Here is a 55,973-nt window from a genome sequence, read left to right as displayed (position 1 = left end):
GATCGCGTTCTTCCTTGCCGAGATCGGCGACAAGACCCAGGTCGCCACGGTGATGCTGGCGGCGCAGTACCCACACCTGATCATGGTGATCATCGGCACCACCCTGGGCATGCTGATCGCCAACGTGCCGGTGGTACTGGCGGGTAACTTTGCTGCGGAGAAACTGCCGTTGACCCTGATCCGCCGACTGGCGGCGAGCGCCTTTGCGGTGCTGGCGCTGATTGCCGTGTATTCGGCCATGAAGGCCAGTGGCTGGGTGGGCTAAAGGCCGGGAGAAGACTGCATGAAACCCTGTGGGAGCTGGCTTGCCAGCGATAGGGCCGGACCTGACTACAGGGTAGCCTGTAATGGCCTCATCGCTGGCAAGCCAGCTCCCACAGGATCAGCACAAGCCAGAGGGTTTACTTTTTGGCTTGCTCGTACAGCGGCATCACTTTCGGAATCGCCGCCTGCAACGAAGCGATACGGCTGTCCGAGGCCGGGTGGGTGCTCATGAACTCCGGCTGCGAGCTGCCTCCCGAGGCCTCGGCCATCTTGTTCCACAGGGTGATCGCGGCATTCGGGTTGTAGCCGGCGCGGGCCGAGAGCTCCAGGCCGATCAGGTCGGCTTCGTTCTCGTTGCTGCGGCTGTTGGGCAGGGTCAGGCTGTACTGCACGACGGTGTCGGCCAGTTGCAGGCTGTCTTCGCCAAGGCCGAGCAAGGCACCAGCGCCGGAACGGGCCATCTGCACGCCATAGGCCTTGGACATCGCTTCGCGGCCGTGCTCGCGCAGGGCGTGGGCGATTTCATGGCCCATCACTGCGGCGATCTCGTCGTCGGTCAGCTTCAGTTTGTCGATCAGGCCGGTGTAGAAAATGATCTTGCCGCCAGGACCACAGTTGGCGTTGAGCTCGTCGCTCTTGATCAGATTGACCTCCCACTGCCATTGCGCCGCATCCGGGCGGAACTGCGGGGCCTGGGCGATCAGCCGGTCGGCGATGGCCTGGACACGCTTGGCGGTAGCACTGGTCTTGTCCAGCACGCCCTTGCCGGACGCCTCGCCCAGAGTCTGCTGGTAGGACTGGGCATACATCTGGTTGACCTGGTCGGTCGACAGCATGCTGAACATATATTGCTTGCGCTCGACACCGACCGCCCCACCGCTGGTGGTATTCACCGCCTGGCAACCGGCCAGCAGGATCGAAGCGCCCAAGGCACCGACAACAACCAATTTACGCATGAAAAAACTCCCTTCTGACGTGGGACGTATCCTAGGACGACGCAGATGATCTTGCTACGACCGTAAACAAAGATTTCTATCTGACCGGCTCATGATTCATCGGTTTCACGCCGATAACACCGGGGCAAGGCGACTTTTCTCTGCGTCCGGAGCCCCCAATGAAGTTCAAGTCGATCCAGTTGTCCGTTGCCGCCCTAGCGGGGGCTATCGTGTTGAGTATCGTCGCAGCCCTGGTGCTGTATGCGGTGTATTCCGGTGCGAAGACCCAGGAACTGGTCGAAACCCGAACCCGGGAGCAGTTCGACGCCATCATCGAACAACGCCTGACCGCCCTGGCCCAGACCCAGGCCAGCCAGATCCTGCGCCGCCTCGAAGCGCCGCTGCTGGTCGCCCGCGGCCTGGCCACCACCAATGCCCAGCTGGGCATGAAGGACGACGCCGGCAATCCGCGCCTGCAGATCCAGCGCGAACAACTGATCGCCCTGCTGAAACAGACCATCGTCGATAACCCGCTGCTGCTGGGCAGCTACATCGCCTGGGAGCCGAACGCCCTCGACCATGCCGACGCCAATTTCACCGGCACCGCGATCAAGGGCATCGACCCGGCCACCGGCCGCTTCCAGCCCTGGTGGTACCGCAACACCGACGGCACGCTCGGCGTCGAGGCGCTGATCGACCTGAGCAACAACACCCTGCTCTCCACCGGCGTACGCGCCAGCGAGTACTACCTGTGCTCCAAGGAGACCAAGCGCGCCTGCGCCATCGACCCGGCACCTTATAAGGTGGGCGACAAGATGGTAATGCTCGCCTCCTTCATCGAGCCGATCCTGGTCGACGGCCAGTTCATGGGCATCGTCGGCGCCGACCTGTCGGTGAACTTCATCCAGGACCTGCTCAAGGCGGCCGACGCCAAGCTCTACGACGGCGCCGGCGAGCTGGCGCTGATCGGCAACAACGGTCGCCTGGTCGCCTACACCAAGGATGAAAGCAAGTTCGGCGAAAAGGCCAGCGACGTGCTGCCGGCCGCCGAGGCCGCCGGTCTGGCCAAGGCCACTGGCGATACGCTGCGCTATGAGGTCGACCGCGAGAACGGCCAGATCCGCCTGTTCCTGCCGTTCCAGATCGGCGAGACCGCACAGCGCTGGACCCTGCTGATCGACCTGCCGCTGAGCGCGGTGATGGCCGACGCGGAAAAACTGCAGAACGACCTCAGCGAACAACGCCGCACCGACATCACCGGCATGACCCTGGTCGGCCTGGCCATCGCCGCCCTCGGCCTGCTGGTGATCTGGCTGCTGGCCCACGGCATCGCCCGGCCGCTGCGGCAGATGGTGGCGATGCTCGACGACATCGCCCAGGGCGAAGGCGACCTGACCCGCCGCCTGCACAGCGACCGTCACGACGAACTGGGCTCGATCGCCAAGGGCTTCAACACCTTCCTCGGCAAGCTGCAAACCATGATCAGCCAGGTGGTGAGCTCGGTGCAGAAGGTCAGCGACTCGTCGGAGCACACCGCCGATATCGCCATCCGCACCAACCAGGGCGTGCATAAACAGATGGCGGAAATCGACCTGGTGGCCACTGCGGTGCATGAAATGACCGCTACCGCCCAGGACGTGGCACGCAACGCCACCCATGCCGCGCAAGCCGCGAGCAACGCCGACCAGGCGGCCAACCAGGGCCTGTCCATCGTCCGCGATACCTCGCAGTCCATCACCGCCCTGGCCGACGAGATCGGCCGCGCGGTCGGCGTGGTGCAGACCCTGGCCCGCGACAGCGAGAACATCAATGCCATCCTGGTGGCGATCCGCGCCATCGCCGAGCAGACCAACCTGCTGGCTCTCAACGCGGCGATCGAGGCGGCGCGGGCCGGCGAGCAGGGTCGTGGTTTCGCCGTAGTCGCCGACGAAGTGCGCAACCTGGCGCAAAAGACCCAGCAGGCCACCGAAGAAATCCAGCAGATGATCCAGCAACTGCAGCAGGGCACCCGCGATGTGGTGCGGGTCATGGAGGACAGCCAGGGCAAGACCGATATCAGCGTTCAGCAGGCGGCCAAGGCGGCCGATGCGCTGGAAAGCATTACCCGTGCGGTGTCGGTGATCAACGACATGAACACCCAGATCGCCAGCGCCGCCGAGGAACAGAGCGCGGTGGCCGAGGACATCAACCGCAACGTGATCAATATCGGCCAGGTGGCCAATGAAGTGGCCGGTGGCGCCGATGAGTCGAGCAGCGCCAGTGCCGAACTGACCAAGCTGGCAGAGCAGCAGCGTCGGTTGATCAACCAGTTCCGGGTTTGAGTTGATTGGGGCCGCTTTGCGGCCCTTCGCGAGCGAGCTCGCTCCCACGGAATGGCGGCTGTGGGAGCGAGCTCGCTCGCGAAGGGCTGCAACGCAGCCCCAGTGAAAGATCAAGCCGGGGTCAGGCACTCCGGGGCATCGAGCTTCGGATCATTGACGAAGTTGGCCAGCACCCGCTCGCGCAAGGCGGCGGGAGGGCTGGCCAGCAGGGTGTGCAGGTCGGCCAGCGGGGTCTCGGGATCCAGCCAGGCGGCCTGCCCTGCCGCATCGAGAATCAACGGGCGGCGCTGGTTCATCGCCGGCTGGGTCACCACCGCCACACTGAGCCAGACCTGTTCCTGCACCGGATACGCCTCCCAGATCGCCGCGAAGAACAACGACGAACCCTCCCCCGGCGTCAGCCAGTACGGCCGCTTGCGCACATTGCCGCGCCATTCGTAGAAACCGTTGGCCGGCAGCAGGCACCGGCGCTTGGCAAAGGCTTCGCGGAACATCGGCTGCTCGGCCAGGGTTTCGGCGCGGGCATGGGCCGGGGTACGGGTCAGGTCGGTCAGCCAAGGCGGGGTCAGGCCCCAGCGGGCGCGGGCCAGGGTCAGCTGGTCGGCTTCACGGCGCTGGATCAGCACCTGCGCGCCAGGGGAAATGTTCCACTGCGCCTTCTGGCCAGCGGGAAAGCCGGGCAACGCGGCGAAGGCCGGCGACCAGCGGAACAGGGCGTAACGTCCACACATCAGGGCAAACCTTGGGTTTGTAGGAAAAGTCGCCGAGCGGCGATCAGGCAAGGCGAAAACAGGCGAGGAAGCGGAGTTTACTGGTTGTAAATGAGCATTCCGAGCCTGTTTTCAACGCAGCATGATCGCCGCGCAGGCACTTTTCCTACAAAACCTAGCAAATCAGGACTCCGGGGAAACTATCCGGCTCATCGCCAGGAAGCGGCAGGGCGGCATTGTACGCGGCGATCAGCTCCCGTGCGTACTCGGCCTGGTCATCCGCCACGGCAAGGCCGAGCAGCCCCTGCATTGGCAGCTCGCCGATACCGCCCATCAGGTCGCGACCGACCAGGTGGGCATCGATCCCTTCGTTGCCGAGCATGCCCAGCAGGACTTCGGCCTCCAGGAGGTTTTCCGGCTCGTAGATTCGCTGCATCAATCATCCTCGCGTTTCACATCGAGCATCCATTCGTCACCATGCACCTGCAGAATGAAGACGATCGGACGACAACAGACGGCGCAGTCCTCGATATAGGTCTGGTCGCCACCGGAAAGGTCGAGTGTGGTCTCCACTTCCTCGCCGCAATAAGGACAATCGTAGAACGCAGTTTCCAGCATCGCGGTCTCCACGGTTACTTGTGCGTATAATTGCCGGTCCTGCGCCCGCGAGCCTGGTCTTGCGGCGCAGCCCTACCCTTTACCCTAGTCGTTTCACAACAAGAGAGCATGATGGGCGAATTCGATGCCATCCGACCCTATGACGACGCTGAGGTCCCTGCCGTTCTGGCACGCCTGCTCAGCGATCCGGCATTCCTCGATATCCTGACCCGGTTCCGCTTCCCGCGGATGGCCAACGGCTTCGGCTGGCTGCTCAAGCCGCTGATCGCACGGCGCCTGCGCAAGGAGTTCGCCGGGGTGAAGTGCGTCGCGACCCTGCAGGACAAGGTCGAGTTCTACGTCGACCACACCATCGATCGTGCCACCGACGGAGTGACCTACACCGGCGTCGAGCAGTTCAAGTCGGGCACCGCCTATCTGTTCCTGGCCAACCACCGTGACATCGTCATGGACCCGGCCTTCGTCAACTACGCCGTCTATCACGCCGGCCTGCCGACCCCGCGCATCGCCATCGGCGACAACCTGCTGCAGAAGCCGTTCGTCAGCGACATGATGCGCCTGAACAAGAGCTTCATCGTGCACCGCTCCATCAGCGGCCGACGCGAGAAGCTGGCGGCCTACCAGCTGCTTTCGGCTTACATCAATCACTCGATCCGCAACGACCGCGCCTCGATCTGGATCGCCCAGGCCGAAGGCCGGGCCAAGGACGGCGACGACCGTACCGACTCGGCGATCCTCAAGATGTTCCACATGAGCCGCAAGGACGAGCCGTTCGGCGAGGTGATCCAGTCACTGAACCTGAGCCCGGTGTCGATCAGCTACGAATACGACCCGTGCGACCAGGCCAAGGCCCGCGAGCTGTATATCCGCGCCACCACTGGCAGCTACAGCAAGGCCCCGGGCGAGGACGACCTGAGCATCGGCCTGGGCATCACCGGCTACAAGGGCCGGGTGCATATCAACTTCACCGCGCCGGTGACCGCGCAGTTCGAGGACACCAAGCAACTGGCCGCGCATATCGACAAGCAGATTCTCGGCGGCTACCGGCTGTTCCCGGTGCACTACCTGGCGTATGCGCAGTGGGCGGATGCCGACCCGCAGTTGCAGGTGCCGAAGGCCAGCGAGGTATTCGGTGCGGAAGAGCTGGCCAAGGCCCAGGCCGAGTGGCAGCGGCGCCTGGAGGCCTGCCCGGAGGAACACCGGCCGTACCTGGTGTTGCAGTACGCGACGCCGGTGAGGAATCAGTATCGGGTCAAGGCCGGGTTGCCGCTGTAAGGCTTGAGGGCCTCATCGCTGGCAAGCCAGCTCCCACAGGGACCGCGCCGGGCACAGATACTGTGGCTGGCCCAGAACCTTGTGGGAGCTGGCTTGCCAGCGATGAAAGCCTCACAGCTATCAGATCCAGGTACTGACCCAGGACAGCAGCAAGGCCATGGCCAGGAAGGCAAAGCCCAGGCTGTAGTAGAAGCGATTGACCCGCTGGGTCAGCAGGTCGATCGCCGCCTCGCCCGCTGGCAGGCTGTCGATGGCGCGCGCGGCGCGACGGCGGGCACTGTGCAGCAGCATGCCGCCCGGGCAGGTGAGTACCAGGGCCAGCAGATTGATGAGTTTGGCCGGGTGGGCAGCGAACAGCCCCCAGAGCATTTGCAGCGACATCGCCTTACCTCGAAATAGCCAGGATTGCGTCAAAACGCGCGCATTCTACCCAAGCCGCCCGCGTTCGCCCGTCCTTTACGACCAAATGACCAACGGGCCGCCACATTCATACGATCGTCATCAATTCAAGCCACCCTGTCGCCCTCGCAACGCACCGGAGCTTGTCATGCTGCACGCCGAAAACCAGGATCGCCTCTATCTGATAGCCCAGAGCGAGGAGCAGGAAGCGCTGATCGACGGTTTGGCCTTCAACGTCCAGGACCGCCAGTGGCTGGTCTATTGCGCCCTGGGCGGCCATCACCACGATCATTTGCCGGAGGTTGATAGCCAGACCGGTATCAGCGTGCTCGATTTCTATGTGGAAGCCGCCTGACAACGTGGACTCTGTGGGAGCTGGCTTGCCAGCGATAGCGATGGTGTATCCACCGACGCCATCGCTGGCAAGCCAGCTCCCACAGGATCAGCGTAGGACACACAAAAAAGCCCGCGTCCTGAGCACAGGACGCGGGCTTTTTGCATTTCTGCGGTGAAGCTTATTCGCCCAGCACCTGACCGATGGTCGGGTCCTTGAACAGGCGGGTCAGGGCGTCGCTCAACACATCGCCGACCAGCTTGGTGTTGGTTTCCTGGTTCGGCGCCATGCCGAAGCGCTGGTCCAGGGACGCACCGTAACGGCCGCTGTAGCGACGGTTGGCGTTGCTCACATCAGCCTTGAAGGTGGCGCCGATGGTCGCTTCGGTCACGTACATGCCTTCCTTCGGCGATTGGTACTTCAGCTCGGCCAGGGTCACAGTCAGCTGTGGCGCGTTGTAGGCGTTCGGCGTCGGGGTGAAGCCCAGCAGGCGTACCGCCGCTTCGGCCTGGGCCTGCAGCTTCGGCAGGACATCGTTGCCGGTCACGGTGATGGCGCTGGTTTCCGGGTACAGACCACCACGGGTGCCGAGGGTCTGGGTGCCGCGGCCATCGACCACCCGCACCACCACCGGCTGGCCATGGCCAACGGGTGCGAGCTGGGCAGTGAGTTTCGGCTGCGGGCTGAGTTGTTGCGGACTATGGGCGCACCCGACCAGAGTCAGGCTGGTCACAGCGATCAAACCGAACAACAAACGTTGCAACATGCTCATCTCTCCTGGAATGGCGGCAAAGGGCGCCAGTATACCCAGCGCGTGCTGCGCCAGTCATCGGATCCCTGGAGGGTTGGACCCTTCTTTCATGCATGGATTCCCCTGTCATACGGACTTCATCATCCGCGGCCTATCCTTGCGCCAGTCCCCATCAGGTACTTCGCCATGAACAGCTTCTGGTCCCTGCTCTTCAAGCGCCAGCCACAACGTCATTTCGCCCGCCTCGATGCCCAGGGCCTGTGCCTGGCATTCAAGTGCTGCGAGCAGCCGCCCGTCGGGGCCGGCTGGGTCGAGGTCAACGAGCCGGAGCTGCGCTGGCTGAACCGTCCGCTGCCCGCCAGCGCCCGGGTCGTGGCGCGTCGTCGTGGCAATCTGCTGCAACGCGCCCTCGCCGCCTGACGGGCGCGCAAGAAAAGTCGTTAATAAAGGCCATTTCTGCCCGCGACATCGTTATAATCTGCCCCCGATTATAAGGACGTCTCCTGATCGGGCCCCGCAACACCGCCAATGCCATGCATCGGCACCTTCCAAAATCGCCCACAGAGAGCCGTTCACACAGGTCTTGCGCAGCCGGTGTGCCCGCTTTTCTCGGCCCCACGCTTTGCACTGAACCTGACGAGCCTGCCCTGCACGGCTCCTTTTTGAGGTTCACGACTCCAAAAGAGCGTGAAAAAACGGGTTTTCACAACTTCACGAGAGTGTGGCGAGCATGAACAGTCTGGTATGTGCAAAAGCATCATCAGTGTCCCGAACAGCCCCGAGCAGCTGGTATCAGTCCTCATCCGAGGTGAACGACTGAGGCCGGTCCACAGCGCACGACGGGCGCCTCGACCATAAGTCGAATTGCCGCACCGGCCGCTGGATGCGTTCATATGCAACGTAGAGAGCCCGGCTGGCAGTGTCCGTGAACGTTGGAAAAACTGTGAAGTAGCGGATATGGCGATCCCGCGTGACCGGGATCCTATGCTGTCAATTAGGTGCTGATGATTTTGGAGATGCGTTAATGGCGCAGAACGAAGCAGTCGATGTAGTACTGGTAGGCGCGGGCATCATGAGTGCCACCCTGGCCGTGCTGCTCAAGGAACTCGACCCGGCGATCAAGCTGGAAGTCGTCGAGTTGATGGATTCGGGTGCCGCGGAAAGTTCCAATCCGTGGAACAACGCGGGTACCGGCCATGCCGGGCTGTGTGAACTGAACTACACGCCTCAGGCTGCCGACGGCAGCATCGACATCAAGAAAGCGGTGCACATCAACACCCAGTTCGAGGTATCCCGGCAGTTCTGGGCCTACCTGAGCAAGAAAGGCGCGTTCAGTTCGCCACGGGCGTTCATCAACCCCGTGCCGCACCTGAGCTACGTCGAGGGTGACAAAGGTATCGCCTTCCTCAAGAAGCGCTATGAGCTGCTCAAGCAGCACCACGCCTTCGCCGAGATGGAATACACCGAAGACCAATCGGTGATGAAGGACTGGATGCCGCTGATGATGCCGGGCCGCCCGGCTGACCAGAAGATCGCCGCGACCCGCGTGATGAAAGGCACCGACGTCAACTTCGGGGCCCTGACCAACAAGCTGCTCAAGCACCTGGGCAACGCCGCGGACGCACAGGTCAAGTACTCCAAGAAGGTCACCGGCCTGCGCCGTAACGGCAGCGGCTGGACCGTCAGCGTCAAGGACGTCAACAGCGGCAGCAGCCGTGACGTCGACGCCCGCTTCGTGTTCCTCGGCGCCGGTGGCGCGGCCCTGCCGCTGCTGCAACAGTCGGGCATCCCGGAAAGCAAGGGCTTCGGTGGCTTCCCGGTAAGCGGCCAGTGGCTGCGCTGCGACAACCCGGAAATCGTCAAGCAGCACCAGGCCAAGGTCTACAGCCAGGCTGCGGTGGGCGCACCGCCGATGTCGGTACCGCACCTCGACACCCGCGTGGTCGACGGCAAGAAGTCCCTGCTGTTCGGGCCTTATGCCGGCTTCACCACCAAGTTCCTCAAGCACGGTTCGTTCCTCGACCTGCCGCTGTCGGTACGCATGGGCAACATCGGCCCGATGCTGGCCGTGGCCCGCGACAACATGGACCTGACCAAGTACCTGGTCAGCGAAGTGATGCAGTCGATGGAGCAGCGCCTGGACTCCCTGCGCCGCTTCTACCCCGAGGCGAAAGCCGAGGACTGGCGCCTGGAAGTGGCTGGCCAGCGCGTGCAGATCATCAAGAAGGACCCGAAGAAAGGCGGCATCCTGCAGTTCGGTACCGAACTGGTGGCCGCGCAGGACGGCTCGCTGGCCGCACTGCTGGGTGCTTCGCCGGGCGCTTCGGTGACCGTGTCGATCATGCTGGAACTGATCGAACGCTGCTTCGCCGACAAAGCCAAGGGCGAGTGGGCTGAAAAGCTCAAGGAAATCTTCCCTGCACGGGAAAAGGTCCTGGCCGCCGACGCCGATCTGTACCACAAGATCGCAGCGTACAACGACGAGGCCCTGGGCCTGGTCGAAAGCAGCCCGGCGCCCAGCTACGTCTGATCTGCTCCGATAAAAAAACGCCCTTCTGGGCGTTTTTTTATGTCTGGCGATTTGTGATGCTTACATCACTGGAAAGCTCGACAAGGCCCCTGTGGGAGCGGGTTCACCGGAACGCCGGACCGCCGCGATTGCGGTGGTGAATCCACTGACGCATCGCGGGTGAACCCGCTCCCACAGAGAGTTGTTCAGTTCAGCCCCGGGCCTTGTCGATGATCTCGATGTATTCCGGCGCGTTGCGCTGATCGGCGATCACTTCGACGAAGGTCTTGCCGTGCTCGTCCTTGCCGTCCAGGTCATAGCCCGCTTCGACGAAGAAGCCGACATAGCGCTCGAAGTCGTCGATGCGCAGGCCGCGGTAGCCCTTGATCAGCTTGTGGTGCGAAGGCGAGGTCAGGCCGTCGGCCGGCTCGTAGATAAGGAACGACTTGACGTAGTCGTCGCTGATTTCGTCGCCAATCACCTGCTTCTTGTCTTTACGCATTACCGACTCCAACTGAACCATCAGGGACATTTTCCAATGGGCCGGGAGTGTACCCCGCCACTCAGCGCGTGCGAAGGGTTCCGGTATGCAGATCGGCCCAGATATGGCCGTTGCCGTAGCTGAGGAATTGCACGTAGACAGTGTCGTTGCGCAACAGGTCGAGAATCACCTGGTACTGCGCGGGGGCATAGTTGAGCGTCAGGGTGCGGGTCGCGCTGTCGTAGACCGGCTTGCGCAGGCTCTTGCCCTCGCCGTCGAAACTGATCACCACCTGGTTGATGCTGGCGCCCTGGCTCAGGGGCTTGCCCTTGAGGCGCATGGTCAGCGACGAGGTGATCGGCAGCGGCTGCTGGTTGGACTGGCGCTGGTTGCCCACCACCACCGAATAGTGGGTGACTTGCAGCAGCTCCTGGGTTTCCGGGGCGTCCTGGCGCACGGCCAGCTCATCTGGCGGCAGGAACTGGCTGTGCATCGGTGCAGCAGCGGCCGCGGGGAGACTGATGAACAGGAGAAGCGGGAGGATCGCACGCATGACAGGCTCCTTGTAGGCGGCCTGGCACTCTAGCATGACGACCCTCGCGGGAATCAATCGAACTGCGCGCGCATCCAGTCCTGGTAGGCAGCCACCTCGGCCTCGCCTTCCTTCGGCGCCCAGGGCGCCATATCACCCTCGCCCACCGGGCGGTACGGACCGGCCTTGCACTCGAACAGCAGGCTGTCGCGCTCCAGCACCACCAGGCCGTGGAAGATGCCGACCGGCAAATCGACTCCGACACACTCGCCACCGGCCTGGAGGACACGCTTGTCCACCACCGCACCGGCCTCATCGAAGATCAGGAGGCCCAGCTTGCCCTTGAGCACCACCAGAGTTTCCGCCTTGTCCAGGGACTGGTGGCGATGGGGCGGGATGTAGGTTTCCGGCTGCAAACCGACGGCCATGCGGTGGCACGGCTCGTCCATTTCGTGGAAGTTGTGGTGCTGACGGCCGCGCGGACTTTGCGCGGCCTTTTGCGCCATGGCGGCGAACAACGACTGATCGAGGAAACCGGGCTGGCGCATGAGCTTAGAGTCCCTTGACCGCGTAGATGCCATTGGCGTTGCGCCAGTAGCCCTTGTAGTCCATGCCGTAGCCGAAGACATAGCGGTCGATGCAGCTCAGGCCGGTGAAGTCGGCCTTGAGGTCAGGGCTGGCCTTGCGGTCATGGTCCTTGTCGATCAGCACGGCGGTATAGACGTTGCGCGCACCGGCATGACGGCAGAAGTCGAGGATGGCGCTGAGGGTGTGACCTTCGTCGAGGATGTCGTCGATGATCAGCACGTCGCGGTCGATGAACGAGACTTCCGGCTTGGCCTTCCAGAACAGATCGCCGCCGCTGGTCTGGTTGCGGTAGCGGGTGGCGTGCAGGTAGGACGACTCCAGCGGGAACTGCAGGTGGGTCAGCAGCTTGCCGGCGAAGATCAGGCCGCCGTTCATCACGCAGAACACCACCGGGTTGCTGTCGGCGAGCTTGTCGCTGATCTGTGCGCCAACGCGGGCGATCGCCGCTTCGACTTCGGCCTCGTTGTACAGGCAGTCGGCTTCTCGCATGACTTGACGGATGTGCTCGAGATCAGCGGACATGATGCTCTCCAAGTGGTCAGGATTTGGAAAAGCGGGCAAAGGTACGCATCCACACGCACCAGATCAAGCATTTCTGGACTAACGTCCAGTATGCCTATAGGACACATGCAACCGAATAGATTAATCTAGCGCGGTTTTTTTGCCCGCATTCCGGAGCCCTCCCCCTATGCCCATCCGTGAGATCCGCCATCCGCTGATCCGCCACAAGCTCGGCCTGATGCGCCGTGCCGATATCAGCACCAAGAACTTTCGCGAACTCGCCCAGGAAGTCGGCGCGCTCCTGACCTACGAGGCCACCCAGGACCTGCCCCTGGAAAACTACGAAATCGATGGCTGGTGCGGCAAGGTCCAGGTCGAGAAGATCGCCGGCAAGAAGATCACCGTGGTGCCGATCCTGCGCGCCGGCATCGGCATGCTCGACGGCGTCCTCAGCCTGATCCCGGGCGCCAAGGTCAGCGCCGTGGGCGTGGCGCGCAACGAGGAAACCCTCGAAGCGCACACCTACCTGGAAAAGCTCGCCCCGGAAATCGACCAGCGCCTGGCGCTGATCATCGACCCGATGCTGGCCACCGGCGGCTCCATGGTCGCCACCATCGACCTGCTCAAGCGTGCCGGCTGCAAGGACATCCGCGCCATGGTCCTGGTCGCCGCACCGGAAGGCATCGCCGTGGTCGAGAAGGCCCACCCGGACGTCAAGCTGTACACCGCCTCGATCGACGAGCGCCTGAACGAACACGGCTACATCATCCCTGGCCTGGGCGATGCCGGTGACAAGATCTTCGGCACCAAGCAGAAGGACACCTGAGCATGCAGGACGAGTTCAACGACCCGCTCTGGCGGCAGATCGTCTCTGGTGCACAAATGCTCTTCGTGGCCTTCGGCGCCCTGGTGCTGATGCCGCTGATCACCGGCCTGGATCCCAACGTCGCGCTGTTCACCGCCGGCCTCGGTACCCTGCTGTTCCAGGTGGTCACCGGCCGCCAGGTGCCAGTGTTCCTGGCGTCGAGCTTCGCCTTCATCACCCCGATCATCCTCGCCAAGGGCCAGTTCGGCCTGGCCGAGACCATGGGCGGGGTGATGGCTGCCGGCTTCGTCTACACCTTCCTCGGCCTGGCGGTGAAGATCAAGGGCACCGGCTTTATCGATCGCCTGCTGCCACCGGTGGTGATCGGCCCGGTGATCATCTCCATCGGCCTGGCCATGGCGCCGATCGCCGCCAACATGGCCATGGGCAAGGCCGGTGACGGCACGGTGCTGCTGCCGTACAGCACGGCGATGATGATCTCCATGCCGGCGCTGCTGACCACCCTGATCGTCGCGGTATTCGGCAAGGGCATCTTCCGCCTGGTGCCGATCATTGCCGGCGTGCTGGTGGGCTTTGCCCTGTCCTTCGCCTTCGGCGTGGTCGACGTGGCCAAGATCGCCGCAGCGCCGTGGCTGGAACTGCCGAAGTTCACCGCTCCGGCGTTCAACTGGCAGGCCATCCTGTTCATCGTTCCGGTGGCCCTGGCACCGGCGATCGAGCATATCGGCGGGGTCATCGCGGTCGGCAGCGTGACTGGTCGCGATTACCTGAAGAAGCCTGGCCTGCACCGCACCCTGCTGGGTGACGGCATTGCCACCACCACCGCCGGCCTGTTCGGCGGCCCGCCCAACACCACCTACGCCGAAGTCACCGGCGCGGTGATGCTGACCAAGAACTACAACCCGAAGATCATGACCTGGGCGGCGGTCTTCGCCATTGCCCTGGCCTTCATCGGCAAGTTCGGCGCGCTGCTGCAAAGCATTCCGGTACCGGTGATGGGCGGCATTCTCTGCCTGCTGTTCGGCTCGATCGCGGCGGTGGGCATGAACACCATGATCCGCCACAAGATCGACCTCAGCGAAGCGCGCAACCTGGTGATCGTCTCGGTGACCCTGGTGTTCGGTATCGGCGGTGTGCTGGTCGGTAGCGGCGACGGCCCGGACGACTGGGGCCTGAAAGGCATCGCCCTGTGCGCGGTGGTGGCCATTGCCCTGAACCTGCTGCTGCCGGGCAACGATGGCTGGAAAAACAAGGTGATGGACGATCACCTGCCTTGAGCCAGGCGATCATCCATTGAAAACAGAAGGGGCTGCATGTGCAGCCCCTTCTGTTTTTCAGGCCCGCTCGCAGAGCGTGGTCAGCGCCTCGACCCATTGCGGGTGGTCGTTCAGGCACGGCACCAGGGTCAGCTCCTCGCCCCCTGCCTCGATGAACTGCTCGCGGCCGCGATCACCGATCTCCTCCAGGGTCTCGATGCAGTCGGCAACAAAGGCCGGGCACATCACCAACAGCTTCTTCGCCCCGGCCTTGGCCAGTTCGTCGAGACGCGCCTCGGTGTAGGGCTCGATCCACTTGGCCTTGCCCAGGCGCGACTGGAACGACACCGACCACTTGCCGTCCGGCAGGCCCATCTTCTTCGCGAAGGTCTGGGCGGTACGCAGGCACTGGCCGCGATAGCAGACGGCGAGCATCTCGGCCGAGGCGTCACGGCAGCAATCGGCGTCCTGAAAGTTGTGCTTGCCGGTGGGGTCGAGCTTCTTCAGGTGCCGCTCCGGCAGGCCGTGGAAGCTCAGCAGCAGGTGATCGAAATCCTGCTCCAGCCACGGCCTGGCGCTGGCGACCAGGGCGTCGATGTACTCGGGCTGGTCGTAGAACGGCTGCAGCACGGCCATCTCCAGCGGCAGCTTGTGTTCGGCGATGGTCGCCCTGGCCAGTTCCACCACCGTGGTCACCGTGCTGTCGGCGAACTGCGGATACAGCGGCGCCAGGGTCACCTTGCGCACGCCCTGGGCGGCCAGGCGCTGCAGCACCGAGGGCAATGCCGGCTCGCCATAGCGCATGGCGATCTCCACCGGACCATGACGCCAATGGGCGCGCATGGCCTCCTGCAGGCGCCGGGTCAGCACCACCAGCGGCGAGCCCTCCGGCCACCAGATGGAGGCATAGGCATGGGCCGACTGCTCCGGGCGCTTGATCAGGATCAGCGACACCAGCAGGCGCCGCACCGGCCAGGGCAGGTCGATGACGTAAGGGTCCATCAGGAACTGATTGAGATAACGGCGCACATCGGCGACGGAAGTGGACGCCGGCGAACCCAGGTTGACCAGCAGCAGAGCATGATCGGTCATGCAACATCCTTTTCAGAGGCGCCGGGACAAGTCGTCCAGCGCCGATTGCACATCGTTGAAACGGAAGGTGAAACCCGCCGCCAGGGCTCGTACCGGGCGGGCGCGCTGACCACCGAGCAGCAGCGTCGACAACTCGCCAAGGCCAGCCTTGAGTACCAGCGCGGGCAGCGGCATAAACGCCGGACGATGCAGGGTGCGACCCAGGCGGCGGGCGAATTCGCGGTTGCGCACCGGCTCCGGAGCGCAGGCATTATAAGGACCGCTGGCGTCATCGCGCTGCAAGAGAAAATCGATCAGGGCGATTTCATCCTCTATATGGATCCACGGCATCCATTGCCGACCATCGCCGATAGGCCCGCCCAGCCCGAGTTTGAACGGCAGGCGCAGGCGCGACAAAAAGCCGCCCTCGGCGGACAGCACCAGACCGGTGCGCAGCAGCACCACGCGAATGCCCAGGGCCTCGGCACGCTGAGCGGTTTCCTCCCAGGCGATGCACAGCTGGCTGGCGAAGTCTTCCTTCACCGGCCGCGAGGCTTCGGTCAGCTCGCGCTCGCCGCCATCGCCGTACCAGCCCACGGCCGAGCCGGAAACCAGCACCGCCGGGCGTTGCTCACGGCGTTCCAGCCAGGCCAGCAGGTGTTCGGTCAGGGTGATCCGGCTGCCCCATAGCTGGGCCCGGCGCGACGCGGTCCAGGGTCGATCGGCGATCGGCGCACCGGCCAGGTTGACCACCGCATCCAGCGGACCGTCGCCATACTCCTGCAATTGGCCGATAGCGCGAACTCCGCTGCCACACAGCTTTCCAACCTGTTCGGGACGACGACTCCAGACGGTCAGCTGGTGCCCCTGGTCGAGCCAGTGGCGACACAGCTGCTGTCCGATAAGGCCGGTACCGCCGGTCAGCAATATATTCATGGCCGTGTCCTCTGTATGGCGTGGGCTGGTCTATTTTTAAGAGCAAGGCACTTTTTTGACCGTTCACTCTGGGATAAACATAGGCCAACCCGTCGTAGCGAGCCGGACAATCTTATACAGAACTTCAGAGTTGTACAGGTTTGTCGACAGCACGGCTGTCTGTACTGATAAAGGTTCAAAGAGGCCATCATGACTGTACCTATCGCCATCATCGGTGCCGGCATCGCCGGACTCTCCGCAGCCCAGGCATTGCAAAAGCAAGGCTTGACCGTGCACCTGTTCGACAAGGGCCACGGCAGCGGCGGACGCATGGCCAGCAAGCGCAGCGACGCGGGCGCCCTGGACCTTGGCGCACAATACTTCACGGCCCGCGACCGCCGCTTCGTCGAGCAGGTCCAGCACTGGCAGAACAAGGGCTGGGTCGCCGAATGGAAGCCGCAGCTGTACAACTACCGCGACGGCCAACTCACCCCCTCCCCCGACGAACAGACCCGCTGGGTCGGTGTACCGCGCATGAGCGCAATCACCCGCGGCCTGCTCAAGGACGTCACGGTGAACTTCAGTTGCCGCATCAGCGAGGTCTTCCGCGGCAAGCATTACTGGCATCTGCAGGACACCGAAGGCTGCAGCCATGGCCCGTTCAGCCGGGTCATCGTCGCCGTCCCCGCGCCCCAGGCCACGCCGCTGCTGGCCGCCACGCCGAAGCTCGCCGCCGCTGCCGCCGGCGTGCAGATGGAACCGACCTGGGCCATCGCCCTCGGCTTCGACACCCCGCTCGATACCCCGATGCAAGGCTGCTTCGTCCAGGACTGCGCGCTCGACTGGCTGGCACGCAACCGCAGCAAACCGGGCCGCGACGAACACCTCGATACCTGGGTACTGCACGCCACCTCGACCTGGAGCAAGCAGCACATCGACCTGCCGAAGGAAGCGGTGATCGAGCAACTGCTGGGCGATTTCGCCGAGCTGGTGGGCTGCGCCGTACCCGCGCCAAGCTTCACCCTGGCCCACCGCTGGCTCTACGCCCGCCCCGCCGGCAGCCATGAGTGGGGCGTGCTGGCCGACGCCGACCTGGGCCTCTATGCCTGTGGCGACTGGTGCCTGTCCGGCCGGGTCGAAGGCGCCTGGCTCAGCGGCCAGGAAGCCGCACGCCGGTTGATCGAACACCTGGAATAAACCCTGCGGGCATTCTGGCCTCTACAGGGATATTGACTTGTACAACCTTGAGCCTATGCTGAGCAAAGTTGTACAGGTTTTTGTCTTTGTACAAGAAAGGCCGCTCCCGCATGTTCGACCACAAACCGAAAATCGCCCTCAGCGCCTGCCTGGCCGGTGAAGAAGTCCGCTTCAACGGCGGCCACAAACAGTCCCGTCTGTGCACCGACGTCCTCGCCGAGCACTTCGAACTGGTACCCGTCTGTCCGGAAGTGGCGATCGGCCTCGGTACGCCACGGGCGGCGATCCATCTCACTGGCGACCCTGATCACCCCCGCGCCACCGGCAGCCGCGACCCCTCCCTGGACGTGTCCGATGCCCTGCGCGACTACGCCGAGCACGCCGCTGCCGAGCTGGACGATATCTGCGGCTACATCTTCATGCAGAAGTCGCCTTCCTGTGGCCTCGAACGGATCAAGGTCTACCAGGACAACGGCTACCCCGCCCGCCAGCGCGCCAGCGGCCTGTATGCCGCGCGCTTTCGCGAACTGCGCCCGGACCTGCCGCTGGAAGAAGAAGGTCGCCTGTGCGACCCGGTGCTGCGGGAAAACTTCATCACCCGCGTGCTGGCCTATGCCGACTGGCAGCGCCTGCGCGGCGAGGGCCTGAGCCGCCATGCACTGATCGCCTTCCACTCGCGCTACAAGTACCAGCTGATGGCGCACAACCCCGAGCAGTACAAGGTGCTCGGCAAGTTGCTGGGCAGCATGACCCGCCAGGACGACCCCGAGGAACTGGGCATGCGCTACTTCAGCCAATTGATGACTGCCCTGTCGCGCTGTGCCAGCCGGGGTACCCACGGCAACGTGCTGATGCACCTGAGCGGCTACCTGCGACGCTTCCTCGGACCGCAGGACAAACAGGAGATCCGCACCCTGATCGATCAGTACATGGCCGGCGTGGTGCCGCTGGTGGTCCCCCTGACCCTGCTCAAGCACCACCTGCGGCATCACCCCGATCCCTATCTGCTGACCCAGGTCTACCTGCAGCCACACCCGGAAAACCTGAGCTTGCGCAATGCCATCTGACCCCTCTGACGCCCTGCTGCCGATCCGCGAGATCGCCCGCCTGACCGGGGTCAATCCGGTCACCCTGCGCGCCTGGGAACGCCGCTACGGTCTGGTGATCCCGCAACGCACCAGCAAGGGCCATCGGCTCTACAGCAGCGACCAGGTGCAACGCATCCAGACCATCCTGTCCTGGCTCAACCGCGGGGTTGCAGTCAGCCAGGTCCTGCCGTTGCTGGACAACGGCCCGCCACCAAGCACCCAGCAGGGCACGGACGACTGGAAAACGCTGTCGGCCCTGCTGACCAACTGCATCGCCCGCCTCGCCGAACGCCAGCTCGACCAGCAGTTCAACCAGGCCATGGCGCTGTACCCGGCGTCCACCCTGTGCGAGCAACTGCTGCTACCGCTGTTGAGCGAGCTGGAAGTGCGCTGGCAGGTCCACCCCTGCGCCCGGGTGGAGCAAGCGTTCTTCCACAGCTGGCTGCGCAGCAAGCTGGGCTTGCGGGTCTATCACAACAACCGCCAGTTGAACGGCGCACCGGCATTGCTGGTCAGCGTCGGCGGCCAATTCTTCGATCCCTACCTGTGGCTGTGCGCCTGGCTGGTCAGCGATGGCGGTTGTCCGGTGGAGGTCCTGGACCTTCCGCTGCACGGCCGGGACCTGGCCCTGGCTGCGGATCGGCTCAACGCTGCGGCTTTGCTGCTCAGCGTCAACCAGGTCGCCGACTGCGAACAGCTGCGCCGCGACCTGAATCCGCTCAAGGTGCCGAAACTCCTGTTCGGCGCTGCGGTCACCTTACATAAGCACGCATTGGACAATGCCCCCGACTGGCATCTGCTCGACTCGCCGCTGGCGGCACAGCGCAGACTGCACGGCCTTGGGACGCTCGTCCGGCCCTCTCCGACTGGAAACACTTCATGCAATTGATCTGGCTGCGCAACGACCTGCGCATTCACGACAACACCGCGCTTGCCGCCGCCAGCGAGCGCGGGCCGACCCTGGCCCTGTGGCTAATCAGCCCCGGCCAATGGAAAGACCACGACGATGCCTCGTGCAAGGTGGATTTCTGGCTGCGCAACCTGCGCGAACTGAAGGACGCCCTGGCCCACTACAACATCCCCTTGCTGATCCGCCACGCCGAGCACTGGAGCAGCGCAGCGCGAGTGGTGCACGACGTCTGTCGCGAACATGACGTACAGGACGTGCACATCAATGAGGAGTACGGCATCCACGAGGAGCAGCGCGACCGCCAGGTCGGCGAGCTGCTGCGAGATCACGATATCCGCCTGCATAGCTACCTCGATCAGCTGCTGTTCAAGCCCGGCACCGTGCTGACCAAAAGCGATGGCTACTTCAAGGTCTTCACCCAGTTCCGCAAGGTCTGCTACCAGCGCCTGCACCATGCCCTGCCCGGCTTGCAGCGGCTGCCACGCAAGCAGGACAAGACCCAAATCGCCAGTGACCAGGTACCCGAGGCCATCAAAGGTTTTCCGACACCAGCCGAAACCCTGCGCGAGCACTGGCCCGCCGGCGAAGACCACGCGCGCCGGCGCCTGAAGGATTTCGCCGAAGACGCCATGGCCGAATACCCGCAGCAACGGGACCTGCCCGCAGTGGATGGCACCAGCCAGCTCTCGCCTTATCTGGCCGCCGGGGTGATTTCGGTTCGCCAGTGCCTGCACGCCGCCCTGGCCAGCAATCACGGCGAGTTCGAAAGCGGCAATCCCGGCGCGGTCACCTGGATCAACGAACTGCTCTGGCGCGAGTTCTACAAGCATGTGCTGACGGGTTACCCGCGGGTCTCGCGCCATCGCGCCTTCCGCCCGGCCACTGAAGCGCTGAAATGGCGCAACGCCCCGGCGGACCTCAAGGCCTGGCAGGAAGGCCGCACCGGGGTGCCGATCGTCGATGCCGCCATGCGCCAATTGCTTGCCACCGGCTGGATGCATAACCGTCTGCGTATGGTCGTGGCCATGTTCCTGAGCAAGAACCTGCTGATCGACTGGCGCGAAGGCGAACGTTTTTTCATGCGTCATCTGATAGACGGCGACCTTGCCGCCAACAACGGTGGCTGGCAGTGGAGCGCCTCTACCGGAACCGATTCAGTGCCTTATTTCAGGGTATTCAACCCGGTGAGCCAGTCGGAACGCTTCGACAGCAAGGGACGCTTCCTGCGACACTGGCTGCCGGAGCTGAAAGACCTCGACGACAAGGAAATCCACAGCCCCGGCGGCCTGTTTTCGGTGAAGGGTTATCCACAACCCATTGTCGATCTGGGCATGAGCCGACGGCGCGCAATCGAGGCATTCAAACAACTCCCAAAAGATCTAGAAGTCGAGAACGACCGTGACTACCGAGCATAAGAAACGAATCTGGGTCACCGGTGCCAGCAATGGCCTCGGTCACGCATTGGCCTTGCAGTTGCTCACCCTTGGTCATCACGTGGCGCTCAGCGGACGCGCCCCTCTCGATGCACTACCAGAGGATTTATCGCCACGCAGCCTGGTGCTGGACGGCGACCTCAGCGACCCGGCACATGCCGAGGCGATGAGCCGGCGCATCCACGAGCACTGGGGCGCACTTGACCTGCTGATCCTCAACGCCGGCACCTGCGACTACCTGGACCCGCACACCACCGGTACCGCGATGCTCGAAGCGCTGATCGCCAGCAACGTCGCGGCCAGCGCGCATTGCCTGGACAGCGCACTGCCGCTGCTGCTGGCAGGCCGCAAGGCGCACGTGGTGGGGATTCTCAGCAGCATCACGGCATTGCAACAGCATGAAAGCAGCCAATGGCCAAGCGCGCAGAACAGCCTGGGGCAATGGTTCAGCGAAACCCGCAGCCAGCTTTCGCCACAGGAGATCGACCTGACCCTGATCGCGCCACAAACCTTGAAGAAGCCGGTGACCCTGAGCATTGCCGTGCCTCAGCAATGGACGGCCGACAGCGCGGCACTGGCGATCATCGACCGGTTGCCGCAGCGCATGCCTGAAATGGTGCTGGAGGCGTTGTCGGTCAGCAGTCTGTGGCCACTGCGACGATAAAACAGCCCTGACAAAAAGAAACCCCGCCGGATCCGGCGGGGTTTCTTTTTAATCGCTCATGCCTCAGAGCGCCATGCGGTAATGCAGGGCATAGCTCTCGACACCGTCGTTGGGCTGGCTGATCCCGGCATTGGAGTAGTGGATCGCGCGGATACCGATTTCATGGCCTCCGGCGAAGCGCAGGCCGAAACCGATGCGGTCTTCGAACTGGAAGGAACCGCCCAGGTTGTTACTTTCCAGCTTGGTATTGGCGAACGCCGCGACACCGATGCCCGCCTCGATGTACGGCTTGACCGACTCGCCGGCGAACTCGTAGACGAACACCGGCGCGAACGACAGGCTGTGGTTGCTCGATGTCTTGTCACCATCCCAGTAGGTGTAGCCGGCATCCCAGTAGCCGGTCAGGCGGCCAACGCTGGTCTGCCACCAACTGGCATCCCAGTTGGACTCGAGGCCGAGTCGGTAGGTCATGGTGGAGTCGCTGGTCTGGCCGACCGCAAAGGTCAGGTCCGCAGCCTGCGCAGTGAATGCTTGCCCCAGGGTTGCAACTGCAAGCGCAGCCGCACAAATCAGTTTCTTCATGAGAAACGTCCTTTATAGAAATCCTGCTTGTTGGTTTTTTTGTCCCATCAGACAACGTAGTAGAAATCAGCGCTTACAAAGGAGTTCAGTGGTTTTTCAACTTTTTGTGAAAATTTTGTCGATTACCGACTGAAGCTTTGCACACGGTCAGATTTATTCCACAACAACGGCAGGATCTTTTTCAAATGCTCGGGATCGGCACTGGTCCAGAACTCGGCGGGGCGCGCCGGGCCGCTGGCCAGCAGGTTGCGTTCGGCGAGCAGGCGTTGCAGTTGCCGGGCAACGGCGGCACCGGTGTCGATGATCGCCACCGAGGCCGGAACCATCTGGCTCAGCAGCGGACGCAGGAAGGGATAGTGGGTGCAGCCGAGGATGATGGTGTCGCAACCGGCCGCCAGCAAAGGTTCGACATAGCCCAGCAGCAACTGGCGCAGGGCCGGGCTGTTCAGGTCGCCCGATTCGATCAGTTCGACCAGGCCGGGGCATGGCTGGGTCACCACCTGGACATCAGTGGCGAAACGATCGAGCAATGCTGCGAACTTGGCGCTCTGCAGGGTGCCGGTGGTGGCCAGCACGCCGACCACGCCACTGCGGGTCGCAGCGGCCGCCGGCTTGACCGCCGGCTCCATGCCCACCAGCGGCCAGTGTGGAAACTGCTCGCGCAGGTCGGCAGCGGCGGCCACGGTGGCGGTGTTGCAGGCCAGGACCACGGCCTTGACCCCCTGCTCCTGGAAGAATCCGGCAACCTGACGGCAGCGCTGGCGGATGAACTCGGGGGATTTTTCGCCGTAGGGGATATTGCCGCAGTCGGCTACATAAAGAAGCGACTCGTTGGGCAGCAGGCGGCTGATCTCGGCCAGTACCGACAGACCGCCGACCCCGGAGTCGAACACGCCGACCGGCGCCGAAGGCTCAGCCATGGCTGCTTCCGCACACGGCGCAGGCTGGATCGCGTTTGACCCGCAGTTCGCGGAAGCGCGTGCCGAGGGCATCCACCAGCAGCAGGCGTCCCACCAATGGCTCGCCGAATCCGGCCAGCAGCTTCAGGGCCTCCAGCGCTTGCAGACTACCGACCAGGCCGACCAGGGGACCGACCACACCAGCTTCGCTACAGGTCAGCTCGGCTTCGCTGCCATGGCCATACAGGCAGTGATAACAGGGACTTTCCGCACGCCGTGGATCGAACACCGACAACTGCCCTTCCAGACGAATCGCCGCACCGCTCACCAGCGGCTTGCCGGCTTTGACGCAAGCGGCGTTGACGGCTTCGCGGGTGCCGAAGTTGTCCGAGCAATCCAGCACCAGGTCGACGGCGTCCACCGCCGCGGCCAGGGAGTCTTCGTCCAGCGCACGACGATGGGCGACCAACTGGATATCCGGGTTCAGCGCACCCAGGCGGTCCAGCGCCGAGTCCACCTTGGACCGGCCGACCGAAGCGCCGTCATGCATGATCTGGCGTTGCAGGTTGGTCAGGTCGACGGTGTCGAAGTCGGCCAGGTGCAGGCTGCCGACACCCGCCGCGGCGAGATACAGCGCCACCGGCGAGCCAAGCCCGCCAAGCCCGACGATCAGCGCACTGGCCTGCTTCAGGCGCAACTGGCCGTCGATATCGATCTGCGCCAGCAGGATCTGCCGGCTGTAACGCAGCAGTTCCTCGTCGGTCAGCACGGCAGGCGCCCCAGGGTGATGCGTTCGTGGGCGTTGAGGTCGAGACGGCTCTCGATCTGCTCGAAACCGTGCCGGGCCAGCAGCTCGCGCACCGACGCGGCCTGGTCGTAGCCGTGCTCCAGCAGCAGCCAGCCACCTTCGACCAGATGCTCGGGTGCCTTGGCCACGATCTGGCGCAGATCGTCCAGACCATCGGCGCCGGCCACCAGGGCACTGCTCGGCTCGAAGCGCACGTCGCCGGCGACCAGGTGCGGGTCTTCGGCGGCGATATACGGCGGGTTGCTGATGATCAGCTCGAAGCGCTGACCATCCAGGGCGCTGAACCAGTGGCTGGCAAGCACGCTGACGTTGTCCAGCTGCAGGCGCTGGCGATTGCGCTCGGCCAGGGCCACGGCCTCCGGCACCCGGTCAACGGCGGTCACCTGCCACTCGCGGCGCTCGCTGGCCAGGGCCAGGGCAATGGCGCCGGTACCGGTGCCGAGATCGAGGACCCGGGCGTTGGCGGCGGGCTGCAGGGCCATGGCGGTTTCCACCAGCAGCTCGGTTTCCGGACGCGGGATCAGGGTGTGCGGCGCCACTTCCAGGTCGAGGTTCCAGAACCCCTGCTGACCAAGGATGTAGGCCACCGGCTCGCCGGCACGGCGTCGTTGCAGGTAGTCGGCGAAGGTCTGCGCCGCTTCACTGCTGACGATGCGTTCCGGCCAGGTATGCAGGTAGCTGCGGGTCTTGCCGATGGCGGCGGCCAGCAGCAGTTCGCTGTCGAGGCGCGCGGTCGGCGAATCGGGAAGCTCCGCGCCGCGGAGCAGGCTGGCGATAATGGTCATTCAGTCACCCAGTGCGGCCAGTTGATCGGCCTGGTATTCCGCCAGCAGCGGTTCGATTACAGCGTCCACGCCACCCGCCAGCACTTCGTCCAGCGAATACAGGGTCAGGTTGATGCGGTGATCGGTGACCCGGCCCTGTGGATAGTTGTAGGTACGGATCCGTTCGGAGCGGTCGCCGGAACCCACCAGCAGCTTGCGCTCGGAGGCCATGGCGTTCTGCGCGGCGCTGGTCTGCATGTCATTGAGCTTGGCCGACAGCCAGGACATCGCCCGGGCGCGGTTCTTGTGCTGGGAGCGTTCTTCCTGGCATTCGACGACGATGCCGGTGGGCAAGTGAGTGATGCGGATCGCCGAGTCGGTCTTGTTGACGTGCTGACCACCGGCGCCGGAGGCGCGATAGGTATCGACACGCAGGTCGGCCGGGTTGATCTCGATCGCTACCTGCTCGTCCGGCTCCGGCAGCACCGCCACGGTACAGGCCGAGGTGTGGATACGGCCCTGGGACTCGGTCTCCGGAACCCGCTGCACCCGGTGAGCGCCGGACTCGAACTTGAGCTTGCCGTAGACACTCTCGCCCTCGACCCGGGCGATGATTTCCTTGTAGCCGCCGTGCTCGCCCTCGTTCTCCGAGAGGATCTCCAGGCGCCAGCCACGCCGCTCGGCGTAGCGCGAATACATGCGGAACAGGTCGCCGGAGAAGATCGCCGCCTCGTCGCCACCGGTCCCGGCGCGGATTTCCAGGAACACGTTGCGCCCGTCGTTCGGGTCTTTCGGCAGGAGCAGGCGTTGCAAGTGGTCTTCCAGCACCAGCAACTGCTCCTTGGCCTCGCGGACTTCCTCCACGGCCATCTCGCGCAGGTCGGGATCGCTGTCCTTGAGCAGGAGCTGGGCGCCTTCAAGGTCGTCCTGCAACTTGCGCCACTGCACATAGCCGGCGGCCACCGGCTCGACTTCGGCATATTCCCGGGAATAGGCGCGGAAGCGGGTCTGGTCGGAAATGACCTCGGCATCGCCGAGCAGGGCGGTCAGTTCCTCGAAGCGGTCCTGGAGGATTTCCAGTTTTTTCAGCAGCGACGCTTTCATTGCGGGGATTTATCCGTGGGGCCCTCGTTGAGGGCAAAGAGTTCCTGGGCCATGGCCAGCGCATCGAGGCGGCCTTCGGCGGAGAGCTTTTTCAACTGCACGCTGGGCGCATGCAGCAGTTTGTTGGTCAGGCCGCGGGCCAGTTGCACCAGCACGTCCTCGGCGCTGGCGCCATTGGCCAGCAGGCGCTGGGCCTTTTGCAGTTCTTCGTCGCGCAGCCGCTCGCTCTGCTGGCGATAGGCACGCAGGACATCCACCGCCGCCAGTTCGCGCAGGCGCGACATGAAGTCCTCGACGCCGACGCTGACCAGTTCTTCGGCGGCCTGGGCAGCGCCCTGGCGGCTCTTGAGGTTTTCCGCGACGACATCGTGCAGGTCATCGACGGTATAAAGGTAGACATCGTCCAGCTCGCCCACTTCCGGCTCGATATCACGAGGGACGGCGATATCGACCATGAAGATCGGCTTGTGCCGGCGCAGCTTCAGTGCGCTTTCCACCGCGCCCTTGCCGAGAATCGGCAACTGGCTGGCGGTGGAGCTGATGACGATGTCGCTGTTGACCAGTTCCTGCGGGATATCCGCCAGCAGCACCGCGCGGGCGCCGAACTGTTCGGCCAGGGTGCTGGCCCGTTCCAGGGTACGGTTGGCCACGACGATGCGGCGTACGCCCTGCTCGTGCAGGTGGCGGGCAACCAGGGTGATGGTCTCGCCGGCACCGATCAGCAGTGCCTGACTGCGTCCGAGGTCACTGAAGATCTGCCGGGCCAGGCTCACCGCAGCAAAGGCCACGGAGACCGGGTTCTCGCCGATGGCGGTATCGGTGCGTACCTGCTTGGCGGCGCTGAAGGTGGCCTGGAACAACCGGCCAAGCAGCGGGCCGATGGTCCCGGCCTCGCGCGCCACGGCGTAGGCGGACTTCATCTGGCCGAGGATCTGCGGCTCGCCGAGCACCAGCGAGTCGAGCCCGGAAGCGACCCGCATCATGTGCCGGACCGCGTCGTGCTCCTCGTGGATATAGGCACTGGCACGCAGCTCGTCGATGCTCAGGTGGTGATAGTCGGCCAGCCAGCGCAGCACGCTGTCCGCCGCCAGGTGGTCCTGCTCGATGTACAGTTCGCTGCGGTTGCAGGTCGAAAGGATCGCGGCTTCGCGGCTGGCGGTCAGTCGGCAGAGCTGCTGCAAGGCTTCGACCAGCTGCTCGGGGGTAAACGCCACGCGCTCGCGTACGTCTACCGAGGCAGTCTTATGGTTGATACCGAGGGCAAGAAAGGCCATTCAAGGTCGCTGGTTGTGACGTGAAGCCGATAATTGTCCTACTTCGCAGGTTCCAGAACAACCACCGCTCGCGATCATCAGCAGCGTGCCATCAGGAAACGCCGGAGGATGCCGTGGGAGTAGTGACTGGCGACATCGCGCAGGAAACGCGGGAAATCGACATGGGCGCTGTCGTCGGCAGCGTCGGAAATGGTGCGCATCACGGCGAAGGGCACGCCGTACTCGTGGCATACCTGTGCCAGCGCGGCACCTTCCATTTCCACCGCGAGCGCCTGCGGCAGTCTGTCGCGCAGGCGGGTTACCTCGTCGGCGCTGGAGACGAAGCGGTCGCCGCTGGCGATCTGGCCGACGTGGACGCGCGGTGTGGTCAGGTGCAGTTCATCGCGCAGGCCGGCGCTGACCTGGCCGGGCATCTCCTCGGCGAGCCAGTCGCGGGCGGCTTGTGCCAGTGAATCGCGCAGGACCGACTCGGCATCGAACAGGCCGCGCCCGAGCAACGGCACCTCGAAACGCGGGAAGAGCGGGCTGGCGTCCATGTCGTGCTGGATCAGCGAGTCGGCAACGACCACGTCACCGACCGAAATGCCCCGGGCAAGACCGCCGGCAACCCCGGTGAAGACCACTTCCTTGACCCCGAACCGATGAATCAGCGCCGCAGTGGTGGCTGCTGCCGCCACCTTGCCGATACGGGCGAGGACGACGACGCAATCCTGGCCATGCAGCCTGCCCACGTGATAGTCGCGCATCCCGATGTGCTCGACCTGGGCCCCGGGAGCCATTTCGGCCAGCAGATCGGCGATTTCTTCGTGGAGTGCGGCGACTATGCCTAGGGTCATGGTGCGGGCCTCGATAGCGTCGGGAGCGATGGGGCGCGCATTCTAACCCGGCAAACGGGCCACTACGACCAAGCGCCATCGAACCCTTGCCGAGTATGGTTGTCTTGGCCTTGTACGCCTTGAAATATGCCTTGAGATATGGGTATCCAACACCTTCATCGCGGGTGGGTTTGCCATGACGCTTGTGTCATGATGGCCCGACCGCAGGTCAGTCGCTCAAAATCCTCATCATGAATAGATCTTCCGCGTTGCTGCTCGCCCTTGCCCTGCTCCAGGGCTGCCAGTCCCTGCCGGGTACCGGGGAGTCCTCGTCGCCTGCCAGCGAGCAGGCCACCGCCCCCGTGGCGAAGACCGAGCCAACGGTCTATGGCTCGTTCAGCCAGGACACCCTCTATAGCCTGCTGGTCGCGGAGCTGGCCGGGCAGCGCAATCGCTTCGATATCGCCCTGGACAACTACGTGGCCCAGGCCGAGAAGACCCAGGACGCGGCGATTTCCGAACGCGCCTTCCGTATCGCCGAGTACCTGGGCGCCGATCAGTCGGCGCTGGACACCTCGCTGCTGTGGGCCAAAAACGACCCGGAAAACATCGACGCCCAGCGCGCAGCAGCCATCCAGCTGGCCCGCGCCGGACGCTATGACGACTCCATGGCCTATATGGAGAAAGTGCTCCAGGGCCAGGGCGATACCCATTTCGACTTCCTCGCCCTGTCTGCCGCGGAGACCGACCAGGACACCCGCGACGGCCTGCTGAAGAGCTTCGATCGCCTGCTGCAAAAGTACCCGGACAACAGCCAGCTGGTATTCGGCAAGGCCCTGCTCCTGCAACAGGACGGCAAGTCCGAGGAGGCCCTGGCCCTGCTCGAAGCCCATCCACCACAGCAGGACAGCGAAATCGCCCCGATCCTGCTCCGCGCGCGCCTGCTGCAAAGCCTCGACCGCGGCGGCGAAGCCCTGCCGCTGCTGCGCAAGAGCATCGCCCGCAACCCGGACGACAAGCGCCTGCGCCTGACCTACGCGCGCATGCTGGTCGAACAGGACCGCATCGACGATGCCAAGAACGAGTTCGCCAGCCTGCTCCAGCAATACCCGGACGATGACGAACTGCGCTATTCCCTGGCCCTGGTCAGCCTCGAAGCCAAGGCCTATGACGAGGCCACCGGCTACCTGCAGGACCTGATCGACCGCGACAGCCATGTCGACGCCGCGCACCTCAACCTCGGCCGCATCCACGAAGAGCGCAACGATCCAGAGGGTGCCCTTGCCGAGTACGCCCAGGTCGGCGCCGGCAACGACTACCTGCCGGCCCAGTTGCGCCAGGCCGATATCCTCATCGCCAACGGCCGCACCGACGAAGCCATCCGCCGCCTTGACCAGGCCCGGGAAAGCCAGCCCGACTATGCGATCCAGCTGTACCTGATCGAAGCCGAGACCCTTGGCAACAACGCCAAGGAAGAGCAGGCAGTACGCGTGCTGGACAAGGCCATCAAGCAATACCCGGATGACCTCAACCTGCTCTACACCCGGGCCATGCTCGCCGAAAAGCGCGACGACCTGGGACAGATGGAAAAGGACCTGCGCGCCATCATCAGCCGCGAGCCGGAAAACGCCATGGCCCTCAACGCCCTCGGCTATACCCTCGCCGACCGCACCACGCGCTACGCCGAAGCCAAGCAGTTGATCGAAAAAGCCCACCAGCTGACCCCGGAAGATCCCGCCGTGCTCGACAGCCTCGGCTGGGTCAACTACCGCCTGGGCAACCTGGAAGAGGCCGAACGCCTGCTGCGTCGCGCCCTGGAGCGCTTCCCCGATCACGAAGTCGCGGCCCACCTGGGCGAAGTGCTCTGGGCCAACGGCAAGAAGCGCGAGGCCCGCCAGGTCTGGGCCAAAGCCTTCGAAGCCCAGCCCGACAGCCCTATCCTGCGCAAGACCGTCCTGCGCCTGACCGGATCCGAGACCCTTTAAGCCTATGTTCTTGCGCCACGTCATTACCTTCAGCCTGATCGCCCTGCTCGCCGGCTGCGCCGGTTTCGGTTCGAAAGAAGCCGTTCAGGGCCAGGGCAGCCCGCAACTGTGGAAGGAACATAAACAGCAGTTGAGCACCCTCGACGGCTGGCAGATCAACGGCAAGGTCGGCATCCGCGCGCCGAAGGACTCCGGCAGCGGCACCCTGTTCTGGCTGCAACGCCAGGATTACTACGACATTCGCCTGTCCGGCCCCCTGGGGCGCGGCGCGGCACGGCTGACCGGACGTCCCGGCCAGGTGGTGCTGGAGGTCGCCAACCAGGGCCGCTTCGAAGCACCGACCCCGGAAACCCTGCTGGCCGAGCAACTGGGCTGGGAGCTGCCGGTCTCGCACCTGGTCTGGTGGGTCCGTGGCCTGCCCGCACCGGACAGCAAGAGCCGCCTGACCCTCGACGGCGACAGCCGCCTGGCCAGCCTGGAGCAGGATGGCTGGCAGGTGGAGTACACCAGCTACACCGAGCAGAACGGCTACTGGCTGCCGGAACGGATCAAGATGCACGGCCAGAACCTGGACGTGACCGTGGTCCTCAAGGAATGGCAGCCACGCCAGCTGGGCCACTGAGATGAGCGAGAAACTGACCCTGCCGGCCCCGGCCAAGCTGAACCTGATGCTGCATATCCTCGGCCGTCGTGCCGACGGCTATCACGAGCTGCAGACTCTGTTCCAGTTCCTCGACCATGGCGATGAACTGACCTTCGCCGTGCGCGAGGATGGCCAGATCCGCCTGAACACCGAGATCGCCGACGTTCCCCACGACAGCAACCTGATCGTCCGCGCCGCGCGCAAACTGCAACAGCTGACCGGCACATCGCTGGGCGCCGATATCTGGCTGGACAAGGTGCTGCCCATGGGCGGCGGCATCGGCGGTGGCAGCTCGGACGCGGCGACCACCCTGCTCGCCCTCGATCACCTGTGGAACACCCGCTGCAGCGAAGACCAGCTCGCCGAACTGGGTCTGGGCCTGGGCGCCGACGTTCCGGTGTTCGTCCGCGGCCATGCCGCCTTCGCCGAGGGCGTGGGCGAGAAGCTCGTGCCGGTCGACCCGCACGAGCCCTGGTACGTCGTGCTGGTTCCGCAAGTGTCTGTAAGTACGGCGGAAATTTTTTCGCATCCTTTGTTGACACGTAATTCAAAGCCCATTAAAGTGCGCCCCGTTCCCGAGGGAAACAGTCGAAATGACTGTCAAGCGGTAGTTGAGCAGAGTTACCCAGAAGTACGTAACTCCTTGAATTTGCTAAGCAAGTTCACTGATGCAAGACTCACCGGCACTGGAAGTTGTGTGTTTGGGGCCTTCCCAGACAAAGCTGAAGCTGATAGAGTTTTGGCCCTTCTTGCAGAGTCCCAAACAGGGTTCGTGGCAAAGGGAAGCAACGTTTCGATGTTGCATCGCAAGTTACGAAGTCTGCGCTAGGAATCGAGTACCAGGTACTCGCAGCAACAGATACAGGGGCGTCGCCAAGCGGTAAGGCAGCAGGTTTTGATCCTGCCATGCGTTGGTTCGAATCCAGCCGCCCCTGCCATTTTCCTTATACTCATCCAGGTATACCCTCAGCCTTCAGGTACTGCGCGTGTCCAAGATGATGGTCTTTACGGGGAACGCCAACCCCGATCTGGCTCGGCGTGTCGTACGTCAGCTGCATATCCCACTGGGTGATGTTTCTGTCGGCAAGTTCTCCGACGGCGAAATCAGCACTGAGATTAATGAAAACGTCCGCGGTAAGGACGTCTTTATCATTCAGCCGACTTGCGCGCCAACCAACGATAATCTGATGGAACTGGTAGTGATGGCCGACGCCTTCCGCCGCTCCTCAGCGTCCCGAATCACCGCCGTGATTCCTTACTTCGGATATGCCCGCCAGGACCGCCGTCCGCGTTCGGCGCGTGTAGCTATCAGCGCCAAAGTCGTCGCTGACATGCTCACCGTCGTAGGTATCGACCGTGTTCTCACCGTCGACCTGCACGCTGACCAGATCCAGGGTTTCTTCGATATTCCGGTAGATAACATCTACGGCTCCCCCGTTCTGGTGGATGACATCGAAGACCAGCGTTTCGAAAACCTGATGATCGTCTCCCCGGACATCGGTGGTGTCGTGCGTGCACGTGCCGTCGCCAAGTCCCTGGGTGTCGACCTGGGTATCATCGACAAACGCCGCGAGAAGGCCAATCACTCCGAAGTGATGCACATCATCGGTGATGTCGAAGGTCGCACCTGCATTCTCGTCGACGACATGGTCGATACCGCCGGCACCCTGTGCCACGCGGCCAAGGCCCTGAAAGAACATGGCGCTGCCAAGGTTTACGCCTACTGCACGCACCCTGTACTCTCCGGTCGCGCGATCGAGAACATCGAGAATTCCGTGCTCGACGAGCTGGTGGTGACCAACACCATCCCGCTGTCCGCCGCAGCACAAGCCTGTGACCGTATCCGTCAACTGGATATCGCACCGGTCGTCGCCGAAGCGGTCCGCCGCATCAGCAACGAAGAATCGATCAGCGCGATGTTCCGCTAAGGCATCTGCCTCGCGAACATCCGTTGACGTAAAGCGCCCCGCCCCAACACCTGTTGTTGGGGCGGGGCTTTTTTGCCCTTTCCGCTTTGGCGTTGGTCGCAAACGCCATTCGGATCCGGCTAATTTTGGAGATTCAAAATGACTGATTTCATCCTGAACGCCCAAGCGCGTACTGACCTGGGGAAAGGTGCGAGCCGCCGCCTGCGTCACGCTCTCAGCATCCCTGCCGTTGTTTACGGTGGCGACAAAGCCGCTGAATCCGTAACCATCCTGGCCAAGGAAATCGCCAAGCTGTTCGAAAACGAAGCTGCCTTCAGCCACGTTATCGAACTGAACGTCGACGGCGCCAAGCAGAACGTCGTTGTCAAAGCGATGCAGCGTCACCCATCGAAAGGCATCATCCTGCACGCTGACTTCGTTCGCGTCGTAGCTGGCCAGAAACTGACCGCCAAGGTTCCGGTTCACTTCGTCAACGAAGAAGCTCCGGTCAAGAAAGGTGGCGAGATTTCGCACGTAGAAAACGAAATCGAAGTTTCCTGCGAAGCCAAGGACCTGCCTGAGTTCATCGAAGTCGACCTGGCCAACGCCGAAATCGGCACCATCATCCACCTGTCGGACCTGAAAGCTCCGAAAGGCGTAGAGTTCGTCGCTCTGGCCCACGGTGATGACAAGGCTGTTGCCAACGTCCACGCTCCGCGCGTTGCTCCAGAAGCAGAAGGCGCTGCCGAGTAATCCACTCGGTTCGCCGGTGTTGCCCGGGTTGCGGCGCTGACGCCGCAACCCCCAACTCCAAGGAAGAGCCCCTGACGTGACCGCCATCCAGTTGATCGTCGGCCTGGGAAACCCGGGCCCCGAATACGAACAGACCCGGCATAACGCAGGGGCTCTTTTCGTTGAACGCATCGCCAGCGCCCAGCGCGTCTCCCTGACCGCTGACCGCAAGTATTTCGGCCTGACGGCAAAATTCAGCCATCAGGGCAAAGACGTTCGTCTGTTGATCCCCACCACCTACATGAACCGCAGCGGCCAGGCCGTTGCTGCACTGGCCAATTTCTTCCGCATCGAGCCAGATGCCATCCTGGTGGCCCACGACGAACTCGACCTGCCTCCCGGCGTCGCCAAGCTCAAGAAGGGCGGCGGCCATGGCGGGCACAACGGCCTGCGCGACATCATCGCGCAGCTCGGCAACAAGAACGACTTTCACCGTCTGCGGCTTGGCATCGGCCACCCGGGTGATGCCAAGCTGGTGTCCAACTTCGTCCTGGGCAAGGCGCCGCGCGCCGAGCAGGACAAGCTCGACGCCAGTATCGATTTTGCCCTCGGCGTGCTGCCGGACATCCTCGCCGGCGACTGGACGCGTGCGATGAGAGAGCTGCACAGCCAGAAGGCCTGACTTCACGAAGAGGGATTCACCATGGGATTCAATTGCGGCATCGTCGGCCTGCCCAACGTCGGCAAGTCCACCCTGTTCAACGCCTTGACCAAATCCGGTATCGCGGCGGAGAACTTCCCCTTCTGCACCATCGAGCCGAACAGCGGCATCGTGCCGATGCCGGACGCCCGCCTGGACGCCCTGGCGGCCATCGTCAAGCCGCAGCGCATCCTGCCGACCACCATGGAATTCGTCGACATCGCCGGCCTGGTAGCCGGTGCTTCCAAGGGTGAAGGCCTGGGCAACAAGTTCCTCGCCAACATCCGCGAGACCGACGCCATCGCCCACGTGGTGCGCTGCTTCGAAGACGAGAACGTGATCCACGTCTCCAACAGCGTCGACCCCAAGCGCGACATCGAGATCATCGACCTGGAACTGATCTTCGCCGACCTCGACAGCTGCGAGAAGCAACTGCAGAAGGTCGCGCGCAACGCCAAGGGCGGCGACAAGGATGCCCTGGCGCAGAAAGCCATCCTGGAAAAACTCATCCCCCACTTCACCGAAGGCAAGCCGGCGCGCAGCCTGATGAAGAACATGGGTGACGACGAGAAGGCGGTGATCCGCGGCTTCCACCTGCTGACCAGCAAGCCGGTGATGTACATCGCCAACGTTGCCGAAGACGGCTTCGACAACAATCCGCACCTGGACGTGGTCCGTGCCATCGCCGAAGAAGAAGGCGCGGTGGTGGTGCCGGTGTGCAACAAGATCGAAGCGGAAATCGCCGAGCTCGACGAAGGCGAAGAGAAGGACATGTTCCTCGAAGCCCTGGGCCTCGAAGAGCCGGGCCTGAACCGCGTGATCCGCGCCGGCTACGCCCTGCTCAACCTGCAGACCTACTTCACTGCCGGCGTGCAGGAAGTCCGCGCCTGGACCGTCCGCGTCGGCGCCACCGCGCCACAGGCCGCTGGCGTGATCCACACCGACTTCGAAAAAGGCTTCATCCGCGCCGAAGTGGTCGCCTACGACGACTTCATCCAGTACAAGGGCGAAGGCGGAGCCAAGGAAGCCGGTAAATGGCGCCTGGAAGGCAAGGACTACATCGTCAAGGACGGTGATGTGATGCACTTCCGCTTCAACGTCTGAGCCCATCGCTCAAGAAAATGCCCCCTCGAGGTGAACGCCTCAAGGGGGCATTTTTATTCCCGTGATTCAGTAAGCGTCTGGAATTTCCGGAGTCGATACCCTCTATCGAGCAATCAGACGCCTGTCATCTCCCCCGCATTTTTTGCCAGTCGCACCTGCTGAAATTTCGCCACCCTCTTTCAGAATCATCTGATTTATCCGGGTACTGCTACCCCCTGAGAATCGCTCCCCTAGGCTCACAAGGGAGAGCGGTATGGCCTCACTCAAGGAAAAATTCGTCGAGGAACTGGATTATCTGCGTCGGCTGGGGCGGGTCTTTTCCCGCAGGAATCCCGCCCTGGAGCCGTTCCTCGGCACCTCGGCAAAGGATGCCGATGTCGAGCGCCTGCTGGAGGGTTGTGCGTTTCTCACTGCCAAACTGCGACTGAAGATCGAGGATGACCTGCCGGAGATCACCCAGCCGCTGCTGATGGCCCGGGACCCGGCCTGCCTGCAACCTACCCCCAGCATGACCATCATGCGCTTCAGGCCCATGGACGGCGCCCTCACCACTGCCCAGCGCATACCTCGCGGCACACTGGTGCAATCGCGCCGGGTAAAGGGCGTGCGCTGCCAGTTTCGCACCTGCACCGAGGTGACGTTGCTGCCACTGGCGATCGAAGCCATCGACACCAGCCAAAGCAACGACTCCAGCACCCTGCGCATCACCCTGACGGCCTCCCCCGGTGCCTCCCTGCACAAACTGGGCTGCGACCATCTGGAGTTCCACCTCAGCGGCAGCGATGAAAACGCCCTGATGCTGTACGGCTGGCTGGGGCGTCAGCTGCGACAGATCCACCTGGAAAGCCAGGGTCGGCAGCGCATCCTGCCCCCCGACAGCCTGCGCTTCTCCGGCTTCAGCCCCGATGAAGCGCTGTTGCCGCAGGCAGCGGGCAAGCTCGATGGCTATCGCATCCTCCAGGAATACTTCTGCTACCCGACCCGCTTCCACTTCTTCCGTGTGACCGGCCTGCGCCATCTGTGGCCATCCGAACCTTGCCAGCAAGCGGTCCTCGAGTTCCGCTTCAATGCGCCCATGCCCCGGGACCATTTGGTGAAAACGGGCGATCTGTCCCTGTTCTGCACACCGGCCATCAACCTCTTCCCCTGCCTCAGCCCACCCATCAGCCTGGACGAACCAAAGGTCGACGTCCCGCTGCAACCCGCCGGGCAAAACGGCGCCGAGCCCTGGGATATCTTCAGCGTCGATGGCGTGTCCTGCATCCGCCGGGCAACCAGTGGCGCGAGCCTGTCACCCGAGCAACGCCTGCGCCCGATCTCGGCAGCGGGCTTTCGGCTTCTCGAACGCGAGGAAGCGTTCTATCACTACGACGTCAGCAGTCGCCTGGTGCCTGACGGCCTGGATCACCGCATAGCGTTTCTCCACGGTGATGGCAGCGCCTATGTCGCCAGCGACGAAATCGCTCGGGTGAACCTGACCTGCAGCAATGGTCAACTGCCCTCCTCGCTGCAGCCCGGCGACATCAGCCATCAGGTCGATACCACGACCAACCTGGCGGAGTTCACCAACCTCACGACGCCCACGCAGTCCTACCTGCCCGAACTGGGCGGCGACCGCCAGTGGGGCTGGATTTCCAACCTTTCGCCCCATCAGCTGACCCTCGCCAGTGTGCCGGCGCTGATCGCCTTCCTGCGTGTCTACGACCTGCCCGGCCTCAGCAACATCCAGTTGGCCCGGGCGACACAGCGCAAGCTGGGGGCCATCCGCTCGATCAGCACCACTCCCGTGGAGCGCATGTTCAGGGAACTGCCGGTACGCGGTAGCAGCACCCATCTGCAACTGGATCCGGACGCCTACCTGAGCGAAGGCGAGATGCACCTGCTGTTCAGCGTGCTCAGCCATGCGCTGTCGGTGTTCTGCACGACCCAGTCGTTTCACGTCCTCTCCATCGCCACGGCTCCAGGCCAGACGCCCTACCAATGGCCCCTTCGCCTGGGAACACAACCCTTGATGTGAGGCCGCCGCACCTTGCCCCCGAATACAACGCGACAGAGGACGTATCGATGAGTCATCAGGCCAACATGCGCTTCACCTTTTCAGTGAGCGAAGCAGAAGACTTCGAGGTGGTCGAATTCACCCTCGACGAAGCGCTGTCCGAAACGTTCCGCCTGGAGATCGAACTGGCCAGCCGCACCCCGGACATCGATTTCGCCCAGGTCGTCGACCAGGCCGCCCGCTTCATCATCTGGCAGGACGAACGGCCGGTGCGCTATCTCAGTGGCCGCGTCAGCTCGTTCTTCCAGGGCGAAACCGGCTTCAACCGGACCCGCTACCGGGCCGTGGTCGAACCGCTCCTGGCGCGCCTGGAACTGTCCTCGGACTGGCGCATCTTCCAGTTGCACAGCGCGCCGCAGATTCTCAGGATGCTGCTGTCCGAACACGGCATCGCCGCCGATGACCAGCTCCTCACCGAACCCCACCAACCCCGTGAATACTGCGTCCAGGCCGGCGAAACCAACCTGAGTTTCATCCTGCGCCTGGCTGCCGAGGAAGGCATCTTCCACCGTTTCGCCCATGACGCCGAAGGCAGCCGCCTGGTCCTTGGCGACTGCCTGTACATCCACGGCGCTATCGACGGCGGGCCGGTGCACTACCTGCCCAGGCCCGGCGGCGACCCGGCAGGGCCATGCCTGCGCCGCTTCACCTACGGCGAGCATGTGCGCACCGGTCAGCAGACCCAGCGTGACTACAGCTTCAAGCACCCGCGCTCGCAGCAGGAATACAGCGCCCTGGGCGACGACGGTGGCCACCAGGTGCCGCATTACGAGCGCTATGACTACCCCGGTCGCTACAAGCAGGAGAGCGCCGGCGTGCCCTTCACCCGCGACCGCCTGCGCGGCCTGCGTCGCGATGCGCAACTGGCCGTGGTCGAGGGCGACGACCCGCGGCTTGTGCCTGGCGTGGCCTTCGATCTAACCGGTCATCCGCGCCGACAGTGGAACCATGGCTGGCGCCCCGTGCACATCCAGCACAGCGGTCGCCAGTACACCAGCCTGGTGGAAGAAAGCGCCGACGCCCGACAGGGCACCCACTACAGCTACATCGCCGAGATCATTCCCGACCGCGTCGAATGGAGGCCGGCGCCGCGCCCGCGTCCGCTTGTTCCCGGGCCGCAGGTGGCCACGGTGGTCGGGCCGCCCGGCGAAGAAATCCACGTCGACGAACACGGCCGCGTACGCGTGCAGTTTCCCTGGGACCGCCAGGGCCGCAACGATAGCCACAGCTCCTGCTGGATTCGCCCGGCCCACGCCTGGGCCGGCACACGCTGGGGCCATGTCGCCCTGCCCCGGGTCGGCCAGGAGGTCATCGTCGACTTCCTCGACGGGGATTGCGACCAGCCCGTGATCACCAATCGCCTGTACCGGATCACCAACCCGACCCCGTACAAACTGCCCGACCACCAGAGCCTCTCCACGCTCAAGAGCAAGGAGCACAAGGGCAACCGCGCCAGCGAACTGCGCTTCGACGACACCCTGCAGCAAATCAGCGCGGCGTTGATGAACGACCACGGCGCCAGCCACCTGCACCTGGGCTACCTCACCCACCCGCGCCCGGACGGCGGCAAGCCACGCGGCGAAGGCTTCGAACTGCGCACCGACCTGCACGGCGCCTTGCGTGCCGCCCAGGGCCTGCTGTTGAGCACCGAGGCGCGCACCGGCGCCGAGGGTGGCCAGCTCGACCGTGAACAGATAGTCGCCACCCTGGAGGCGGCGCTGCACCTGGCCCGCAGCCTCGGCAACTATGCCGGCGAACATCACGGCATGGCCCACGACGAACAGCCACGCCAGCAACTCACCGACGCGGTGCGCGACCTCGGCCATGCTGCCAACGACCAGGCCAGGGGCACCGGCGCCGGGAGCGAACCGGTCATGGCCTTTTCCGCCCCGGCCGGTATCGCCGCCGGCACCCCCGCCTCCATCACCCTCGGCGCAGGCAAGCATCTGGACGGCGCCGCCCAGGGCAACGTGCAACTGACCGCAGGCGAACAGGTGGTGGTCAATGCCGGCAACGGCCTGGGCACCTTCGTCCGCCATGGCGACATGCGCCATATCACCCACACCGGCCAGTTGCTGTTGCAGGCCCAGCGCAACGACATCCGTGTCGAAGCCGACAGCAGCGTGGAGATCAGCGCCAACCGGCATCACATCAGCCTGTCCGCCGAGGAGCACCTCACCCTGATGTGCGGCGGCGCCTACATCCGCATGGCCGGCGGCAACATCGAGATCGGCATGCCCGGCACCTTCACCGTCAAGGCGACGGACCACAACATGCTCGGCCCCGCCACCATGGTCCCTACCCTCGGCCAGTTCCCCGGATTGCCGGGGGACTTCCAGGAGTACTTCGTCCTGCGCGATGCCGGCAGCCAGCAGCCACTGCCGGACCATGCCTACGAAATCGTCCGCGCCAGTGGCGACATCCTGCGCGGGCGCACCGACGAGCAGGGCCGTACCCAGACGGTCACCAGCGACCGCGAGGAGGCGCTGGAAGTCACGCCCATCACCGACCCGGACGACCTGCTGCAACTGAATGCCAGCTACTGGAACGGCGACGCCGACCATGCACTGGACTTCCTTCGCGACGCCACCCAGGAGAACAACTGAACCATGACTTCCAATGCCCCCAAGGTCGGAAACAAGAACCCCTCAGGCATCGCGCGCGGCAGCACCCGGACGGATGTTTCGGGCCAGGTACTGCCTGTGACCAATCCCCTGGACCTCTGGTACCTGTGCGAAAAGGCCCGCTACGCCAAGGCCAATCCGTACCGCCGCAGCGGCGACGAAGCGCCCATGTACCAGCGCACCGTCGCGCTGCTGGTACGGGCGGACAACGAGATGTTCGAGTACCGCTGGCCGTACTGCGCCGAAGTGGGCTACGACATGAGCCAGTCACCACCCGCGCCGATCATGAGCCGCAAGCATCCGCACCGGCCCAGTTCCTTTCCGCTGTCACAGTACAAGCGCATCAGCAGTGTTCACACGCCGGGGTACAGCAGTGTGGAGGTGGTGGATGAACTGCTGGGGTTGAAGGAGCTGGAGCGGATGATCGGGGTTCCGCTGCCTTCGAATACCGAAGGCGGGATTTGGCAGGATGTTCAGGGAGGGCAAAAGGGGCTTTTGCGGATTCCTGATGTGGTCAGGGTCATCGACCATACAAGTGGGGGTGAAGGCCAATACAGTCAGGCCAATCTGGCCAGTGTGATTGAGATGAAGTTTGGGAATGATTCTTTATCCAAGGACCAGAAGAAGGCTTACCAGCGAATAGCTGGCCACTCCGACAAGTTTCGACTACTCCACACGGATCGATGCGACAAGGCGGATAAACGTCAACGACGCAGGTGGATGACCGAGGCACAGAACGAACCGGTCTACAAACCCGTATCACAGGTCCTGTCACGCCCCCTGCGTGCTTCTGCCGATCCTCACGGCCTGATCGTAGGCCTGATCGATGCCGAGCACCTGGCCGCCCGGCGACACCTGGAGGTCCAGCTCCCACCGCCTGGCACCCCTACCATGAGCGCCCTGCCCGATATGCGGGAAGCCAATGCCCAGGCGGCACGATCACGCGCCCAGATGGAGCTGTTGCTGGCAGGCCCCTTCCTAGCTCTTGGCGCCGCTGCCTTATTGCCGGGCTCAAGCGCCGCAACAGGTACTGCAGCGGTCAAGGGGGCAGTTCTCACTGCTCGGGCAGGCCCGCAGTTAGTCCGTTACGCACGCCTTCTCGACTGGGCCCGGCTGGGTAGCGGCGCCAGCGCGGCGGGCGCCTCGCTGGCCTTCGCCAAATCCGAAGACGGAAGTTCCGCGCCTGTGCTTTCACCTGAGCAGCAACGCCAATGGCGAGCCTATCAGGAGTGGGAAGCCACTCAACTTCATCAACCTCGTACGGAACAACTTTATCTGTTCTGGCCAGATGCCCCGGAGGATATCCAGTGACCGACTTCTTTGCCGAGTTCGACGCCGAACGCTGGCACTTCACCTTCGTAGACGAAGCAGATCAAACCCTGCCAGTTCAACAAGTTGGAGTCGTGGCCATCTTTCATCTGATTGACGCCTATCTTCCTACGCGTCGAAAAGGTATTGCGGAAGCCTTCTCCTTGTATTACGAACTCTATGGCGACAAGCTCAAGGGAGGATATCGTGAGGATAAAGGCATGATCGTTCGTCCTTTTTCAAAAATGGGCTTCGACGATTATCAAGATTACATAATCAAAAGCAGCCCAATGAGTGTTGTCGAGTTCGACTGCATGTCTCGACTCAGCCTTCATCACCCCAGCGATTATTTATTTGGAGTATATTCCCCAGCTGGATGGTTTGAAAAAACCCATAAGACATTTACTACAGTACGAATTTACCTTCCTGTAGAAGAACTACAAGGAGAGGGGAAAGAGCGCTTTGAAAATCTACTCTTAAAATGCTGTTCTCTTCTTCGTCCTCTTCACGGCGCCGCAGGACTGGGAATACAGCAATGCCAAAACTGGGAAGATTACCAGACTCTTGAATATGAAACGGCTTGGTCCTACAGGGGCATCGACGTCTGTATTCCTACTGGAAATGAAGAGTGGCGGGAGGGTTACTCCAACCTGAACTGGTACACCTTCCTCGCCCACCACTGGATTGAATACCTAGGTTCTACCGAAGAATTGCAGGCCAAACTGGGTGACCCACGTATCGCAGTGCTCCCCTATGAGTGGGGCACTGCCATCCGGGCAGGCGACTGGCCTGCACTGGGCAAGGCGCAGGTGGATCCACAGCCGGAGCTGTACGTGAGGGTCAATGATGTCATCCGCAACCTGCGCGTGCAGGACATCGGCTCGCTGCACTATGGCTCGATCGCCGGGGAGGTCCGCTTCAACCCGCTCACAAGCAACCTCTGGCTTCGTCGTTTCGACACGCCCGAGCAAATCCGCGAAGTCATCGACGCCGACGGCAAGGTCAAGACCAGCAAACGTTACGTCAAGCGCGTCACCTCGGGCACACCCTGTCCATGGCCGGGTATCTGGATATGCGAAGAAGATCCGTCCCCAGGGCGACAGACTTTCCAACATAACGTGATCCTGCCGGAAGTTAACGGACAGCGGGTGACGTGGCACCAGGTCAAGTATTTTTGAATGAACCTGATCAAACGGCATGGAGCGACTTTATATACGCTGGCCGATACCTCGGAGCAGACCAATGACTGACTTCTTCACAGAGTTCGACGCCGAACGCTGGCACTTTACCTACGTTGATGAAAATGATCACGACCTCCCCGTGCAACAGGTCGGGATCGTCGCCATTTTCAGTTTGGTGGATGCCTATTTTCCTGCCCGACGGAAAGGTATCGCCGAGGCGTTCTCGCTATACAAGAGTTTGTATGGAGACAAGATCAAAGGCGGATATCGCGCAGACAAGGGAATGACAGTACGCCCCTTATCAAAAATGAGTTTCGATGATTATCAATATCACATAGCCAGTTCTGACCCTATGGATGTCATCGAGTTCAAGTGCATGTCCACACTCAGCCTTAAACATGCCAGCAACTATGGATTTTCAGTTTACTCCCCAGCAGGTTGGTACGAACAAGTACATAAAAGAGTCAGCACAGTCAAAATCTACTTGCCTGTTGATGAGCTTCGCGGTGAAGGAAAATCCAGATTCGAGTCCTTCCTACTGAAGTGCTGCACCTTGCTCCGTCCCTTCCATGGAGCAGCTGGGCTGGGCATACAGGACTGTCACGACTGGGAGAACTATCAGACCCATGGCCATGAGACAGTCTGGTCCTACAGAGGCATAGACCTATGCCCACCATCAGGAAACAAAAGATGGCGCGACGGTTACGTCAACCTCAACTGGTACACCTTCATCGCCCACCACTGGCTCGCCACCCTCGGCACTCCTGAAGAACTGCAAGCCAAACTCGACGACCCACGCATCGCCCTCCTCCCCTACGAATGGGGCACGGTCATCCGCGCCGGCGACTGGCCTGCCCTGGGCAAGGCCGGGACAGACCCGCGTCCCGAGCTCTACGTAAAGGTCAATGACGCCCTCCGCCCCCTGCGCGTGCAGGACATCGGTTCGCTGCACTACGGCACCTTCGAGGGCGAGGTCCAGCTCAACCGGGTGACCAGCAACCTCTGGCTACGCCGTTTCGACACACCGCAGGAAGTCCGCGCCTACATCGACACCTCCGCCGACCACCGCTACCTGCGCATGCCCTCAGGCCTGCCGTGCCCATGGCCGGGCCTGTGGATCTGCGAGCAACGACCCGACCAGGGACAACACAGCTTCCGGCACGCCGAACCTCTGCCGGAGGTGGATGGCCATGCCGTCACCTGGCGCCTGGTCGAGACCCACTGATACAAGGAACAACCCATGCTTGAAATCATCCGCAAGGGCGACGGTACCGACCATGGCGGCACGGTACTCGAAGGCTTTGCCCATACCAACCTGAACGGCAGCCCCATCGCCGGCGTCGGCCATCAGGTGTCCTGCCCCCAGTGCAACGGGGTCTTCGTTATCGAGGAAGGTAGCGCGCGCTACAAGATCAACGGTATTCCAGTTGCCTTGAGCAGCATGCCGACCAGTTGCGGTGCCCGGCTGATCGCCAGTGCCAGCAGGGGGCGGGTCGATGGATAGGTTGCCACCAGCGACGAAGCGTCATGTCCCGCATCCCGTCCTCGATCGCCTGCCCCACCTGCGCCAGGCTGCCGAGCGCCAAGGTATCGACTGCCTGGATGACACCTGGATCGGCCATCACCAGAGCTACCGCTTCCGCTGCCAGCGCGGACACATTTTCCAACGAACCATGACGTCGTTCAGTCCTGGTCAGAAACTCAAATGCCAGCAGTGCATTCCAGAAGAGTACTGGAGCAAGCTCAACAAACTGGCCGCTGAGTCGGGGGTGCAATGCCTGGAGGAAGAATGGCTGGGCAGAAAAACCCTCCACCGCTTCCAGTGTAGCGAGGGGCATGCCTGGACACGCATGGGCCACCGCGCATTGGGCAATGCAGATTGCCCGCGTTGTGTACGCTCCCCGTTCTACGCACGCCTGGTCTCGGAAAGCTGGCAGAACCTTCACGAGGTGACCGCACAACGTGGGGGCCAGGTTCTGACGGCCGAGGCAGACTATGTCGGCACCAACCACACCTATTTGTTCCGTTGCGGAGCAGGCCATGAGTGGCGAACCCCTGCCCAGTCTGTGCTAAGCGGCACCTGGTGCCCCCAATGCGACGGGCTGCGCAAGGCCAGGGAGTATCTGCATCAGGACGGACTCCAGCGCCTGCACGACGCAGCGGCCGCACAAGGAGGCCAATGCTTGTCGAGCACCTATGAGGGAGTACGCGGAAAGTATCGTTTTCGCTGTGCCCAGGGCCATGAATGGGAAACTCTCGGTTATCGGGTCGTAAGAGGAGGCTGGTGTCTATGGTGCAACCGTGAACGCCAGCGACTTACCTTGGACGACGCACACGCAACCGCCCGAGCACGTGGTGGCCAATGCCTGTCCCAGGCCTATATCCGGTGCCATGTAAAGCTGCATTGGCTTTGCCACCGCGGACACAGCTGGCATGCAACCTATGCCTCGGTACGCAGAGGTACCTGGTGTGCACAATGCGCTCATCTAGCGAGGATCCCCCACGGCAAAGTCAGAACCCTGAAACGCTACAAGGTCGTTCCCGTCTGAGCGGCACAGGTAGGAGCTGCGTCAGCTGCGAAGGACCGCACAGCGGTCCCGAAACCTGGCAACTCAACGAGTCTGGATACACGCGCCAGGGCGAACAGTGAATCCGCGATGCAGCTTGACCAGAGGCTCGTGCGGGATGGGTTCGGGACCGCTGGCGCGGTCCTTCGCAGCTGAAGCAGCTCCTACCTCGAGCGCGTCGTTACTCCGTCTTGAGATCAACCGCCAGGTCCCTGGCAGCCTTGGTCGCCAGGACACTCATCAGCTTGCTGATTTCATCCTGGCGCCCCACTCCGCCCTCGGAGCTCCCCATCATCACCGCTGGTACCGGTGCGTGGGTTGCCGCCTCGGCCCAGGCCTGGTTGATCCGCACCAAGGCGTCGAGCTTGGCCTGCAACGCACCGTCCGCCTTGATCGATGCGGCCCGTGCATAGGCTTCGGCATCGGCGGTGATCTTGGTCGCTTCGCCGGTGATATGGGCTTTGTCGCGCAGCAGTTCGGCGGTCTTTTTCTCGATTTCGGCGCGGCGCTGCTCACGCTCGGCATTGATCAGGGTGAGCTGTTTTTCGGTCTCGGCCTGGGTGGTGCGTTCGATCTGCTCACGCAGGCTTTCCTGGCGCCTGGCTTCGACATCCTTGGCGCCGCGGGCAGAGACCAGTTGTTTTTCTTCCTCTTCCTTGAGGCGGTTCTGCCGGGCCACGGCCAGTTCGGCCAGGGCCTGCTGCACGCGAACCATACGCTGCTGGTACTGCGGATTGGGGTCGATATGGGTGACCCGGGCGTCCACCACCTCGACGCCAAACAGGCGGAACTGCTGTTGCTTGCGCATTTCCATGCCCTTGTCGTCGCGCAGTTTCTCGATGACGAAGCGGGTGGACAGGTTGTCGCCGTATTGGCCCTGGTCGGTACCCGCCTGGAGGATTGCGGTTTGCGCTGGAGGGTGGTCGCGCTGGATCCGTATTTCCTTGCGCTTGGTCAGGTACAAACCATCACGCAACTGGTTCTCGAACTCGGCGCCGAACTGGCTGCGATCACCGGCGTAGTAATCGTCGGCACTCATCAGCGAGGCGGTGGCCTGAAGGGTTTCCTTGACTGCCGGGAGCAGCGCCCGCTGCATGAAGTTTTCCGGGGTGCGGTATTCATGGGCGATGGTCAGGAACGCCTCTCCTGTCGGCATGCGGAACTGGGTGCTGAACTCCGCCTTGGCGTCGACGTTGCCGAGGAACACGATGGGCAGGGTGCCGACGGTCACCGTCGGGTTGCCACTGGCATGGGTATCGCCCTGCAACGCCGACTGGACGCCGATGGTGCGCTTCCACGTCGTGGTGCGGCCGAACCACTGGGTGGCGTAGCCCACGTCCTCGACCACCTTCTCTTCACCGAAGATGGTGCGCACGTGAGCCATATGACCGGCTTCGTTGTAGAAGTAGATCTGGCTGAACAACGCCGCGAAGGTGCCGATGGCGACCAGGGGAATAGCGACGAGAGCGATGGTCTTGCGGCGGATACGAGGAAAAGCGACATCCGGCATTGATAAATGAGTCATGAATACCTCCTTGAAGGGAAGCACGCATGCTCTAGGGTGGGCGTTTCCCCAGCAATGAGGCGATTCGGAAGGAACTGTGGGAATCGTCTGACATAGAGCGTCCGATTTGACCTGGGCCGGGTTGCCGCAGATTGCTAGCGGCCTCCTGTTCGACAGCAGTGCGGTAGTGGGCCCAACTCAATTCGGTACGCACTGCGCTCCAAATTGGATGTCGTCGCCATGCGGCCGCCCACGGCAAGCACTTGCCTGATAGATGCCGAACCTTAACCAGTCGAAACGCTCCCGACCAATCCATGCCCGTTACCCAGGATTTCCTCCAGAAACCCGACGAAAGCCCGAATCCTGCTCGAATCCCGATGGCTCGGCAGGTACAGCGCATTGATCGCACAACTGGCACTCCCCGGACTCGCTTCGAACGCCTCCAGCACCCGCAGCAAGCGCCCCTGGCGCACGTCCTCCAGCACCAGCCAGTCGGCCAGCAAGGCCAGGCCGCCATCGGCCATCGCCGCTTCACGCAGGACGTCGGCGTTGTTGCTGCGCAGGCGCCCCTGGACGTTGATCGGGATGCTGTCGCCACCTTCGCGGAATACCCAGTTCTGCACCGCCGGGCCGTAGTCGAAGACCAGGCATTGATGCTCCAGCAGGTCCAGCGGGTGGCGCGGGATGCTCGCCCGCTGCAGATAGCCGGGGCTCGCCACCAGCCAGCGCTCGAAGCGGCCTATCGGTTTGCTGATCACATCGTCGCTGCTCAGGGTCGAGCCAAGCCGAACGCACAGATCAACCCGCTCGGTGAGCAGGTCGGTCATCTGGTCGCTGAGGGTCAGGCTGATATCCAGCTCGGGATGCCGCGCCAGCAAGCGGCCAAGATGCGGGGCGATGACCCGGCGGCCGAACTCCACCGGCACGTTCACCCGCAGCCGCCCTCTGGCCTCGCTGCCGCGGTCGAACACCGCGCCATCGGCCTCGGCCAGGGCTTCGAGGATGGCCACGGCCTTGTCGTAGTAGTCCTGGCCCGCCACCGTCGGGCTGCTGTGGCGGGTGGTGCGGTTGAGCAACGTGGTGCCCAGTTCGGCTTCAAGGGCAGCGACCTGGCGGGTCACCGACGAGGTCGCCACGCCCAGCTTGCGCGCCGCGGCCGAGTAACCACCGCAGCGCACGGTTTCGACGAACATGCTCAACGCCTGCAATTTATCCACAGCCCGGCTCCTGGCTTCGCCTGATGTCTCTGGCCGGGCAGTGTGCAGCAAAGTGTCGCGTTGCGCTTGCACTGGCGTGCTCAGGCGCGGGGACGGAGGATGAACAGGATCAGCGCCGCCAGTGGAGGCAGCGCCGCCATGCAGGCGAACAGCGGCCAGCCGACCTGCTCGTAGAGCGGGCTGGCGATCAGCGAACCAAGGGCGCCGCCGACGAAGATGCTGGTCATGTACACCGCATTGAGACGCGCCCGGCTGTGCGGATCGAGGGCGTAGACCTCACGCTGGCCAAGGACCATGTTCAGTTGCACGGCAAAATCCAGGGCCACCGCCGTGACCACCATCCACAGCCAGCCGGCGCCCGACAAGGAACCGACGATCAGCGAAAGCGGCGCCAGCAGCAGTGCCGCCAGGGTTCCGCGCACGCCATGCCCGGCGTCGGCCAGGCGGCCGGCGATCGGTGCGGCAATCGCACCCACCGCGCCGACCAGGGCGAAGATCGCCACTTCGCCCTGGCTGAAGCCGTAGTGGCGCACCAGTTCGATGGGCGCGATGGTCCAGAAGCTGCTGAAGGCGGCGAACAGCAGGCCTTGATACAGCGAGCGCTCGCGCAGTACCGCATAGCGGCGGGCCAGGGTGAACACCGAACCGATCAACGCTGCGTAGCTGGCCTGGTGCGCAGGCAGACGGCGTGGCAGCAGCAGCCCCATCACGACCGCCATGAACGCCATCAGCCCCGCCGCACCGAAGAACACTCCACGCCAGCCGAAGGCTTCGGCCAGGGTGCTGGAGATCGGCCGCGACAGCAGGATGCCCAGCAGCAGGCCGCTCATGATGTTGCCGACCACCCGCCCGCGGGAGGCTTCCGGCGCCATGTGCGCGGCCAGCGGTACGAGGATCTGCACCGCCACCGAGGTCAGGCCGATCAGCAGCGAACAGAGCAGGAACAGCGACGGCGTCGTGCTCAATGCCGCCGCCGCCAGGCACACGGCGGCGGCCAGGGTGAAGCCCACCAGCAGGCGGCGGTTCTCCAGCAGGTCGGCCAGCGGCACGAGGAACAGCAGGCCCAAGGCATAGCCGAACTGGGTCAGGGACACGATCAGGCTGGCGTTGGCGCTGGACAGGCCGATCGACGGCGCGATCAGCTCGACGATGGGCTGGGCGTAGTACAGGTTGGCGACCACCGCACCGCAGCAGATCGCGAGAAAGATCACCAGCGAGCCGGAGAGCGTGGGTGTGGTGTGCGCCGCCGAGGAAGGGGCGGTCGCGGAGTTGCCAGAGGACATGGCGAAACCTCGTGGGGTGAGTGAAAACCGATGCCGCCAGACTAGAGGGCCGACGCGCCTCGGGGAATCCATCCGCGCGGCAATACAGCAGTGCGTATCGCGCAAAGCCGGGGGCCGCTGGCGGATAGCGGCGTCTCAGTTCGAGACAGCTGGCCGCACACCGGCTGTCCCAGAATGAGACGGCAGCCCCCTGCGCAAGTTGCCCCGGACCTTGCCTCCAGCCTGATCCAAGCCACTGATTGGCAAAGACCTTTCGATCAACCCGCCGACGATGGCACAGCTCCTGCTCAGCCGAGCCCGGGTCCGGCGTGGGTGAGACAGCGCTCGGACATGGAAGGCATCACGAACAAGAACAATAAAAAGGTAATGACATGACGAAGAGCGGAAAAGCATTGCTCGCGCCCCTGCGCGTCCCCCTGGCCTGCACCATCGCCCTGCTGACCGGCTACACCTCGCCCGCCCGGGCGGTGGATGTCGATGCCGGCGACTACACCGCCTTGCCGGAAGGCACCAATCTCGGCCTGGTGTACTACCAGCACGCCGAACGCAAATCGCTGTACGCCGATGGCCACAAGGCGCCGATCGACGCCCGCCTGGACTCCGACGTGGGCATCCTGCGCGGCGTGCACTTCATGAAGCTCGGCAACTTCATCATCGACCCGCAGTTCCTCCTGCCGTTCGGCAGCCTGCGCGCCAAGGACGATACCAAGGGGCTCGGCAACGACAGCGGCACCGGCGACCTGATCCTCGCCTCGACCATCTGGCTGCTGAACGATCCGGCCAAGCGCCGCTACTTCGGGATCACCCCCTACGTCTACGTGCCGACGGGCAGCTACGACAAGGACGACGCCCTGAACCTTGGCGAGAATCGCTGGAAGTACGTGCTGCAGGCCGGCTACATCACCGGCCTGACCGACAAGCTCACCCTCGACCTGGTCGGCGACGTGACCTTCTTCGGCAACAACGATGACTACGGCCCCACCGGCGCCACCCTCAAGCAGTCGGCGCTGTACCAGGGCCAGGCGATGCTGCGCTACAACTTCACCGAGCGCTTCGATGTGCGGGTCGGCGTCTCGCGCCTGTGGGGCGGCGAGACCAAGGTCGACGGCCAGCGCATGGACGACGAAGCGCAGACCCGCAAATTCACCGTCGGCGCCTCGTACTTCGTCACCCCCGGTACCCAACTGCTGGTCAACTACGGGCGCGACCTGTCGGTGGAAAACGGCTTCCGCGAGGCAGACCGCATCAACCTGCGCCTGCTGCATATCTTCTGAGCCCCGTTGCCCCTACTCCACCCATAACAATCAGATCCAGGAGTCATGCCTGCATGAACACCGCGTCCCTTGCCGCAGCCCTGCTGCTTGCCCTGCTCGGGCCCGTCGCCCACGCCGCGAACGTCGACCAGAAGGCCATCGTCGCCAGCCAGACCGATGGCAGCGAGTGGCTGAGCCACGGCCGCACCTACGAAGAACAACGCTACAGCCCGCTGCAGCAGATCAACGCGGCCAACGTCGCCAGGCTCGGCCTGGCCTGGTCCATCGACCTGGAAAACAACCGCGGCCTGGAGGCCACGCCGCTGTTCCACGACGGCGTGCTCTATGCCTCGCTGTCCTGGAGCCGCGCCATCGCCGTCGACGTCGCCAGCGGCAAGGTGCTCTGGACCTTCGACCCGCAACTGGCCCGCGACAAGGCCCGCGATGCCTGTTGCGACGCGGTCAACCGGGGTGTGGCGCTGTGGAACGGCAAGGTCTTCATCGGCACCCTCGACGGCCGTCTGATCGCCCTTGATGCCCGCACCGGCAAGCCGCTGTGGAGCCAGCAGACCACCGACAACAGCAAGCCCTACACCATCACCGGCGCACCGCGGGTGGTGAAGGGCAAGGTGATCATCGGCAACGGCGGCGCCGAGTACGGCGTGCGCGGCTACTTCTCCGCCTACGATGCCGAGACCGGCAAGATGGCCTGGCGCTTCTACACCGTGCCCGGCGACCCGGGCAAACCCTACGAGCATCCTGAGCTGGCCGAAGCCGCCAAGACCTGGAAGGGCGACAACTACTGGAAAGGCGGTGGCGGCGGAACCGCCTGGGACGGCATGGCCTACGATCCCGAGCTCGACCTGCTGTATGTCGGCACCGGCAACGGCTCGCCGTGGAACCGCGAGCTGCGCAGCCCCGGCGGTGGCGACAACCTCTACCTGTCGTCGATCCTCGCCGTGCACCCGGACAGCGGCCGGCTGGCCTGGCACTACCAGGTGACGCCCGGTGATTCCTGGGACTTCACCGCCACCCAGCAGTTGACCCTGGCGACCCTGGAAATCGACGGCAAGCCGCGCAAGGTGATCATGCAGGCGCCGAAGAACGGCTTCTTCTACGTGCTCGACCGGGAAAGCGGCAAGCTGCTGTCCGCCGAGAAGTTCGGCAAGGTGACCTGGGCCGAACGTATCGACCTGGCCACCGGCCGCCCGGTGGAAGCGCCCGGCGTGCGCTATGAAGACAAGCCCATCGTGATGTGGCCAAGCCCGTTCGGTGCGCACAACTGGCACTCCATGTCGTACAGCCCCGACACCGGCCTGGTGTACATCCCCTACCAGGAAATTCCCGGGGTCTATCGCAACGAAGGCAAGGATTTCGTCCGGCGCAAGGCCTTCAACACCGGCGCCGGCTTTGCCGACGCTACCGACATTCCCCAGTCGGTGGTCTCCGGCGCCCTGCTGGCCTGGGACCCGGTCAAGCAGAAGGAAGCCTGGCGCGTACCGCGGGCGACCTACTGGAACGGCGGCACCCTGAGCACCGCAGGCAACCTGGTGTTCCAGGGCACCTCGACCGGCAACCTGGAAGCCTACTCGGCGGACAAGGGCGAGAAACTCTGGTCGTTCGCCGCGCAGACCGGCCTGGTCGCCGCGCCGATGAGCTACAGCTACCGGGGTGAACAATACGTAGCGATCATGGCTGGCTGGGGTGGTGTCGCGCCGCTGATCGGCGGAGAAGCGGCGAAGGCGCCGGGGGTCGGTAATGTCAGTCGCCTGCTGGTGTTCAAGCTGGGCGGAAGCGCCAGCCTGGCGCCGCTTGCGCAGCAACCGCTGGCCGAGCACACGCGCATCCCTCATCCGGGCAACGCCAGCGCCGCCGATATCGACCAGGGCAAGGCCTTGTACGCCGCCTACTGCTCGGTGTGCCACGGCGTCGGGGCGAAGAGCGGCGGCTTGATCCCCGACCTGCGCCTGACCGACGACGGGCGCCGTACGATGTTCCAGCAGATCGTCCGCGACGGTGCCCTGCGGCCGCTGGGCATGCCCGCCTTCGCCGACTCGCTGGAGCCGGCACAGGTGGAGCAGATCAAGGCGTATGTGATGAACCGCGAATACGAGGACTACCAGGCGGCCCGGCAAGCAAGCGTCGCCCCCGGCAAACCCTGATTCATCAACCGCAAGAGGACGTGACCATGCAATGGAAAAAACCGGCGTTTACCGATCTGCGGATCGGCTTTGAAGTGACGATGTACTTCGCCAACCGGTGAAGGTATCCGGGGCTGCCTGGCAGCCCCGGATCATTTGCCTCAGCGATAGCGTTCCAGCCAGTGCGCGTAAGGCGCCGGCAAGGTCCACGAGGCTTTATCCACACCCAGCTCCTTGGCCGCGAAGTAGGCCCAATGCGGATCGGCCAGGTGAGCGCGACCTACCGAGACGATATCCAGTTGCCGCGAGCTCACCGCCTCTTCCGCCAGTTGCGGGGTACCGAAGCCCCAGGCCGAGGTCACCGGAATTCCGGCCTCGTCACGCACCCGGCGCGACACTTCACCGAGAAACGCCGGGCCCCACGGGATATTGGTTTCGGCGATGGTGAAACCGACGCTGACGCTCAGCAGGTCCAGGCCACCGGCCTTGAAACGGCGGGCCAGCTCGATGGATTCGGCGAGGGTCTGTTCGTCGCGGCCGTCGTATTCGATCACGCCGAAACGCGCGGTCAGCGGCAGGTGCTCGGGCCAGACTTCACGCACGGCAGCCAGGGTTTCCAGAAGGAAGCGGCTGCGGTTGTCGAAGCTGCCACCGTAGGCATCAGTGCGCTGGTTGCTGTGCTCGGAGAAGAAGCTCTGGCCCAGATAGCCGTGGGCGAAGTGCAGCTCGATCCACTCGAAGCCGGCGTCACGGGCACGGCGAGCGGCATCGACGAAGTCCTGGCGAACCCGGGCGATATCGTCGAGGGTCATTTCACGTGGGGTTTTCGGCAGGTGGTGACCGAAAGGAATCGCCGATGGGGCGATGGTCTGCCAGCCGCGCGGATCGGACTCGGGAATATGGTCATCGCCTTCCCATGGGCGTTGGGCGCTGGCCTTGCGCCCGGCGTGGGCGATCTGGATGCCCGGCACCGAACCGGCCGCCTTGATCGCCTTGACTACCGGCACGAAGGCCTGGGCATGAGCGTCGCTCCAGATGCCGGTGCAGGCCGGCGTGATGCGGCCTTCCGGGGCGACGGCAGTGGCTTCCACCACCACCAGGCCGGCGCCGCCACGGGCCATGCTGGCGTAATGCACTTGGTGCCAATCGTTGATGATGCCGTCTTCGGCCATGTACTGGCACATCGGCGGGATGGCGATGCGGTTGCGCAGGGTGACGTCCTTGAGGGTGAACGGCTGGAACAATGCAGTCATCGGAAACTCCTGACAGGTTTAGATACGATTGTTCGATAGTATTCGAACTTTGGCATTTAGTGAAGCCTCCGGTATGATTCGGCCCATGCGTGCCTACAAACACCCCGACCCTCAAGACTTCGTCCTCGAACGCGTGCTCTATGCGCTGAGCGACCCTGTGCGCATGGAAATCGTCCGGCGCCTGGCCGACTGCACCGAAGCCAGTTGCGGCGACCTCGACGGCGGCCGACCGAAGTCGAGCATGTCCCATCACTTCCGCGTGCTGCGCGATGCCGGGCTGGTGCAGACCCGCACGGTGGGCACCACCCATATGAATTCGCTGCGCACCGAAGCGCTGGACGGGCGCTTTCCCGGCTTGATCGGGGCGATCCTGCAGCACGTCTGAACCTGCGGGTGTCTGTGGCACCATCGCCGGCAAGCCGGCTCCCACAGGGTTCTGGGCCAACCCACAAGATCGGTGTTCGACGCGATCCTTGTGGGAGCTGGCTTGTCGGAGCATGGGTACCTACACATCTTCCGGTTTGCCCAAACTAACCATGCGACGCGGTCCAGGTAGGAGCTGCTTTAGCTGCGATGGGCCGCGCTAGCGGTCCCAAAACCATCCCGCACGAGCCTTTGGCCAAGCCGTATCATGGATTCACAGTGCCGGGTCTGCCGCATTTCTCCAGGCTCACTGGGTAGACAGGATCTGGGCCCGCTGCGCGGTCCATCGCAGCTAAAGCAGCTCCTACCGGGACCGCGTCGGCCTTCGCTCGAGATGTGTAGATACCCATGCAGCGATGAGGCCGTCGACAACAACTCAGCCTGATTGCCCCACCACCCATCTCCTTGCCCATTGCTTCCTGGCATACCAGCCGCATAGAATTGAGAACGATTAACAATCACTCTCTCATGCAGGTTTGTCCGACCCGATGCCGACGAACGCAATGCTGGAGCCGGCCGAGGTCGATCAGCTCTTCCGTACCCACCATTCCTGGCTGAACATCTGGCTGCGCCAGCGCGTTGGCTGCCATGAGCATGCCGCCGACCTGGCCCAGGACACCTTCCTGCGCCTGCTGCGCTCGCGCCCGATCCGGCCGCTGAAGGAACCTCGTGCCTATCTGAGCAGCATCGCCCGCGGCCTGATGATCGATCAGTACCGCCGGCGCCGCCTGGAACAGGCCTATCTGGAAAGCCTCGCCAGCTTGCCCGTCGAGCAGGCGCCCAGTGAAGAACAGCGCCTGCTGATCCTCGACACCCTGGAACGCCTCGACGCCGTGCTGGGCCAGCTCAAGCCCCGCGCCCGGGACGCCTTCCTGCTGGTGCAACTGGACGGCCTGACCCTGCCACAGACCGCCGAACGCCTCGGCGTGTCCCGCGCTACAGTGGAGCGCGACCTGGCCAAGGCCTTCGCCGCCTGCTACCGGATGCGCTATGCCGACGCCTGAACCCAAGCCGAACCAGAGCCAGGTCGACCAGGCCATCGAATGGCTGGTACGCCTGCGCTTCAGCCAGCCCACGGCGCAGACCGAGCAACGCTTCCAGCACTGGCTGCAACAGCATCCGCACCACGCCCTGGCCTGGCAGCGGGTCGAGGCGATGAGCGACGAGTTCGCCGGCCTGCCCCGCGATCTCAGTCGCCGCACCCTCGACGGCAGCCAGCGCCAGCGCATCGGCCGGCGCGACGGGCTCAAGCTGCTCGGCCTGTTCGCCGCCATGGGCGGATTGCTCTGGAGCAGCCGCGAGCCACTCGGCCTGCCGGCGCTGATGGCCGATACCCGCACCGCTACCGGCGAACAGCGCCTGCTGGACGCCGAAGACGGCAGCCGCATCCGCCTCAACACCGACAGCGCCATCGACCTGCATTTCGATGCCCGCCAGCGCCTGCTGACCCTGGTGCGCGGCGAGCTGACCCTCGACGCGGGCGCTGACCCACGGCCCTTGCTGCTGCATACCCGAGCTGGCGTACTCGGCGCTTCCGGCGCCCGCCTGCTGGTCCGCGAGCGCCCTGAAGGCACCTTGCTGGCGGTGCGTCAGGGCGATGTCTCGCTCTACCCCGCCGCCACCGCCAACAACGCGCCGCGCTATATCGCCCACGCTGACGAAACCCTGTTGTTCGACACCGCCGGGCAGATCCGCCATCCACAACTGCACAGCGACCCCTGGGGCTGGAGCGAGGGCGTGCTGAGCGTGCAGCAGATGCCCCTGGGCGAGTTCATTGCCGAGCTGTCGCGCTATCGCCCCGGCGTTCTGCGCTGCGATGAAAAGGTCGCCAACCTGAAGGTTTCCGGCACCTATCAACTGGCCGACAGCGACCAGATCCTCGCCCTGATCGCCCAGGCGCTGCCGATCCGCATCGACTACCGGACGCGCCATTGGGTTAGTGTTTCAGCGGCTTGAGAAGTTACGGAAAGGCAAGGCGAGGGGGCGGTACCTGATATTTCTGTCAGTAGACAGCTCCGTGCAGGCGCTCACTATGGAGATCCGGTCGCCACTATCGATGGTAGTGAGCGCAGAAAATAGGGCTGAAGCGGAGAAAAAAATCAGAGCCTTGTACTCCTATCCAGTGAATATCAGGTGGGACAGCGATACCGCACAGCTTTTGAGTCTCACAGGGATTCTCGGTGGTGGCGGCAACAACCAGCCGAAATAAACCGCAAGACTCCAGCCATAACGTGTCTACTCACCTCTGCCCCCCGATGGGGCACTCGC

55 protein-coding genes, 1 tRNA gene and 1 pseudogene (1 of these 57 only partly in view) are annotated in these 55,973 nt (G+C 63.6%); 34 read left to right on the top strand and 23 right to left on the bottom strand.

From position 1 onward, the window contains the following. Positions 1–265: the 3' end of a TMEM165/GDT1 family protein gene (locus tag ACODSK_RS11845; protein ID WP_489016175.1), read on the top strand. Its footprint begins 320 nt before the window's first position; only the last 265 of its 585 coding nucleotides appear in the window; the start codon falls outside the window, past its left edge; its stop codon occupies positions 263–265. A gap of 136 nt (positions 266–401) precedes the next feature. Here the strand turns inward: ACODSK_RS11845 and ACODSK_RS11840 are convergent, their stop codons facing one another. Further along, a complete protein-coding gene (locus ACODSK_RS11840) occupies positions 402–1,220 on the bottom strand; it encodes a M48 family metallopeptidase (RefSeq protein ID WP_489016158.1) in 819 nt (272 codons plus the stop codon). A gap of 158 nt (positions 1,221–1,378) precedes the next feature. Between ACODSK_RS11840 and ACODSK_RS11835 the strand changes: the two are divergent. Both ACODSK_RS11835 and ACODSK_RS11830 read left to right on the top strand, forming a co-directional pair. Continuing rightward, positions 1,379–2,662, top strand: a pseudogene (locus tag ACODSK_RS11835) (methyl-accepting chemotaxis protein); the annotation flags it as partial. A 15-nt stretch (positions 2,663–2,677) separates the two neighbouring features. Then, positions 2,678–3,520, top strand: a complete 843-nt coding sequence (locus ACODSK_RS11830) for a methyl-accepting chemotaxis protein (protein ID WP_489016173.1) — start codon at positions 2,678–2,680, stop codon at positions 3,518–3,520. A gap of 110 nt (positions 3,521–3,630) precedes the next feature. Here ACODSK_RS11830 and ACODSK_RS11825 read toward each other — a convergent pair whose 3' ends face one another. From ACODSK_RS11825 to ACODSK_RS11815, 3 genes are all read right to left on the bottom strand, one after another. Further along, a complete protein-coding gene (locus tag ACODSK_RS11825) occupies positions 3,631–4,251 on the bottom strand; it encodes an SOS response-associated peptidase (RefSeq protein ID WP_489016156.1) in 621 nt (206 codons plus the stop codon). 154 nt (positions 4,252–4,405) lie between these two features. Further along, entirely contained in the window at positions 4,406–4,666 is a 261-nt protein-coding gene (locus tag ACODSK_RS11820; protein WP_489016155.1) for a putative signal transducing protein, read from the bottom strand. Continuing rightward, a complete protein-coding gene (locus ACODSK_RS11815; RefSeq protein ID WP_489016154.1) occupies positions 4,666–4,848 on the bottom strand; it encodes a CPXCG motif-containing cysteine-rich protein in 183 nt (60 codons plus the stop codon). The genes ACODSK_RS11820 and ACODSK_RS11815 overlap by 1 nt, the downstream gene beginning before the upstream one ends. Positions 4,849–4,956: 108 nt before the next feature. Between ACODSK_RS11815 and ACODSK_RS11810 the strand changes: the two genes are divergently transcribed. Beyond that, entirely contained in the window at positions 4,957–6,123 is a 1,167-nt protein-coding gene (locus ACODSK_RS11810; protein WP_489016153.1) for a 1-acyl-sn-glycerol-3-phosphate acyltransferase, read from the top strand. 120 nt (positions 6,124–6,243) lie between these two features. On the opposite strand, the gene ACODSK_RS11805 is transcribed toward ACODSK_RS11810, so the two are convergent. Then, the gene (locus ACODSK_RS11805; protein ID WP_489016152.1) at positions 6,244–6,504 is read right to left on the bottom strand and encodes a hypothetical protein; all 261 of its coding nucleotides are present in this window, start codon (positions 6,502–6,504) and stop codon (positions 6,244–6,246) included. Between the two features lie 166 nt (positions 6,505–6,670). Here ACODSK_RS11805 and ACODSK_RS11800 point away from each other — a divergent pair, with 166 nt between their 5' ends. Then, positions 6,671–6,877 (top strand): hypothetical protein, encoded by a 207-nt coding sequence (locus tag ACODSK_RS11800; RefSeq protein ID WP_489016151.1) that lies wholly within the window; start codon positions 6,671–6,673, stop codon positions 6,875–6,877. Between the two features lie 160 nt (positions 6,878–7,037). Here the strand turns inward: ACODSK_RS11800 and ACODSK_RS11795 are convergent, their stop codons facing one another. Beyond that, positions 7,038–7,622 (bottom strand): YajG family lipoprotein, encoded by a 585-nt coding sequence (locus ACODSK_RS11795; protein ID WP_489016150.1) that lies wholly within the window; start codon positions 7,620–7,622, stop codon positions 7,038–7,040. Positions 7,623–7,793: 171 nt separating this feature from the next. On the opposite strand from ACODSK_RS11795, the gene ACODSK_RS11790 reads away from it, so the two are divergent. Beyond that, positions 7,794–8,027: a hypothetical protein gene (locus tag ACODSK_RS11790; protein WP_489016149.1), complete on the top strand. Its 234-nt coding sequence runs from the start codon at positions 7,794–7,796 to the stop codon at positions 8,025–8,027. Between the two features lie 604 nt (positions 8,028–8,631). Beyond that, positions 8,632–10,137, top strand: coding sequence for a malate dehydrogenase (quinone) (gene mqo / locus ACODSK_RS11785; protein ID WP_489016148.1), 1,506 nt, complete (start codon positions 8,632–8,634; stop codon positions 10,135–10,137). A 190-nt stretch (positions 10,138–10,327) separates the two neighbouring features. On the opposite strand, the gene ACODSK_RS11780 is transcribed toward mqo, so the two are convergent. From ACODSK_RS11780 to ACODSK_RS11765, 4 genes are all read right to left on the bottom strand, one after another. Then, positions 10,328–10,618 carry a PA4642 family protein gene (locus tag ACODSK_RS11780; RefSeq protein ID WP_489016147.1) on the bottom strand — a complete coding sequence of 97 codons (291 nt, stop codon included), beginning with the start codon at positions 10,616–10,618 and terminating at the stop codon, positions 10,328–10,330. 61 nt (positions 10,619–10,679) lie between these two features. Further along, positions 10,680–11,150 (bottom strand): hypothetical protein, encoded by a 471-nt coding sequence (locus ACODSK_RS11775; RefSeq protein ID WP_489016146.1) that lies wholly within the window; start codon positions 11,148–11,150, stop codon positions 10,680–10,682. A 53-nt stretch (positions 11,151–11,203) separates the two neighbouring features. Next, positions 11,204–11,677, bottom strand: coding sequence for a WbuC family cupin fold metalloprotein (locus ACODSK_RS11770; protein WP_489016145.1), 474 nt, complete (start codon positions 11,675–11,677; stop codon positions 11,204–11,206). Between the two features lie 4 nt (positions 11,678–11,681). After that, entirely contained in the window at positions 11,682–12,239 is a 558-nt protein-coding gene (locus ACODSK_RS11765) for a hypoxanthine-guanine phosphoribosyltransferase (RefSeq protein WP_489016144.1), read from the bottom strand. 166 nt (positions 12,240–12,405) lie between these two features. Between ACODSK_RS11765 and upp the strand changes: the two genes are divergently transcribed. After that, the gene (upp, locus tag ACODSK_RS11760) at positions 12,406–13,044 is read left to right on the top strand and encodes a uracil phosphoribosyltransferase (RefSeq protein WP_042127114.1); all 639 of its coding nucleotides are present in this window, start codon (positions 12,406–12,408) and stop codon (positions 13,042–13,044) included. 2 nt (positions 13,045–13,046) lie between these two features. Further along, positions 13,047–14,321 carry a uracil-xanthine permease family protein gene (locus ACODSK_RS11755; protein ID WP_489016143.1) on the top strand — a complete coding sequence of 425 codons (1,275 nt, stop codon included), beginning with the start codon at positions 13,047–13,049 and terminating at the stop codon, positions 14,319–14,321. Between the two features lie 57 nt (positions 14,322–14,378). Here the strand turns inward: ACODSK_RS11755 and hemH are convergent, their stop codons facing one another. Further along, positions 14,379–15,392, bottom strand: a complete 1,014-nt coding sequence (gene hemH / locus ACODSK_RS11750) for a ferrochelatase (RefSeq protein WP_489016142.1) — start codon at positions 15,390–15,392, stop codon at positions 14,379–14,381. Between the two features lie 12 nt (positions 15,393–15,404). After that, on the bottom strand, positions 15,405–16,307 hold the full coding sequence (locus ACODSK_RS11745) for a TIGR01777 family oxidoreductase (protein ID WP_489016141.1): 903 nt from the start codon (positions 16,305–16,307) through the stop codon (positions 15,405–15,407). Between the two features lie 189 nt (positions 16,308–16,496). Here ACODSK_RS11745 and ACODSK_RS11740 point away from each other — a divergent pair, with 189 nt between their 5' ends. The 5 genes from ACODSK_RS11740 (at position 16,497) to ACODSK_RS11720 (ending at position 21,578) form a co-directional block, all read left to right on the top strand. Next, positions 16,497–17,483: an NAD(P)/FAD-dependent oxidoreductase gene (locus tag ACODSK_RS11740; RefSeq protein ID WP_489016139.1), complete on the top strand. Its 987-nt coding sequence runs from the start codon at positions 16,497–16,499 to the stop codon at positions 17,481–17,483. Positions 17,484–17,593: 110 nt separating this feature from the next. After that, positions 17,594–18,550: a YbgA family protein gene (locus ACODSK_RS11735; RefSeq protein WP_489016137.1), complete on the top strand. Its 957-nt coding sequence runs from the start codon at positions 17,594–17,596 to the stop codon at positions 18,548–18,550. Beyond that, positions 18,540–19,460, top strand: coding sequence for a MerR family transcriptional regulator (locus ACODSK_RS11730; RefSeq protein ID WP_489016135.1), 921 nt, complete (start codon positions 18,540–18,542; stop codon positions 19,458–19,460). Before ACODSK_RS11735 ends, ACODSK_RS11730 begins: the two co-directional genes overlap by 11 nt. Beyond that, entirely contained in the window at positions 19,451–20,896 is a 1,446-nt protein-coding gene (gene phrB / locus ACODSK_RS11725) for a deoxyribodipyrimidine photo-lyase (RefSeq protein WP_489016134.1), read from the top strand. The genes ACODSK_RS11730 and phrB overlap by 10 nt, the downstream gene beginning before the upstream one ends. Further along, positions 20,880–21,578, top strand: coding sequence for an SDR family NAD(P)-dependent oxidoreductase (locus ACODSK_RS11720; protein WP_489016133.1), 699 nt, complete (start codon positions 20,880–20,882; stop codon positions 21,576–21,578). Before phrB ends, ACODSK_RS11720 begins: the two co-directional genes overlap by 17 nt. 63 nt (positions 21,579–21,641) lie before the next feature. Here the strand turns inward: ACODSK_RS11720 and ACODSK_RS11715 are convergent, their stop codons facing one another. From ACODSK_RS11715 to ACODSK_RS11685, 7 genes are all read right to left on the bottom strand, one after another. Then, complete coding sequence (locus ACODSK_RS11715) at positions 21,642–22,160, bottom strand: acyloxyacyl hydrolase (RefSeq protein WP_489016132.1); 519 nt, start codon at positions 22,158–22,160, stop codon at positions 21,642–21,644. Positions 22,161–22,282: 122 nt separating this feature from the next. Beyond that, positions 22,283–23,080 carry a glutamate racemase gene (gene murI, locus ACODSK_RS11710; protein WP_489016131.1) on the bottom strand — a complete coding sequence of 266 codons (798 nt, stop codon included), beginning with the start codon at positions 23,078–23,080 and terminating at the stop codon, positions 22,283–22,285. Further along, on the bottom strand, positions 23,073–23,828 hold the full coding sequence (locus ACODSK_RS11705) for a molybdopterin-synthase adenylyltransferase MoeB (RefSeq protein ID WP_489016130.1): 756 nt from the start codon (positions 23,826–23,828) through the stop codon (positions 23,073–23,075). Before ACODSK_RS11705 ends, murI begins: the two co-directional genes overlap by 8 nt. Beyond that, positions 23,822–24,652 (bottom strand): peptide chain release factor N(5)-glutamine methyltransferase, encoded by an 831-nt coding sequence (gene prmC / locus ACODSK_RS11700; RefSeq protein WP_489016129.1) that lies wholly within the window; start codon positions 24,650–24,652, stop codon positions 23,822–23,824. The genes ACODSK_RS11705 and prmC overlap by 7 nt, the downstream gene beginning before the upstream one ends. After that, positions 24,653–25,735: a peptide chain release factor 1 gene (gene prfA, locus ACODSK_RS11695; RefSeq protein ID WP_489016127.1), complete on the bottom strand. Its 1,083-nt coding sequence runs from the start codon at positions 25,733–25,735 to the stop codon at positions 24,653–24,655. Further along, a complete protein-coding gene (hemA, locus tag ACODSK_RS11690) occupies positions 25,732–27,009 on the bottom strand; it encodes a glutamyl-tRNA reductase (RefSeq protein ID WP_489016126.1) in 1,278 nt (425 codons plus the stop codon). Before hemA ends, prfA begins: the two co-directional genes overlap by 4 nt. Positions 27,010–27,086: 77 nt before the next feature. After that, positions 27,087–27,845: a 5'-methylthioadenosine/adenosylhomocysteine nucleosidase gene (locus ACODSK_RS11685; RefSeq protein ID WP_489016125.1), complete on the bottom strand. Its 759-nt coding sequence runs from the start codon at positions 27,843–27,845 to the stop codon at positions 27,087–27,089. A gap of 230 nt (positions 27,846–28,075) precedes the next feature. On the opposite strand from ACODSK_RS11685, the gene ACODSK_RS11680 reads away from it, so the two are divergent. From ACODSK_RS11680 to ACODSK_RS11615, 14 genes are all read left to right on the top strand, one after another. After that, positions 28,076–29,809: a tetratricopeptide repeat protein gene (locus ACODSK_RS11680; RefSeq protein ID WP_489016124.1), complete on the top strand. Its 1,734-nt coding sequence runs from the start codon at positions 28,076–28,078 to the stop codon at positions 29,807–29,809. A gap of 4 nt (positions 29,810–29,813) precedes the next feature. Beyond that, positions 29,814–30,431: a lipoprotein insertase outer membrane protein LolB gene (lolB, locus tag ACODSK_RS11675; protein WP_489016123.1), complete on the top strand. Its 618-nt coding sequence runs from the start codon at positions 29,814–29,816 to the stop codon at positions 30,429–30,431. Position 30,432: 1 nt separating this feature from the next. Then, on the top strand, positions 30,433–31,281 hold the full coding sequence (gene ispE, locus ACODSK_RS11670) for a 4-(cytidine 5'-diphospho)-2-C-methyl-D-erythritol kinase (RefSeq protein ID WP_489016121.1): 849 nt from the start codon (positions 30,433–30,435) through the stop codon (positions 31,279–31,281). 34 nt (positions 31,282–31,315) lie between these two features. Further along, positions 31,316–31,390 (top strand) — tRNA-Gln (locus ACODSK_RS11665). A 48-nt stretch (positions 31,391–31,438) separates the two neighbouring features. Further along, positions 31,439–32,380 carry a ribose-phosphate pyrophosphokinase gene (locus ACODSK_RS11660; protein WP_009405962.1) on the top strand — a complete coding sequence of 314 codons (942 nt, stop codon included), beginning with the start codon at positions 31,439–31,441 and terminating at the stop codon, positions 32,378–32,380. A 138-nt stretch (positions 32,381–32,518) separates the two neighbouring features. Then, the gene (locus ACODSK_RS11655; protein WP_489016119.1) at positions 32,519–33,112 is read left to right on the top strand and encodes a 50S ribosomal protein L25/general stress protein Ctc; all 594 of its coding nucleotides are present in this window, start codon (positions 32,519–32,521) and stop codon (positions 33,110–33,112) included. A gap of 76 nt (positions 33,113–33,188) precedes the next feature. Continuing rightward, the gene (gene pth, locus ACODSK_RS11650; protein WP_476745954.1) at positions 33,189–33,773 is read left to right on the top strand and encodes an aminoacyl-tRNA hydrolase; all 585 of its coding nucleotides are present in this window, start codon (positions 33,189–33,191) and stop codon (positions 33,771–33,773) included. A 21-nt stretch (positions 33,774–33,794) separates the two neighbouring features. Then, the gene (gene ychF / locus ACODSK_RS11645; protein ID WP_476745953.1) at positions 33,795–34,895 is read left to right on the top strand and encodes a redox-regulated ATPase YchF; all 1,101 of its coding nucleotides are present in this window, start codon (positions 33,795–33,797) and stop codon (positions 34,893–34,895) included. 253 nt (positions 34,896–35,148) lie between these two features. Beyond that, on the top strand, positions 35,149–36,912 hold the full coding sequence (tssF, locus tag ACODSK_RS11640) for a type VI secretion system baseplate subunit TssF (protein WP_489016117.1): 1,764 nt from the start codon (positions 35,149–35,151) through the stop codon (positions 36,910–36,912). Between the two features lie 47 nt (positions 36,913–36,959). Beyond that, the gene (locus ACODSK_RS11635; RefSeq protein ID WP_489016116.1) at positions 36,960–39,557 is read left to right on the top strand and encodes a type VI secretion system Vgr family protein; all 2,598 of its coding nucleotides are present in this window, start codon (positions 36,960–36,962) and stop codon (positions 39,555–39,557) included. Positions 39,558–39,560: 3 nt separating this feature from the next. Beyond that, entirely contained in the window at positions 39,561–40,886 is a 1,326-nt protein-coding gene (locus ACODSK_RS11630; protein ID WP_489016115.1) for a VRR-NUC domain-containing protein, read from the top strand. Next, the gene (locus ACODSK_RS11625) at positions 40,883–42,061 is read left to right on the top strand and encodes a type VI immunity family protein (protein WP_489016114.1); all 1,179 of its coding nucleotides are present in this window, start codon (positions 40,883–40,885) and stop codon (positions 42,059–42,061) included. The genes ACODSK_RS11630 and ACODSK_RS11625 overlap by 4 nt, the downstream gene beginning before the upstream one ends. A gap of 64 nt (positions 42,062–42,125) precedes the next feature. Further along, on the top strand, positions 42,126–43,289 hold the full coding sequence (locus ACODSK_RS11620; protein WP_489016112.1) for a type VI immunity family protein: 1,164 nt from the start codon (positions 42,126–42,128) through the stop codon (positions 43,287–43,289). A gap of 15 nt (positions 43,290–43,304) precedes the next feature. Further along, positions 43,305–43,568 (top strand): PAAR domain-containing protein, encoded by a 264-nt coding sequence (locus ACODSK_RS11615; protein WP_489016110.1) that lies wholly within the window; start codon positions 43,305–43,307, stop codon positions 43,566–43,568. Between the two features lie 1,244 nt (positions 43,569–44,812). Here the strand turns inward: ACODSK_RS11615 and ACODSK_RS11610 are convergent. The 3 genes from ACODSK_RS11610 to ACODSK_RS11600 all read right to left on the bottom strand — a co-directional run bounded on the left by ACODSK_RS11610 (position 44,813) and on the right by ACODSK_RS11600 (position 48,635). Then, entirely contained in the window at positions 44,813–46,156 is a 1,344-nt protein-coding gene (locus tag ACODSK_RS11610; RefSeq protein ID WP_489016109.1) for an SPFH domain-containing protein, read from the bottom strand. Between the two features lie 263 nt (positions 46,157–46,419). Then, positions 46,420–47,352: a LysR family transcriptional regulator gene (locus ACODSK_RS11605; RefSeq protein WP_489016107.1), complete on the bottom strand. Its 933-nt coding sequence runs from the start codon at positions 47,350–47,352 to the stop codon at positions 46,420–46,422. A gap of 80 nt (positions 47,353–47,432) precedes the next feature. Further along, a complete protein-coding gene (locus tag ACODSK_RS11600) occupies positions 47,433–48,635 on the bottom strand; it encodes an MFS transporter (protein WP_489016106.1) in 1,203 nt (400 codons plus the stop codon). Positions 48,636–49,006: 371 nt separating this feature from the next. Between ACODSK_RS11600 and ACODSK_RS11595 the strand changes: the two genes are divergently transcribed. The 3 genes from ACODSK_RS11595 to pqqA are packed head-to-tail and all read left to right on the top strand — an operon-like array spanning position 49,007 to position 52,151. After that, on the top strand, positions 49,007–49,909 hold the full coding sequence (locus ACODSK_RS11595; protein WP_489016105.1) for a transporter: 903 nt from the start codon (positions 49,007–49,009) through the stop codon (positions 49,907–49,909). 53 nt (positions 49,910–49,962) lie between these two features. Beyond that, the gene (locus ACODSK_RS11590; RefSeq protein ID WP_489016103.1) at positions 49,963–52,050 is read left to right on the top strand and encodes a PQQ-dependent dehydrogenase, methanol/ethanol family; all 2,088 of its coding nucleotides are present in this window, start codon (positions 49,963–49,965) and stop codon (positions 52,048–52,050) included. A 26-nt stretch (positions 52,051–52,076) separates the two neighbouring features. Continuing rightward, complete coding sequence (gene pqqA / locus ACODSK_RS11585) at positions 52,077–52,151, top strand: pyrroloquinoline quinone precursor peptide PqqA (protein WP_489016171.1); 75 nt, start codon at positions 52,077–52,079, stop codon at positions 52,149–52,151. A 39-nt stretch (positions 52,152–52,190) separates the two neighbouring features. Here the strand turns inward: pqqA and ACODSK_RS11580 are convergent, their stop codons facing one another. After that, positions 52,191–53,282 (bottom strand): NADH:flavin oxidoreductase/NADH oxidase, encoded by a 1,092-nt coding sequence (locus ACODSK_RS11580; protein WP_489016102.1) that lies wholly within the window; start codon positions 53,280–53,282, stop codon positions 52,191–52,193. 73 nt (positions 53,283–53,355) lie between these two features. Between ACODSK_RS11580 and ACODSK_RS11575 the strand changes: the two genes are divergently transcribed. The 3 genes from ACODSK_RS11575 to ACODSK_RS11565 all read left to right on the top strand — a co-directional run bounded on the left by ACODSK_RS11575 (position 53,356) and on the right by ACODSK_RS11565 (position 55,661). Further along, complete coding sequence (locus ACODSK_RS11575) at positions 53,356–53,667, top strand: ArsR/SmtB family transcription factor (RefSeq protein ID WP_489016100.1); 312 nt, start codon at positions 53,356–53,358, stop codon at positions 53,665–53,667. A gap of 526 nt (positions 53,668–54,193) precedes the next feature. Beyond that, positions 54,194–54,709: a sigma-70 family RNA polymerase sigma factor gene (locus tag ACODSK_RS11570; RefSeq protein ID WP_489016098.1), complete on the top strand. Its 516-nt coding sequence runs from the start codon at positions 54,194–54,196 to the stop codon at positions 54,707–54,709. Next, complete coding sequence (locus ACODSK_RS11565; protein WP_489016096.1) at positions 54,696–55,661, top strand: FecR domain-containing protein; 966 nt, start codon at positions 54,696–54,698, stop codon at positions 55,659–55,661. The genes ACODSK_RS11570 and ACODSK_RS11565 overlap by 14 nt, the downstream gene beginning before the upstream one ends. Positions 55,662–55,973: the final 312 nt, after the last annotated feature.

Source organism: Pseudomonas sp. FG98, from assembly GCF_057808595.1.
Note: the sequence above shows the minus strand (reverse complement) of the source record. Positions and strands in the feature narration are given on the sequence as shown.

Bases quoted from the DNA above. Each gene is read 5' to 3' on its own strand.
- ACODSK_RS11790 (WP_489016149.1), top strand. From the start codon at position 7,794: ATGAACAGCTTCTGGTCCCTGCTCTTCAAGCGCCAGCCACAACGTCAT.
- ACODSK_RS11730 (WP_489016135.1), top strand. From the start codon at position 18,540: ATGCCATCTGACCCCTCTGACGCCCTGCTGCCGATCCGCGAGATCGCC.
- ACODSK_RS11740 (WP_489016139.1), top strand. From the start codon at position 16,497: ATGACTGTACCTATCGCCATCATCGGTGCCGGCATCGCCGGACTCTCC.
- ACODSK_RS11565 (WP_489016096.1), top strand. From the start codon at position 54,696: ATGCCGACGCCTGAACCCAAGCCGAACCAGAGCCAGGTCGACCAGGCC.
- ACODSK_RS11765 (WP_489016144.1), bottom strand. From the start codon at position 12,239: ATGTCCGCTGATCTCGAGCACATCCGTCAAGTCATGCGAGAAGCCGAC.
- ACODSK_RS11595 (WP_489016105.1), top strand. From the start codon at position 49,007: ATGACGAAGAGCGGAAAAGCATTGCTCGCGCCCCTGCGCGTCCCCCTG.
- ACODSK_RS11815 (WP_489016154.1), bottom strand. From the start codon at position 4,848: ATGCTGGAAACTGCGTTCTACGATTGTCCTTATTGCGGCGAGGAAGTG.
- ACODSK_RS11795 (WP_489016150.1), bottom strand. From the start codon at position 7,622: ATGTTGCAACGTTTGTTGTTCGGTTTGATCGCTGTGACCAGCCTGACT.
- ACODSK_RS11770 (WP_489016145.1), bottom strand. From the start codon at position 11,677: ATGCGCCAGCCCGGTTTCCTCGATCAGTCGTTGTTCGCCGCCATGGCG.
- ACODSK_RS11810 (WP_489016153.1), top strand. From the start codon at position 4,957: ATGATGGGCGAATTCGATGCCATCCGACCCTATGACGACGCTGAGGTC.
- murI (WP_489016131.1), bottom strand. From the start codon at position 23,080: ATGGCTGAGCCTTCGGCGCCGGTCGGCGTGTTCGACTCCGGGGTCGGC.
- mqo (WP_489016148.1), top strand. From the start codon at position 8,632: ATGGCGCAGAACGAAGCAGTCGATGTAGTACTGGTAGGCGCGGGCATC.
- ACODSK_RS11680 (WP_489016124.1), top strand. From the start codon at position 28,076: ATGAATAGATCTTCCGCGTTGCTGCTCGCCCTTGCCCTGCTCCAGGGC.
- ACODSK_RS11745 (WP_489016141.1), bottom strand. From the start codon at position 16,307: ATGAATATATTGCTGACCGGCGGTACCGGCCTTATCGGACAGCAGCTG.
- ACODSK_RS11630 (WP_489016115.1), top strand. From the start codon at position 39,561: ATGACTTCCAATGCCCCCAAGGTCGGAAACAAGAACCCCTCAGGCATC.
- ACODSK_RS11610 (WP_489016109.1), bottom strand. From the start codon at position 46,156: ATGACTCATTTATCAATGCCGGATGTCGCTTTTCCTCGTATCCGCCGC.
- ACODSK_RS11715 (WP_489016132.1), bottom strand. From the start codon at position 22,160: ATGAAGAAACTGATTTGTGCGGCTGCGCTTGCAGTTGCAACCCTGGGG.
- ACODSK_RS11590 (WP_489016103.1), top strand. From the start codon at position 49,963: ATGAACACCGCGTCCCTTGCCGCAGCCCTGCTGCTTGCCCTGCTCGGG.
- prfA (WP_489016127.1), bottom strand. From the start codon at position 25,735: ATGAAAGCGTCGCTGCTGAAAAAACTGGAAATCCTCCAGGACCGCTTC.
- ACODSK_RS11800 (WP_489016151.1), top strand. From the start codon at position 6,671: ATGCTGCACGCCGAAAACCAGGATCGCCTCTATCTGATAGCCCAGAGC.
- ACODSK_RS11805 (WP_489016152.1), bottom strand. From the start codon at position 6,504: ATGTCGCTGCAAATGCTCTGGGGGCTGTTCGCTGCCCACCCGGCCAAA.
- ACODSK_RS11575 (WP_489016100.1), top strand. From the start codon at position 53,356: ATGATTCGGCCCATGCGTGCCTACAAACACCCCGACCCTCAAGACTTC.
- ACODSK_RS11840 (WP_489016158.1), bottom strand. From the start codon at position 1,220: ATGCGTAAATTGGTTGTTGTCGGTGCCTTGGGCGCTTCGATCCTGCTG.
- ACODSK_RS11755 (WP_489016143.1), top strand. From the start codon at position 13,047: ATGCAGGACGAGTTCAACGACCCGCTCTGGCGGCAGATCGTCTCTGGT.
- lolB (WP_489016123.1), top strand. From the start codon at position 29,814: ATGTTCTTGCGCCACGTCATTACCTTCAGCCTGATCGCCCTGCTCGCC.
- hemH (WP_489016142.1), bottom strand. From the start codon at position 15,392: ATGACCGATCATGCTCTGCTGCTGGTCAACCTGGGTTCGCCGGCGTCC.
- ACODSK_RS11830 (WP_489016173.1), top strand. From the start codon at position 2,678: ATGATCAGCCAGGTGGTGAGCTCGGTGCAGAAGGTCAGCGACTCGTCG.
- ychF (WP_476745953.1), top strand. From the start codon at position 33,795: ATGGGATTCAATTGCGGCATCGTCGGCCTGCCCAACGTCGGCAAGTCC.
- ACODSK_RS11600 (WP_489016106.1), bottom strand. From the start codon at position 48,635: ATGTCCTCTGGCAACTCCGCGACCGCCCCTTCCTCGGCGGCGCACACC.
- ACODSK_RS11570 (WP_489016098.1), top strand. From the start codon at position 54,194: ATGCCGACGAACGCAATGCTGGAGCCGGCCGAGGTCGATCAGCTCTTC.
- ACODSK_RS11620 (WP_489016112.1), top strand. From the start codon at position 42,126: ATGACTGACTTCTTCACAGAGTTCGACGCCGAACGCTGGCACTTTACC.
- ACODSK_RS11580 (WP_489016102.1), bottom strand. From the start codon at position 53,282: ATGACTGCATTGTTCCAGCCGTTCACCCTCAAGGACGTCACCCTGCGC.
- ispE (WP_489016121.1), top strand. From the start codon at position 30,433: ATGAGCGAGAAACTGACCCTGCCGGCCCCGGCCAAGCTGAACCTGATG.
- phrB (WP_489016134.1), top strand. From the start codon at position 19,451: ATGCAATTGATCTGGCTGCGCAACGACCTGCGCATTCACGACAACACC.
- ACODSK_RS11685 (WP_489016125.1), bottom strand. From the start codon at position 27,845: ATGACCCTAGGCATAGTCGCCGCACTCCACGAAGAAATCGCCGATCTG.
- ACODSK_RS11735 (WP_489016137.1), top strand. From the start codon at position 17,594: ATGTTCGACCACAAACCGAAAATCGCCCTCAGCGCCTGCCTGGCCGGT.
- ACODSK_RS11780 (WP_489016147.1), bottom strand. From the start codon at position 10,618: ATGCGTAAAGACAAGAAGCAGGTGATTGGCGACGAAATCAGCGACGAC.
- prmC (WP_489016129.1), bottom strand. From the start codon at position 24,652: ATGACCATTATCGCCAGCCTGCTCCGCGGCGCGGAGCTTCCCGATTCG.
- ACODSK_RS11655 (WP_489016119.1), top strand. From the start codon at position 32,519: ATGACTGATTTCATCCTGAACGCCCAAGCGCGTACTGACCTGGGGAAA.
- hemA (WP_489016126.1), bottom strand. From the start codon at position 27,009: ATGGCCTTTCTTGCCCTCGGTATCAACCATAAGACTGCCTCGGTAGAC.
- tssF (WP_489016117.1), top strand. From the start codon at position 35,149: ATGGCCTCACTCAAGGAAAAATTCGTCGAGGAACTGGATTATCTGCGT.
- ACODSK_RS11825 (WP_489016156.1), bottom strand. From the start codon at position 4,251: ATGTGTGGACGTTACGCCCTGTTCCGCTGGTCGCCGGCCTTCGCCGCG.
- ACODSK_RS11775 (WP_489016146.1), bottom strand. From the start codon at position 11,150: ATGCGTGCGATCCTCCCGCTTCTCCTGTTCATCAGTCTCCCCGCGGCC.
- ACODSK_RS11615 (WP_489016110.1), top strand. From the start codon at position 43,305: ATGCTTGAAATCATCCGCAAGGGCGACGGTACCGACCATGGCGGCACG.
- upp (WP_042127114.1), top strand. From the start codon at position 12,406: ATGCCCATCCGTGAGATCCGCCATCCGCTGATCCGCCACAAGCTCGGC.
- ACODSK_RS11820 (WP_489016155.1), bottom strand. From the start codon at position 4,666: ATGCAGCGAATCTACGAGCCGGAAAACCTCCTGGAGGCCGAAGTCCTG.
- ACODSK_RS11635 (WP_489016116.1), top strand. From the start codon at position 36,960: ATGAGTCATCAGGCCAACATGCGCTTCACCTTTTCAGTGAGCGAAGCA.